Origin of the sequence: Pseudomonas sp. PKS (assembly GCF_051913525.1) — a bacterium.
In the GTDB taxonomy this organism is placed as follows: Bacteria; Pseudomonadota; Gammaproteobacteria; order Pseudomonadales; family Pseudomonadaceae; genus Aquipseudomonas; species Aquipseudomonas guariconensis_D.
On record NZ_JBEGDO010000012.1, the window covers coordinates 57,488 to 115,158 of the forward strand.

Below are 57,671 nucleotides of genomic sequence, written 5' to 3' on the forward strand. Positions count from 1 at the left end.
CGGGCACAGGAAAACCAGTGCTTCCTCGTCTATGCCAATTATTGCGGGGCCGAGGATGAGATCCACTACTGCGGCCAAAGCAGCATCATCGGGCCGGACGGCAGCGTTCTGGCGATGGCCGGCCAGGAGGAGTGCCAGTTGGTGGCGGACCTTGACCACGAACGCGTAGTGCAAGGGCGCAAGGCATTTCCCTATCTGACCGACCTACGCTGCGAGCTTCATCTGCGTAATACCTGATACGCGCCAAGGCCGTGACGCGGCCCTCGCACGAAGCAGGCCCACGCCTGCAGATCAGGGCCGACCAATGCGTTAGGATTACGCCATGCCTGACGCCACCCGCCACCTCACCCTCTCCAATGGCCTGCAGCTCACCCTGCGCCACGCCCCGCGCCTCAAACGCGCTGCCGCGGCCATCCGGGTGCATGCTGGAAGCCATGACGCTCCGACCAAATGGCCCGGGCTTGCGCACTTTCTCGAGCATCTGTTCTTTCTCGGCACCCACCGTTTCCCCCTGACAGACGGCCTGATGCGCTACGTGCAAGGCCTGGGCGGTCAGGTCAATGCCAGCACCCGCGAACGCACCACCGATTTTTTCTTCGAAGTCCCGCCACACGCGCTGGCAGGTGGTCTTGAGCGCCTGTGCCAGATGCTGGCGGAACCTGACCTGAGCATCGAGCGCCAACGCCGTGAGCGGGAAGTGATCCACGCGGAGTTCATCGCCTGGTCGCGCAACCCACAAGCCCAACGGCAATTCGCCCTGCTGCAGAGCGCAGCGCCTGCGCATCCGCTGGGCGGTTTTCACGCTGGCAATCGATACTCCCTGGCCATACAGGCGCCAGCATTCCAGTTGGCGCTGCGCGACTTCCATCGATGCTACTACCACGGTGGGCAAATGGTGCTCAGCCTGTGCGGCCCCCAATCGCTGGACGATCTTCAAGCGTTGGGCACACGCTTTGGCCTGTTGCTGGCCGCTGGCGAACCCGTCGCGCGAGCCCAGTCCCCGAGGCTCTCGCAGCGTGCGCAGCCAGCCGCTGTAAGGGCCGATGATCATCTGGACCTGCTGTTTGCCCACGAGCATCTGCCCGAAGGCGCCGAAGCCGCCTTGGAGTTGCTGCTCGCCTGTCTGGGCGACAACCGGCCTGGCGGCTGGCTGGCCGACCTGCGCCAGCGCGGCTGGCTGCGCAGCTTCAAGGCCGAGCCCCTTTATGCTTATGCCGGGCAGTTGCTCTGGAGCGCACAGCTCAAGGTGAGCGAAGACGCCTCGCAAAGCGAGATCCTGGCCTCGCTCCAGGGCTGGCTGGGCTTTCTGCGCCAGGCCGATCACAACGCGCTGAACCGCACGCATGCCCAACTACAGCAACGTCGTACATACACTGCCAGCGCTCTGGAGCTGGCGCGCCGGGATAGCACAGGCCTGCCCTTTCGCCCCCTTGACGAGCAAGGCCTCGACGCCTTGCGCGCGCTGCTGGACAGCCTGCCGCACCGCGACCATGGCCACTGGCAACTACCGCCCGCCGACCCCCTTTTGCTGGCAACCCTGCCCCGCCCTGGGCGCGCGCCCTTGCCCGCGAATCTCGCGATCAGCAACGCCCTGCCCGCTTCACGCCGCTTTGCCGCGCTCTACCTGCGCTGGCACGTCAGCTCGCCCTTGGGCCAGCACTTCCAGCCCCTGCTTGAGCACTCGCTACAGCCGTTGGTCGAACGCGCCGAGCGGGCGTCGCTGCAGTTGGACTTCACGGCGAGCGGCAATGCCTGGCAGTTGCGCTGCGCAGGCGCACCGGAAGCGGTGATACGCACGCTCGACGAAGCCCTCCCGCTGCTACGCCAACCTGGCGTGGACGATTGGCAATCGCCACCGACGCCCAAGCCTGCGCTGGTTCCGATCCGCGCCTTGCTCCAGGCACTGCCCGATGCGATCCGGCATGACCCACCTCCACAGCCCAATGACTGTGTACTGAACCAAGCCTCACTTGACGCACTCTGGCAAACCGCTCGCTGGCAGGGCTTGGCGGTGGGGTTCGCCACGGCCGAGCAGTCAGCGCTGGCGGCGGCACTTCAGGGTGTGATGGGCACGCCTGAAACGCGCCATGCCCCTCCATCACTCGCGGGTCGCCGTTGGCATGCACTCCAGCCCCCAGGCAGCGAACAGGCGCTGCTGCTGTTCTGCCCACTGCCCGCGCACCAGCAAGCCGCTGGCCGCCTGCTCGCCCACCTGCTGCAAGGCCCGTACTACCAGCGTCTGCGTGTCGAATTGCAGTTGGGCTACGCCGTGTTCAGTACCTTTCGTCAGGTCGAAGGGGTCGGCGGACTGCTCTTCGGCGTGCAGTCGCCCAAGGCCAGCCATGCGCAGATCCTCGACCATATCCTGCATTTGCTCGATCAGAACCTGCCGCTCGACGCGCACGCCCGCGAAGACCTCGCCGCCCAACTTGAGGAAAGTGCCATGAACAATGTCGATGTCGCGCAATGGGCATGGCAGACACACCTGGCCACAGATGCCGACGATCTTGCCGCGCTGAGGCGGTCTATCCTGACGACAGAGCAAACGCATCTAGATCAGCTCAAGCAGCAGTTGCTGACAGCCGAGCATGGCTGGTTGTGCCTGGCCAACGCCCCGGCGCCGGATGCCAGTTGGCACTGAACGCAGCCGGATTGTTACAGAGACTGCAACGGCACTTTTCGAATAATTAACCTTTCGGTACAAATTTTTCTTGTAAGATAGCGCAATCTCAGTCAATGGAACCTCCTTCCCAAGGCGGCGCCAAACCAGTAACTGACCACCCAAACCTCATCCGGAAGGAGAACGCCCATGTGGACCAAACCTGCTTACACTGACCTGCGTATCGGCTTCGAAGTGACCATGTACTTCGCCAACCGCTAAGCATCGCTGCGATCAGACGCCTCGGTCCGCCGGGGCGTTTGCGTTTTTTGGCAACGGTTTTCGGATAGAGAGCAGCCATGTACATCCAGATTCTCGGTTCCGCCGCCGGTGGCGGGTTTCCCCAGTGGAACTGCAATTGCGCCAACTGCAAGGGCTATCGCGACGGCACCTTGCACGCCACGGCGCGTACCCAGTCCTCCATTGCACTGTCGGACGATGGCGAGCACTGGATCTTGTGCAACGCCTCGCCGGACATCCGTGCCCAGCTCCAGGCCTTCGCGCCAATGCAGCCAGCCCGCGCCCTGCGCGACACTGGTATCGACGCGATCGTCCTGCTCGACAGCCAGATCGACCACACCACCGGCCTGCTCAGCCTGCGTGAAGGCTGCCCGCACCAGGTCTGGTGCACCGAGATGGTCCACCAGGACCTGACCACCGGCTTCCCGCTGTTCAACATGCTCAGCCACTGGAATGGCGGCTTGGTGTGGAACCGCATCGAGCTCGAAGGCAGCTTCGTCATCCCAGCCTGCCCGAACCTTCGGTTCACCCCCTTCCCCCTGCGCAGCGCCGCGCCGCCCTATTCACCCCACCGCTTCGATCCACACCCCGGTGACAACCTCGGCCTGCTGGTGGAAGACACCCGCACTGGCGGCAAGCTGTTCTACGCCCCGGGCCTGGGCCAGGTCGACGACAAACTGCTGCAGATGATGCGGGGCGCCGATTGCCTGCTGGTCGATGGCACCCTGTGGGAGGATGATGAAATGCAACGCCGCGGTGTCGGCACCCGTACCGGCCGCGAGATGGGCCACCTGGCGCAGAACGGTCCAGGCGGCATGCTCGAGGTGCTGGACGGCTTCTCGCGTCAGCGCAAGGTGCTCATCCACATCAACAACACCAACCCGATTCTCGATGAGGACTCACCCGAGCGGGCCGAAGTGCAACGCCGCGGCGTGGAAGTGGCCTACGACGGCATGAGCATCGAGCTGTAACGGGGCTGCTCGGCCCTTGTGGGAACGGGTTCACCCGCTCCCACAGGCGGCGAAGTCAGCCGATAGTGCGTTCTATGGGAGTCAATTGATGAACGATGCACGACCCCTGTCCCCTGCTGAATTCGAGCAGGCCCTGCGCGCCAAGGGCGCCTACTACCACATCCACCACCCCTACCACGTGGCGATGTACGAAGGCCGCGCCACCCGTGAGCAGATCCAGGGCTGGGTGGCCAACCGCTTCTATTACCAGGTCAACATCCCGATGAAGGATGCTGCGATCCTGGCCAACTGCCCCGACCGCGAAGTACGCCGCGAGTGGATCCAGCGCCTGCTCGACCACGATGGCGCACCGGGCGAGGACGGCGGCATCGAGGCGTGGCTGCGCCTGGGCCAAGCCGTGGGCCTGGACCCGGACCAATTGCGCTCCCAGGCGTTGGTACTGCCGGGCGTGCGCTTTGCCGTGGACGCCTACGTCAACTTCGCCCGCCGCGCCAGTTGGCAGGAGGCCGCCAGCAGTTCGCTGACCGAGCTGTTCGCCCCGCAGATCCACCAATCGCGCCTGGACAGCTGGCCCACGCACTACCCCTGGATCGACCCGGCCGGGTACGACTATTTCCGCACCCGCCTGGGCCAAGCCCGGCGCGACGTGGAGCACGGCCTGGCGATCACCCTGCAGCACTACAAGACCCGCGAGGGGCAGGAGCGCATGCTGGAAATCCTGCAATTCAAGCTGGATATTCTCTGGAGCATGCTCGATGCCATGAGCATGGCCTATGAACTGAACCGCCCGCCCTACCACACCGTCACGGCTGAGCGGGTCTGGCACAAAGGGATCGCCCTATGAGTTTCGACCGCAAGCAAGTCCCCGCCTGGCGCCCGGGCTATCGTTTCCAGTACGAACCTGCGCAAAAAGGCCATGTCCTGCTATACCCCGAGGGCATGATCAAGCTCAATGAAAGCGCTGGCCTGATCGGCGCGCTGATCGACGGTGAGCGCGATGTGGCGGCGATCATCGCCGAGCTCGAGCGTCAGTTCCCGGATGTCCCGCAAGTCGCCGACGACATCGAGCAGTTCATGGAGGTGGCCCGTGCCGAACACTGGATCGTCCTCGCCTGAAGTGCCAGCCAAGGCCGAAGTCGGCCTGCCGCTGTGGCTGCTCGCCGAGCTTACCTACCGCTGCCCTTTGCAATGCCCGTACTGCTCCAATCCACTGGATTTCGCCCAACAGGGTCAGGAGCTCAGCACCGAACAGTGGTTCCGGGTGATGGCCGAGGCGCGCGAGCTGGGAGCGGCCCAACTGGGCTTCTCCGGCGGCGAGCCGTTGGTGCGCCCGGACCTGGCCGAGCTGATCGGCGAAGCCCGCCGCCTGGGCTACTACACCAACCTGATCACCTCCGGCATCGGCCTGACCGAGCAGAAGATCGCCGCCTTCAAGCAGGCCGGGCTGGACCACATCCAGATCAGCTTCCAGGCCAGCGACGAGCAGGTGAACAACCTGCTGGCAGGCTCCCGGAAGGCCTTCGCCCAGAAGCTGGAGATGGCCCGCGCAGTGAAGGCCCATGGCTACCCCATGGTGCTCAACTTCGTCACCCACCGGCACAACATCGACAAGATCGACCGCATCATCGAGCTGTGCATCGCCCTGGAGGCGGATTTCGTAGAACTCGCCACCTGCCAGTTCTACGGTTGGGCGCACCTCAACCGCCTGGGGCTGTTGCCGACCCGCGCCCAACTGGAACGGGCCGAGCGCATCACCAACGAATACCGCGAGCAACTCAAGGCCGCGGGCAACCCCTGCAAGCTCATCTTCGTCACCCCGGATTACTACGAGGAACGCCCCAAGGCCTGCATGAACGGCTGGGGCAGCCTGTTCTTGACCATCACGCCCGATGGCACCGCCCTGCCCTGCCACGGCGCACGCCAACTGCCAGTGCAGTTCCCCAACGTGCGCGACCACGATCTGCGGCATATCTGGTACGACTCCTTCGGTTTCAACCGCTTCCGTGGCTACAACTGGATGCCCGAGCCCTGCCGCTCGTGCGACGAGAAGGAAAAGGACTTCGGCGGCTGCCGCTGCCAGGCCTTCATGCTCACAGGCGATGCCAGCAACGCCGATCCGGTGTGCGCCAAATCCCCTGATCACGGCATCATTCTCAAGGCCCGTGAAGAAGCGCAAACCGCCCAGTTGACCATCGAAGAGATGACCTTCCGCAATGAGCGCAACTCACGAATCATCACCCGCGGCTGACTTCAGCGCCGCCCAGGCGGTCGCGGCCAGCACCGATTTCGCTGAACTCAAGGTCGGTGCCAACGGCGTATTCTGGAACGAATTCCGCCCCGCCGATGGCGCCTGCCGCCTCTGGCATTGGCGCAACGAGCAGGCCCACTGCCTGACGCCGGACGGTTTCAGCGCACGCAGCCGCGTCTATGAATACGGCGGCGGCAGCTTCTGCCTTGGTGGCGACGGCGTGGTGTTCGTCAATGAAGCCGACCAGCAGCTCTATACCCAGGCCCTCGACGGCTCCTCACCGCGCCCGCTGACCCAGGACGCGCAGTGCCGCTACGGCGATGTGCTGTGGCATGCGGGACGGGTACTGGCAGTCGAGGAGCGCCATGGCGAGTCGGTCGAGCACCGGCTCGTGGCCATCGGGTCCGAGGGGCGCGAGGTGTTGGCCGAGGGGGCTGATTTCTATGCCTCGCCCACCCTCAGCGACGATGGACAGCGCCTGGCCTGGATCGAGTGGGACCGCCCCGCGCAGCCCTGGACTCGCACCCGCCTGATGTGCCGGGCGCGCAACCATGACGGTCATTGGGGCACGGTGTACTGCCTGGCAGGGCATGGGCCGCGGGAGGTTTCACTGCAACAACCGCGCTTCGATGCCCAAGGCCAGCTCTATTGTCTCTCTGACCAAAACGGTTTCTGGCAACCCTGGGGCGAGATGGGAGGCACCTGGCAAGCCTTGCCTGCCGCAGCCGCCGACCATGCCGCCGCACCTTGGCAACTGGGCGCCAGCACCTGGCTACCGATCGGGCCGCAGGCGTACCTGGCCAGCTGGTTCGAGGATGGGTTCGGACTGCTGGGGCTGCACGGCGAAGATCGTCAGGTTCAGCGCCTGGGACGCGAATACACGCGTTTTCGCAGCCTCGCCGTGGATGCCGGGCATGTCTATGCCATCGCCGCCTCGCCCCTGACCCCGCCTGCGGTCGTCGCCTTCGATCGGCACACCGGCCAGAGCAGGGTACTTGCCGGCGGTGGGCTTGCGTTACCCGCCGACCGGGTCAGCCGCCCGCACCCCATCCAATACCCCAGTGGCAATGGCCAGGCCCATGGTTTCTTCTATCCGGCCATCGGCGCCGAAAGCCCGTCGCCGCTGGTGGTGTTCATCCATGGCGGACCGACCTCGGCCTGCTACCCGGTGTTCGATGCACGTATCCAGTACTGGGCCCAGCGCGGTTTCGCCGTGGCCGACCTCAACTACCGGGGCAGCACCGGCTATGGCCGTGCCTATCGCCAGGCCCTACACCTCAACTGGGGCGAGCTCGATGTGCAGGATGCCTGCGCCGCCGTCGACCATCTGGCCAAACTCGGCCTGGTCGACCCGCGTCAGGCCTTCATCCGCGGCGGCAGTGCCGGGGGCTACACCACGCTGTGTGCCTTGGCCTTCCATGATGTGTTCCGCGGGGGGGCGAGCCTCTATGGGGTCAGCGACCCGGTCGCCCTCGACCAAGTCACCCACAAGTTCGAAGGCGACTACCTGAGCTGGCTGATCGGTGATCCGCAACTCGACCACGAACGCTATCGCCAGCGCACGCCGTTGCTACATGCGGGCCAGATCAAGGTGCCGGTGATCTTCTTCCAGGGCGAGCTGGACGCCGTGGTGGTGCCCGAGCAGACCCGCGCGATGCTGGCTGCACTCAAAGCCAATGGCATCGAAGCCGAGGGGCACTTCTATGCCGGCGAGCGGCACGGGCTGCGCAAGGCGCAGAACCTGGCGCACGCGCTGGAGGAAGAATGGAAGTTCTATTGTCGGGTGCTGGGCGATAGACATCGGAGGCCTTTGCGCGGGTAAACCCGCTCCCACAGGACAGGCGGTGAGCCGTGTCGGAGCAGGTTTACTCGCGAAGTGTCAGCGCTTGGCGATGATGTACACCGCGTGCACGATGCCCGGAATGTAACCCAGCAATGTCAGCAGAATGTTCAGCCAGAACGCGCCGCCGAACCCGACCTGGAGGAATACGCCCAGTGGCGGCAGGATGATAGCGATGATGATGCGGATGAAATCCATGTTCGTCTCTCCTTGGAAGGGTTTCAAAAGAGACTAGCCGGGTAACGCCAGGGTTCCCTGACCAAGCGCCAGGCAAAAAAAAACGCCCCGAGCCAAAAACTGCTGGCCAAGGGCGATGCGCAGGAACGCGAGACGGTTCGTTCAAATTCGTAGTGCCCAGGGCCGGTCAGGCCGACACCTCGCGGCGACTGTGTTGCTGGGCATGCAAGCGGGCAAAGGCACGGGCCAAGCGCAGGAGCATCTCGTCGATGTTGCCCTTGCTCACGGTCAGCGCTGGCGAAAAGCGCACCACATCAGCCTGCGGTGCGTTGAGCAGCAGCCCCTCGTGCAGCGCCGCCTCGACCAGCTCGCGGGCCAAGTCCTCTTGCAGCTGCAGCGCCCAGAGCAGCCCTTGGCCACGCACTTCGCCCTGGCCATAGCGACCGGCCAGGCGGCTGAGGCCGTCACGCAGATGGCGACCGCTGTCCTGCACGTGTTCGAAGAAGCCTGGCTCGAGCACGGTCTCCAGCACCGCAAGGCCAGCCGCGCTCATCAGCGCGTTGCCATGATGGCTGCCCTCCAGCTCGCCCGGCTCGGCGCAGCATGCGCTGCCGCGGGCCAGCAAGGCCGCCAGCGGCACACCGCCACCCAGGCCTTTGCCCAAGGTAATGATGTCGGCGCGCACACCATAGGTCTGCTCGGCGAGCAAAGCGCCACAACGGCCAATGCCCGTCTGCACTTCGTCGAGAATCAGCAGGATGCCCAGCTCGCGACACAGACGCTCGACCCCTTGCAGATATTCGCGAGTCGCCGGGATCACTCCGGCCTCGCCCTGGATCGGCTCGAGCATGATCGCCACGGTGCGCGAGTCCACGGCGGCGTGCAGGGCCGCAAGGTCGTTGAAGGGCACCTTGCTGAAACCTGGCAGGCCGGGCTCGCAGCGATTGCAGGGCAACGGGTCGGAGGCCGACAGCGCCCCCAGGCTGCGCCCATGGCAGGCCTGGTTGGCGGTGATGATGTGATAGGCACCGTTGCGATGCAGCTGCCCCCATTTGCGCGCCAGCTTGATGGCGCCCTCGCAGGCCTCGGCACCGCTGTTGAGCAGGTAGGCTTGATCGCTGCCGGTGCTCTGGCAGAGGCGATCGACCAGACTCAGCAAGCCACGGCTATGGAACCCCGCGCCTGGGTTGATCAGCGCCTGGGCCTGGTTGCCCAGGGCCTTGACCAGCACGCTTGGGCTGTGGCCGAGGCTGTTGACGGCGCAGCCCTGGGTGAAGTCCAGGTAGGCATGGCCCTGGTTGTCCCACAGCCAAGAGCCCTGGCCTCGTACGAACACCTGCGGTGCCCGCTCGGCGCTTGGCATCAGCCGTTCGCGGGTCGGCTCCGACACCGCTGGCGCGCTCACCGGAGCAGGCTTGGGCTCGGCAGCGGCAGGGGCCGAACGGCGCAGGTTGAACAGGTTCATCGGGGCTCCAGCCAATCTGGGTCAGGGTCGGCAGCGGTTTATTTTGCCTTGCCTATCAAAAGTGTTTTTCTCTTCAGGTAACAATCGGCTCGTTGAGCGCTGTAACCCTTTGGAATACGGCGTTAGACTAGGCTTCAAGCCGACATTCGGCCATTTCGTTTTTCCAGCTTTTTCGATAAATAAAACTTATGGATTTTCGACAACTGCGCTATTTCGTCGCGGTGTATGAAGAGGGCCATGTGGGCAGGGCCGCCGAGCGCCTGTCGCTGTCCCAGCCGGCGTTGTCGCAGCAGATTCGCCAACTCGAACACAGCCTCGACCTGAGCCTGTTCGAACGCAGCAATAAACGCCTGCTGCCGACCCTCGCCGCCCACACCTTGTACAACCACGCCCTGCCCTTGCTTGACGGTCTGCAGCGTGCCCATGAAGCGATGCGCAATTTCAAGGGCCAGTCTCTACGCACGCTGGCAATCGGCGTACTGCAGACCGTGCGCCCGAGCCTGGTGCCGCAACTGCTGGAGCGCGTGCGCAGGGCTCAACCGCATCTTGTGGTGCAGATCTATGAATTGTCAGGGCTGGAAATCGAGCGGCGCCTGCTCAATGGCAGCCTGGATATCGGCATTAGCTACCTGCCGCCGCGCCAACCGGGCCTGCATGGGCTGTTGTTATACGAAGATGAACTTCAATTGGTCATCCCCAATACCCACCCCTTGAAGGACTTCAAGAAAGTCTCGTTGCGCCAGGCGGCTGAATTGCCGATGTTGATGCTCGGCGAAGAGTTCCAGATCCGGCAGATCTGGCAGGCGCAACTGGCCAGCCTGGGGCGCAGGCCGCAAGTGCAGGCGGAGATGAACAACATGGCGGGAATTCTCGACAGCCTGGCCCATACCGCCTTGGCAACCATCCTGCCCGGCCGGGCAAAGGATGCCACCGAAGATGACCAGGACTTGCTGTGGAAGCCTTTGAGCGAGCCGCGGGTGCCGCTGAAGGTCGGCCTGGTGTTCCGCGATGCCCAGCGCCAGCAGGCCTCGGTGGAACTGCTGCGTACCCTGCTGGAGGAAGAAACCGACGCCCGCCTGCCAGGCGTTTCGCCCTTGGACGTGCTTGGCTGAAAAACAAGCGGACAAAGAAAACCCCGCCGAAGCGGGGTTTTCCAGACTGTTTCCCTTGACGTCCATATCGCCCCACCACCCTGGCAGGAAATCCTACGTTGTCCCTGTTCTGTCCATTGCGCATCCTGCGCTACGTCCATGGGGTAAAGATTAGCCCTGGATCCAATTTCAGAAAAGAGGAAAAAAGCCACCGCGTCGTGTAAGAAATCACTTACACAAAAGTCTCAAAAGACGACATTCCGTGGAATCCCACTCGAAAAAAGCCCGCTCCTACCTGGCCAGTGATGACGGTGTAGGAGCGGGCTTACATGAGCAATATCAGAACTGTGCGGCGTCGAGCAGGTACAACGTCTCGCTTCCAGCCTTCACCGACGCCACCAGCGAATTCACGCGCAGCAGCAGGCGGGCGAAGTAGAAACGCGCGGTGCCAAGCTTGGCACCATAGAACGCCTCGTCTGCCTCACCGGCTCGAGCAGCGCGCGCCATCAAGGCCCACATGTAGCCATAAGCCACGTAGCCGAAGGCCTGTAGGTACTCCACCGAGGCCGCGCCGATCTCGTTAGGGTTGCCCTTGGCCTGCGCCATGACCCACTCGGTCAACCCGTCGAGCTCGTCGAGCGCGGTGGCCAGGGGCTGGGTGAACTCATCCAGCTCGGCGCCAGCGCTGCCAATGAACTGACGGATCTCATCGGAGAACAGACGGTAGAACGCGCCGCCACTGCCGACCACCTTGCGCCCCATCAGGTCCAGAGCCTGGATGCCGTTGGTGCCCTCGTAGATCTGGGTGATGCGCACATCGCGCACCAGTTGCTCCTGCCCCCATTCGCGAATGTAGCCGTGACCGCCAAACACCTGCTGGCCGTGGACGGTGCACTCAAGGCCCAGATCGGTGAGGAAGGCCTTGGCCACGGGTGTCAGCAACGCCACCAGCTCTTCGCTGCGCTTGCGTGTGGCGGCATCTTCGCTGTACTTGGCGCTGTCCAGTTGCAGGGCGACATAGGTGGAGAAGGCACGCCCGCCTTCGATCAGCGCCTTCATGGTCAGCAGCATACGACGCACGTCCGGATGGACGATGATCGGGTCAGCGGCCTTGTCTTTGGCTTGCGGGCCGGTCGGTGCCCGGCTCTGCAACCGCTCGCGAGCATACTCGACGGCGTTCTGGTAGGAGCGCTCGGCCGAAGCCAGGCCCTGGATGCCAACGCCCAGGCGCTCGTAGTTCATCATGGTGAACATGGCCGCCAGGCCTTTGTTCGGCTCACCCACCAGGTAACCGGTGGCGTCATCGAAGTTCATCACGCAGGTGGCCGAGGCCTGAATGCCCATCTTGTGCTCGATCGAGCCGCAGGTGACCGGGTTGCGTGAGCCCAGGCTGCCATCTTCGTTGACCAGGAACTTGGGCACCAGGAACAGCGAGATGCCTTTGGGGCCCGCCGGCGCATCCGGCAGCTTGGCCAGTACCAAGTGGATGATGTTCTCGGTCAGGTCGTGCTCGCCGCCGGTGATGAAGATCTTGGTGCCGCTGACCTTGTAACTGCCGTCAGCCTGGGGCTCGGCCTTGGTACGGATGATCCCCAGGTCGGTACCGGCATGGGGCTCGGTCAGGCACATGGAGCCCGCCCAGACACCGGCATACATGTTGGGCAGGTACTTTTCCTTCAGCGCCTCGCTGGCGTGGGCGTTGATCGACAGGCAGGCACCTGCGGTCAGCATCGGGTACAGGCCAAAGGCCAGGCTCGAGGCGTTGACCATCTCTTCGACCTGCGCCGAAATGGCTTTGGGCATGCCCATGCCGCCGAACAGCGGGTCACCACCCACGCCCACCCAGCCGCCTTCGGCGTAGGTCTTGTAGGCCTCGATGAAGCCCGCCGGGGTGCGCACGGCACCGTTGTCCCAATGGCAGCCTTCTTCATCACCGCTACGGCTTAGCCCAGCGATGGTCTTGCCGGTGACCTTGCCCGCCTCTTCCAGCACAGCCATGGCGGTATCCTGATCGACCGCCTCGGCCAAGGCCGGCAGTTGCGACCAGAGCTTAGCCACCTCGAAGACTTCATTCAGAACGAAACGCATGTCGCGCAGCGGCGCTTTGTACTCAGCCATGACAACCTCTCGCTATCAGGTCGGGGCGGTCCCACAGGACCGCGACACTAGGTTGAAGCCAGTGTAACCGAACAACTTTTACGAGACATAGGGTCATCATGCGACCAATTAGTCACATTCAGTCACGGCGATCATGACGCCATGCGAACCGCCCCGCGCCGGGGATGCTGCCCGAAAACCACGACGCAGTTACGACCGGCCCCCTTGGCGCTGTACAGCGCCTCGTCGGCGGACTTGAGCACTTCATCCGGTGAGCGATGATCCACCTGGCGTTCCGCGACACCAATGCTGATGGTCACCGAAACCGTACTGCCCGCGCCGCCCGCGCGGCGCTGACGTCCGGCCGAGTCGTCCTGTGGGCGGCTGTTCTGGTCACGCAACTGGATCGCATAGTTGGCGATCATTTCCCGCACCGCTTCCAGGTGCGGCGTGCACTCCTCGACCGTCTTGCCGGCAAAGACCAGCGCGAACTCCTCGCCACCGTAGCGATAGGCACGCCCACCGCCGGTGACACGCCCCAAGCGACTGGCGACCAGACGCAACACTTGGTCACCGACATCATGGCCATGGGTGTCGTTGAATTTCTTGAAGTGGTCCACGTCGGTCATCGCGATCACATAGTTGCGCCCCAGACGCTGCATGCGCTCATTCAGAGCGCGGCGCCCCGGCAGGCCGGTCAGCTCATCGCGAAAGGCCATTTGATAGGCCTCATGAGACACCGCCGCCGCGATCATCAGCATGACCTGGCTGCACATGATGTTGAGGGTGAACGGCAGGATGAATGTCTTGGGCAACATCCAGAAGATGCCGATCAGACCGATGATCTGCGCCGCATGCAAGGGTCGCGGCTGGCGCAGGTACTGCACCACCAAAAGAACGAACATCCCCAGGAACAGCGGGTAGGCCAGCTGGATCAGGCTCATCCATTGACCATGCAGCGATGGCCAACGTATCTCCGCCAACCAGCTCAGCAGTGCCTGCGGAAAACTTTGCTCCAACGCCACCGCCACGCTGCCGACGGCGAACAGCACGGCGAAGCGGGCGAGCAGGTCCTGGGCCAGGTGGGTGCGCTCCTGCCACGCCGCGAACAGCCCGAACAGAATGGGCAACAGCAGGCAGACCAGGTGGAACACGACCGCCGCGTCCTCTCGGACCCGGCCATTGTCGCGGTAGAAATCGGTCTGCGTGTCGAGCAGGAAATAGGCGATGTACACCGTGACCATCAAGAACAGCTCGCGCTGACGACGGTACACCGCGCAATAGGCACCGCCGAGCAACAGCACCAATGTCGGTAGCACATTGAACAGGGAGGTGAAGAAGACACTGAGGTCCCTCACATAAGCTGCTGCCAGCCCCGACAGCAACAGGAACAACGAAGGCAGGAAATGGCTCACGCGTACAGCGGATAAACGAAACAAAAGGCAATCTCCGACCCGGCAGATCAATAATAGCATTGTGCCTCTAGTTCATCGGCAGCGCACATGAATAGATGAATACACGGGACGTTTAAAACGATTGCTGGATGTGTGCTTCCAGCGCCAGACATAAAAAAACCGCCTGCCGGTGAAGGCAGGCGGTTCTTTCAGGCTACCGCGTGGCTCAGCAGGACAGACCGAAGTCTTCTTCCTTCATGGCCATCAGGTTGCCCGCGCCGGACAGCATTGCCGCCACGTGCGCACGGGTACGCGGCAGGATACGCTGGAAGTAGAAGCGCGCGGTTTGCAGCTTGGCAGTGTAGAACGCCTCTTCGCTGGTGCCGGCAGCCAGCTTCTCGGCAGCCAGGCGGGCGATGTCGGCCCAGAAGTACGCCAGGCAGGCGTAGCCGGAATACATCAGGTAGTCCACCGAGGCAGCACCGACTTCCTCGCGGTCTTTCATCGCGGCCATGCCCACCTTCATGGTCAGCTCGCCCCACTCCTTGTTCAGCGCGGCCAGCGGCTCGACGAACTCCTTGACGGCTTCGTTGCCTTCCTGGGCCTGGCAGAACTTGTGCACGATCTTGGTGAAGCCCTTGAGCGCCTCGCCCTGGGTCATCAGCACCTTACGACCGAGCAGGTCCAGGGCCTGGATACCGGTGGTGCCCTCGTACAGCATGGAGATACGGCTGTCGCGCACGTTCTGCTCCATGCCCCACTCGGCGATGAAGCCGTGGCCGCCGTAGATCTGCACACCGTGGTTGGCGGCCTCAAAGCCGACTTCGGTCATGAAGGCCTTGGCGATCGGGGTCATGAAGGCCAGCAGGGCGTCGGCTTTCTTGCGCTCTTCCTCGTCCTGGCTGTACTTGACGATGTCCACCTGTTTGGCGGTGAAGTAGACCATGGCGCGGTTGCCTTCGGCAAAGGCCTTCATGGTCAGCAGCATGCGACGCACATCCGGGTGGACGATGATCGGGTCGGCGGCTTTGTCTGGGGCTTTCGGGCCGGTCAGCGAACGCATCTGCAGACGCTCGCGGGCATACTTCAGGCCACCCTGGAAAGCCACCTCGGCATGGGCCAGGCCCTGCAACGCGGTGCCCAGGCGAGCGGTGTTCATAAAGGTGAACATGCAGTTCAGGCCCTTGTTGGCAGGGCCAATCAGGAAGCCAGTAGCGCCGTCGAAGTTCATCACGCAGGTGGCGTTGCCGTGGATACCCATCTTGTGCTCGATGGAGCCACAGCTCACGGCGTTGCGCTCGCCCACACCACCTTCGGCGTTGGGCAGGAACTTCGGCACGATGAACAGCGAGATGCCCTTGGTGCCCGCCGGGGCATCGGGCAGGCGGGCGAGGACGATATGGACGATGTTGTCGGCCATGTCGTGCTCGCCAGCGGAAATGAAAATCTTGGTGCCGGACACCTTGTAGGAACCATCCGCCTGAGGCTCGGCCTTCGTGCGCAGCATGCCCAGGTCAGTACCGCAGTGCGGCTCGGTCAGGCACATGGTGCCGGTCCATTCACCGGTCACCAGTTTGGTCAGGTAGGTGTGCTGCTGCTCAGCGGTGCCGTGGGCAGACAGGGTGTTCATGGCGCCATGGGACAGGCCTGGGTACATGCCCCAGGACCAGTTGGACTCACCGACCATTTCGCTGATGGCAAGGCCCAGGGACTCAGGCAGGCCTTGGCCGCCGTGTTCGACGTCATGTGCAAGGCTCGGCCAGCCACCTTCGACGAACTGCTGGTAGGCCTCCTTGAAACCGGTCGGGGTCTTAACGCCCGACTCGCTCCAGGTGCAGCCTTCCAGGTCACCGACACGGTTCAGCGGCGCCAGCACCTGTTCACAGAACTTCGCGCCTTCCTCGAGGATCGCGTCGACCATGTCGGGCGTGGCGTCCTGGCAACCCGGCAGGCTCTGATAATGCGCCTCGTAGCCGAGCAGCTCGTCACGGACGAAGCGAATATCACGCAAGGGGGCTTTGTAATCAGGCATAGCGATGAACCTCTGTGATGAGTCCAGTGGAGAGACCGCAGGTACCAACCAGCTCTTGGCGGCTTTCGGTCAAACAGTTGTTTGAAACTTACGTTTAGCTCCGCCCAATGTCAAGGATGGACTATGGTGCCATTTACGCCGCGAAACATGACATATACGCCATGACTTCCTAGACAACCTTGGATGCCGCAGCCTGTTCTCGGGCTTACCCGCGAACAGGACGACACAGACAACGAAGCCGTCTGGTTGAGATCAGAAAATCAGCGTGTAGAACCGCCGCTCCACAAGAAGTCTAGGCGGTGCGTGAGGGGTTGGATCAGACGTAGGTATCGATGAACCGGCCAAGCATTTCGTCCGAGGCCTTGGCGACTTTCACGCCCAGTGCGACTTCATGCTTGCCCAGCGCCAACTCGACGGTGCTGGTGGCCAGGTCCATCTGCTGGCTGCGATCGACCGCCCGCAGGCGCTCGGCCTGATAGTCGCTGGACTGGCTGGTGGCGGCACGCTCGACGGTGCTGCTGGCGATTTGACTGGCGGCTTGGTCGACTCGGTTCTGCCCGGCCTGGATGGCGCCAAGGCCAGCGTAATAGGCAGTGCTACCGGTGATTTCCATGTCGGGACTCCAAAGACGCAGGATGCAAGGTCAGGCTTATTAAAGCAGCCGAAAGCGCAAAAGGCCCGTTTAAATACCTAATAGCCTTGTGCCACTTAATAGACAATGCTGAGCACGTCAATCCAGAAGATCCAGGTGCAGGTGCTCCGCCACGGCCTCGGCCGTGGCCTGCTTGAGCCTTGGCACCCGCCCCAGGCAAGGCGCCGGCAATCGCTCGGCGAGGCTGGCGAGGTTCTCTTCCAGACGCGACGTCCGCGGGTCGACGATATTGGCCACCCACCCCGCCAGTTGCAGCCCGTCACGGGCGATCGCTTCGGCGCTCAGCAAAGCGTGGTTGATACAACCCAGACGCACACCCACCACCAGGATCACCGGCAGCTTCAAGGCTATGGCCAGGTCCGACAGATTGGCATGGGCGGACAACGGCACCCGCCAGCCCCCCGCCCCCTCCACCAGCGTGAAGTCGGCCCCCTGGGCCAGTACATGCTGCATCGCCTGCAGCAGCACCGGCACGTCCAGGCTGACCCCAGCCTCACGCGCCGCCACATGCGGAGCGATGGCCGGCTCGAACGCGAACGGATTGACCTGCTCGTAAGGCAGCTTCACCGAGCTTTCGGCGATCAGGGCCAGGGCATCGGCGTTGCGCAGGCCCTTGGCGCCTGGCGTGCAGCCTGATGCCACCGGCTTGGCGCCCAGGGTGCTCAAGCCCTCCAACCGCGCCGCATGAAGCAGCCCGGCCGCGATGGTGGTCTTGCCGACATCGGTGTCGGTGCCCGCGATGAAATAGGCCTGGCTCATCTTATGCCTCGTCCGCCAAGGGTTTGCGCAGTACGCCATAGACCACTTGGTAGGTGGCCGGCAGGCCCTCGGGCTGACGGAAGCCTTCATAGGCCTGCAACAGGCCCTGCATCCGCGCCCGCCCGGTCAGGCCCGAAGGCCGCCCAGGGTTGAGATTGTGCGCCCCCAGGGCCTTGAGCTCGTGGGTCAGGCTGCGCACGTCCGGGTAATGCAGTACATGCGGGCGACGCTCCAGGCCAAGCACCTGCAGGCCACTCTGGCCACACAGCCGCTGATAGTCCTCCAAGCGTCGGAAACGATTGACGTGGACCAAGCCGTCCACTACCTGCCAACTGGCACGCAGTTCATCGAGGGTGCCGACGCACAGGCTGCTGAATGCCAGCACCCCGCCCGGCCGCAGCACACGGCGGGCTTCGCTCAGCACGCTGCCGAACTGGTCGCACCATTGCACCGCCAAGCTGGAGAACACCAGGTCGACACTGTCATCGCGCAACGGCAGCCGCTCGGCATCGCCCGCCACATGATGATGCGCCCCACCCTGTTCACGGGCATGGCGCAGCATGCCTTCGGCGATGTCCACCGCCACCCCAGTGGCAGCGCTGAAGCGCTCGGCCAGGGCGCGACTGAAATGCCCCGTGCCACTGCCCAGGTCAAGCCAGCGCGCAGGCTGCAGATCGGCAGGCAGCTGGCCGAGCAGCGCCAGCCCCACCGCCCGTTGCAGGGCCGCTACGCTGTCGTAGCTGGCTGCGGCGCGGGAGAACGAGGCCGCCACCTGGCGCTTGTCCGGCAGGGTGCCGGGCAGGGTCGGACGGGAAAGGTCAGTCATCGCCACTCTCATGCAAGAAACTCTTGATGCCCGCCGCCAGCTCCTGTGGATATTCCAGCAGGAAGGCGTGGGAACTGTCTTCGACCAGGCCGACTTCCACATCCGGCAACAACTCGCTCAAGGCCTTGGCTGCCTCCGCCGGCACCAGCGCATCGCTGCCGGCGAACAGGTGCAACTGCGGCCCGCCGTACTGCTCCAGGGCATTGCGGGTGTCCAGCTTGGCCAGGACTTCCAACCCTGTGGCCAGGTAAAGCGGATCGGTGTCCGGCACACCGACACCCAACTGGCGCAGTAGCGTGCGCGGCATCTGCGCACCATCGCTGCACAGGCTGCGAAAACGCTTGAGGGTCACCTGGGGATGGCTGCGACAGCCATCGAGGAAAGTGCCGAAGGTGTCCACCGCCATGCCATGGGACCAATCAGCGCGCTGGACGAAGCTCGGATTGCTGCCGAGCGTCACCAGACCACAGCAGTGATCGCCACGCTTGTGCGCCAGGGCACTGGCGAGCATGCCACCGAACGACCAGCCGCCCAGCCAACTGTCGGTGGGCAGCTTGCGGTCCAGGTAATCGACCCAGGCCTGGACATCGGCATCGGCGAGCTCCGGCAGCGGCATCAGCTCGACCTGCAGACGCGAATCCTGGGCCCTGAGACTTGCAGCCAGGGGTTCAAGTGCAGCAGTGCCCAGGCCCCAGCCGGGCAAGAGGATCAGTCGGTTACGCATCGGCGGACTCCAGCAGTGGGTAACACTCGGCCAATGCATTCAACAATAGCTGGACCTGCGCCTCGCTGTGGGCCGCGCTCAGGGTCACGCGCAGGCGTGCGCTACCGGCGGGGACGGTCGGTGGGCGGATCGCGGTCACCAGCAAGCCCCGCTCACGCAGCATCCGGGACAACTGCAGGGCGCGTGGGCTGTCGCCGATCAGGATCGGCTGGATCGCGGTCGGGCTGTCCATCAGCGCCAGCCCGATCTGCTCGGTGCCCTCGCGGAACTGACGGATCAACGCCGCCAGATGCTCGCGGCGCCAGGTCTCGCGGCGCAGCAGCTCAAGACTCTTGAGCGTGGCGCAGGCCAACGCTGGCGGCTGGCTGGTGGTGTAGATGTAGGGACGGGCGAATTGCACCAACGCCTCGATTAGCTCCTCGCTGCCGGCCACGAAAGCGCCGGCGGTGCCGCACGCTTTGCCCAGGGTGCCGATCAGCACCGGAACATCCTCAACGCCCAGGCCGAAATGCTCGACGATGCCGCCACCCTGGGCACCGAGCGTGCCCAGTCCATGGGCGTCATCGACCATCAGCCAGGCGTCATGAGCACGGGCGGCCTTGGCCAGCGCAGGCAGGTCGGCCAGGTCGCCGTCCATGCTGAACACGCCATCGGTGACCACAAGCGTATTGCCGGTCGCCCTCTCCAGGCGGCTGGTCAGGCTGTCGGGGTCGTTGTGCAGGTAGCGGCTGAAACGCGCACCGCTGAGCAGGCCGCCATCGAGCAGCGAGGCATGATTGAGACGGTCCTGCAGCACCGTGTCGCCCTGCCCCACCAAGGCAGTGATGGCGCCCAGGTTGGCCATGTAGCCGGTGGAAAACAGCAGCGCGCGTGGCCGTCCGGTCAGTTCGGCCAGGGCTTCTTCCACCTGGTGATGAGGCGTGCTGTGGCCGACCACCAGATGCGAGGCGCCTCCTCCCACGCCCCAGCGCTCGGCGCCTGCACGCCAGGCGGCGATCACTTCCGGGTGGTTGGCCAGCCCTAGGTAATCGTTGCTGCAGAAGGCCAAGAGCGGCTGGCCATCGACCACCACCTCCGGCCCCTGGGGGCTTTCAAGCAACGGCCGCTGCCGGTACAGATCCGCGGCGCGTCGTTCGGCCAGGCGCGTCGCAAGGTCGAAAGCCATGTCAGGCCTGTGCTGCGTCGTAGAACAGCTCGCTGCTGCGTTGTTCGACCAGTGCCTGCTCGATAGCCGCCTGGTGCACTTCATCGGCGTGCTCTTCACGCGCTTCGGGCTGGATGCCAAGACGGGCGAACAGTTGCATGTCCTTGTCAGCTTGCGGGTTGCCGGTGGTCAGCAGCTTCTCGCCATAGAAGATCGAGTTGGCGCCAGCCATGAAGGCCAGGGCCTGCATCTGTTCATTCATCTGCTCGCGGCCAGCGGAGAGACGCACGTGGGACTTGGGCATAAGGATGCGCGCTACCGCGAGCATGCGGATGAAGTCGAACGGGTCGACGTCTTCTTCCTCGGCCAGCGGCGTACCGGCGACCTTGACCAGCATGTTGATCGGTACCGACTCCGGATGCTCCGGCAGGTTGGCCAGCTGGATCAGCAGGCCGGCGCGGTCATCGAGCGACTCGCCCATGCCGAGGATGCCACCGGAGCAGATCTTCATCCCGGCATCGCGCACATAGGCCAGGGTCTGCAGACGCTCGGCGTAGGTGCGGGTGGTGATGATGCTGCCGTAGAACTCCGGCGAGGTATCCAGGTTGTGGTTGTAGTAGTCCAGGCCGGCCTCAGCCAAGGCCTTGGTCTGCTCCTGATCGAGCTTGCCGAGGGTCATGCAGGTTTCCAGGCCCATGGCCTTGACGCCTTTGACCATCTCCAGGACGTAGGGCATGTCCTTGGCCGACGGGTGCTTCCAGGCCGCGCCCATGCAGAAGCGGGTGGAGCCGATGGCCTTGGCCCGAGCGGCTTCTTCCAGCACCTTCTGCACTTCCATCAGCTTCTGTTTTTCCAGGCCGGTGTTGTAGTGGCCGGACTGCGGACAATATTTGCAATCTTCCGGGCAGGCGCCGGTCTTGATCGACAGCAGCGTGGAAACCTGCACGCGGTTTGGGTCGAAGTGCGCGCGGTGCACGGTCTGCGCCTGGAACAGCAGGTCGTTGAACGGCTGTTGGAACAGGGCCTTGACCTCGACCAGGGACCAGTCGTGACGTGTTGTTGCAGTTGTGCTGGCGCTCATCGGTGTTTCCTTGTTTAGGCTCTTGCTGGCGCCGGGACAGGAAAGCCCGCCAGCGCATCACGGATAGATCGCATACTCATGGAAGGCCCATGCACTGTCAACCACTCGCAAAACACTTGGTTTACAAGTGTATAAATATTAGCCAGCACTGTTTACTCTGTGACGAGCCCGCCGACCAGGCCTATACCCTGTGTACCGAATGCGAACACGCGCTACCCTGGCTGGACGATCACTGCATCCGATGCGCCCTACCCCTGCCGATGGCCGGTTTGACCTGCGGCCAATGCAGCCGCTATATGCCGGCCTTCAACCACGTCGTGGCGCCCTGGTACTTCGGATTTCCCATCGACACGCTGGTGAGCCGGTTCAAGCATCACAGCCAGTGGCCGCTTGGCCGATTGATGGCCCGTTTGCTGGGCCAGGCGCTGTCGCATCGCTTCGCCGAGGGGCTGGCAAAACCTGACCAGTTGTTACCCGTACCCCTGACCGCTCGTCGACTGCGCCGACGAGGGTTCAACCAGGCTGCCTTGCTGGCACGGTGGCTATCCGCGCAAGTGAACATCCCCTGCAACGAGCAGTTGCTGCGCCGGACCCGCGACACCCCTGCCCAACAAACCCTTGGCGCCAAGGCCCGGCGGCGCAACCTGCGCCAGGCGTTCGGGCTTGCACCCGATGCGCGGCTCGATGGCCTTCACCTGGCCATCGTCGATGACGTGTTGACCACCGGCGCCACCGCCCAGGCCATCGCCACGCTGCTGCGCAAAGCCGGTGCCCGCCGGGTCGATGTGTATTGCCTGGCGCGCACGCCCAAACCAGGGCAGGTGTGAGCGGTGCTGGCACCTGCGCAGGGAGGGCACCTTGTCTTGACTTGCCGGCAGGCCACCGGCACCGTCACAGCATCTTCACCAAGACCGACGTCCGTCATGTCACTACCTGCCCTGCTCACCCAGCACATCGCCCGTCGCCCTCAGCGCATCGCCTTGCTGCAACATGTCGCCGAACAAGGTTCGATCACCCGCGCTGCCAAGGCCGCCGGCATCAGCTACAAAGCTGCCTGGGACGCTATCGATGAGCTCAACAACCTGGCCACCCAACCCCTGGTGGAGCGCAGCACGGGCGGACGTGGGGGTGGCGGCGCGCGTCTGTCGGCCGAAGGCGAGCGGGTATTGCGCCTGTATCAACGTTTGCAAACCCTGCAGGCCCAGTTGCTGGACGCCGCCGAAGAAAGCAGCGACCTCGATCTGCTCGGCCGCCTGATGCTGCGTACCAGTGCCCGCAACCAGCTGCAAGGACGCATCAGCGGATTGCGCCGCGAAGGGCGGCACGACCGGGTCAGCCTCGATCTCGGCGGCGGGCTGCAGATCGAGGCACTGATCACCCGAGGCAGCACCGAGCGTCTGGAGCTGACGCTCGATGCCACCGTGGTCGCGCTGCTCAAGGCCGGCTGGGTGCAATTGCTGGTCGAGGGCGATCACGTCGAAGCAGGGAGCAATTGCCTGAAGGCCACCGTCGAACACGTGCTGACCGATGAAGACGGGCCCAGCGAGGTGCGGCTGGTGCTGGGTAACGGGCAGACCCTGTGCGCCTTTGCCGACGAGCACTGGCTCGAACAGCATCAGCTGGGCGCCGGTAGCCAAGTGCGTGTGCAGTTTCATCCGTCTTATGTGTTGCTGGGGGTTCCGGTGTAACAGGGTCAGGGCAGCCCCAGGCCAACCTGCGCTACCATGGCACCTTATCCTGCCGCCGTGCCCGGAGCCTTCATGTCCCACCCCTTCGACACCCTTACCCCCGACCTGGTCCTGGACGCCGTGGAAAGCCTGGGCTTTCTCAGCGATGCCCGGGTGCTGGCCCTCAACAGCTACGAGAACCGGGTCTACCAGGTAGGTATCGAAGGCGCGCAACCGCTGATCGCCAAGTTCTACCGCCCCGGACGCTGGACGGACGATGCGATCCTCGAGGAACACCGCTTCAGCGCCGAACTGGCCGAATGCGACGTTCCAGTGGTAGCTCCCCTGCTGCACGAAGGTCGCAGCCTGTTCGAACACCAGGGCTTTCGTTTCACGCTGTTTCCTCGCCGAGGCGGCCACGCCCCGGAGCCGGGCAATCTCGATCAGCTCTACCGCCTGGGCCAACTGCTCGGGCGCTTGCACGCGGTAGGCGCTGCCCGCCCCTTCGAGCACCGCGAAGCGCTGGCGGTGGATAACTTCGGTCATGCCTCGCTGCACACCTTGCTCGAAGGCGACTTCGTCCCCAACGAACTGCGACCAGCTTTCGAATCCGTTGCCCGCGACCTGCTGCAACGGGTCGAACGCCTCTACGCCCGCACCCCGCATGAAGTGATTCGCCTGCACGGCGACTGCCACCCAGGCAACCTGATGTTCCGCGACGAGGCCTTCCATATCGTCGACCTGGATGACTGCCGCATGGGCCCTGCGGTCCAGGACCTGTGGATGATGCTCGCCGGCAGCCGCGAGGAGCGCATGGGCCAGTTGGCGGAGCTGATCGACGGCTACAACGAATTTCACGACTTCGACCCGCGCCAACTGGCCTTGATCGAACCGCTGCGTGCCCTGCGCCAGCTGCACTACAGCGCTTGGCTGGCCCGGCGCTGGGACGACCCGGCATTCCCGCCGAGCTTCCCCTGGTTCGGCCAGCCGCGCTACTGGGGCGATCAGATCCTCGCCCTGCGCGAACAGATCGCAGCGCTCGATGAAGAACCACTGAAATTGTTTTAGAAGCGACAGGTGGTCTGTCTACAATAGGCGTGCAGTATTTAGTTACCTAAGCAAGGACTCTCCATGCACGCCGCCAACCCGCGCCGCGGGTACATCCTGGGCCTGAGCGCCTACATCATCTGGGGCCTGTTCCCCCTGTACTTCAAAGCCATCCAGAGCGTCCCGGCGGTGGAAATCATCGTCCACCGCGTACTCTGGTCGGCGCTGTTCGGCTCGCTCCTGCTGCTGGTCTGGAAGCACCCGGGCTGGTGGCGCGAACTGCGTGAAAACCCGCGGCGCCTGGGCATCCTGGCCCTGAGCGGGGCGTTGATCGCCGGCAACTGGCTGACCTATGTGTGGTCGGTGAACAACGGACGCATGCTCGAAGCCAGCCTGGGTTACTACATCAACCCCTTGGTGAACGTCCTGCTGGGCATGTTGTTGCTCGGCGAGCGCCTGCGTCGCCTGCAATGGCTGGCAGTGGGCCTGGCGGCGGTGGGTGTGGCCCAGCAGGTGTGGCAAGTCGGCAGCCTGCCTTGGGTGTCGCTGGTGCTGGCGTTGTCGTTCGGCTTCTATGGCCTGATCCGCAAACAGGCACCGGTGGCAGCCCTGCCTGGCCTGGTGGTGGAAACCTGGATGCTGGTGCCCCTGGCTGCCGGTTGGTTGCTCCTCAACCCAGAGGCGACCAGCGCCCACGCCAGCTTCTATACCAGCAGCGAAGCCCTCTGGCTGATGGCAGCCGGGCCGGTCACCCTGGTTCCGCTGGTGTGCTTCAACGCCGCCGCGCGTCACCTGCCCTACACCACCCTGGGCTTCCTGCAGTACCTGGCGCCGACCCTGGTTCTGCTGCAGGCGGTACTGCTGTTCGGTGAACACCTGTCGTCCAGCACACTGCTGGCGTTCGTCTTCATCTGGGCAGGCCTGGCCCTCTACAGCGTGGATGCCTGGCTGAGCCTGCGCAAACGCGCCTGATCAAAAAACGAACAAACCGCTGCAAGCCACGTATGGCGTGGCCTGCAGCGATGTCTCCAAAGGTTATCCACACCCTCGTCCCCGCGCTTTGTGCACAACACACTGAAATCTGGACATTTTTTGCTCAAAGCGCCAGAAGCCCTGACAGGCCTGGGCTACAGCGGTGCGCCCCCAGGTTATCCACAGCGCCGCCCCCACGAATCTGGGATAACCCTTCCACGGGATTACCCGCCAGCATTCACTCTTCGGGCCGCAACTTCAGCTCGACCATCAGATCATCCGCCAGGCTCTCCAGCCGCCGTTGCAGGTCATCCAGCGATAACGTCAGTGGCAGCGCCAACAATGCATCGGCGCAGAACAGCGGCTCGCTGCTCATCGGCGCCGGGCGCACCTCGGTCGTGAAGCGCTCCAGATTCACGCCCTGCTCGGCCAACAACCGGGTGATGTCGCGCACGATCCCGGGGCGGTCGTTGCCCACCAGCTCCATGGCGATCGGTTTCCAGGTGCAGGAAGGCTCGATGCCGCTCTCGGCGATCAGCACGCGAATGTCGTGGCTGGAAAGCTTGTGCAGGGCCTCCACCAAATCGTCATAGGACTCGGCCGGCACCGCCACACGCAGGATCCCGGCAAACTGCCCGGCCATCCGCGACATGCGACTCTCCAGCCAGTTACCGTTATGCTCGGCAATGCATTGAGCGATACGCTCGACCTGCCCGGCTTTATCGGGGGCAATCACTGTCAGTACGAGATGGTCCACGGGGCCGCTCCTGAGCTCTGCTGTTGGGTCTGGGACACCGCTGCGCGCGGCGAAATACGGGGGCATCGCCTCAGTATAGGCAAGGCGCGGCAACCTGCCGCAGGGCGGTTCGCACAACTAATCGTGTACTGTTTCAAGATTTATCTGGAACAATCCACCTGTTTTTTGCGAACATATCCTCTCCCAGCGTGACCATACGCGACCGATTGGTCGCACAACGACGCTTTTAGTCTGATTTTCACCGGCCTACTGCCTCATGTAGTATGCCTCGGTGCGGACTACAAAACGTCGATTGGATGTCTGCCAAGGCGCCTGTGAAAATACGCAACCCGCCCGCCAGCCCGTCTGGCGAGCCGCACCCAGCCGCGCTCATATGATGAGGGCAAGTACTGGTGCCGTGTTTAGAGAAGCGCTACAGGCTTAATACAGAAGAGCGAAATAGCTGAGCAGAGTGAGGCAAGCAATGACTGGATACGTTCAAGTCGGTGGCCTTCAGGTCGCCAAGGTCCTGTACGACTTCGTCAACGACGAAGCCATTCCAGGGACCGGCATCGTCGCCGAGCAGTTCTGGGCGGGTGCGGAAAAGATCATCAATGACCTCGCTCCAAAGAACAAAGCCCTGCTCGCCAAGCGCGACGAACTGCAAGCCAAGATCGATGCCTGGCACCAGGCACGCAAAGGCCAGGCCCATGACGCCGCGGCCTACAAGCGCTTCCTCCAGGAAATCGGCTACCTGCTGCCACAAGCCGAGGATTTCCACGCCACCACCGAGAACGTGGACGAAGAAATCGCCCACATGGCCGGCCCACAGCTGGTCGTACCGGTGATGAATGCCCGCTTCGCCCTGAACGCCGCCAACGCCCGTTGGGGTTCGTTGTACGACGCACTTTATGGCACTGACGCCATCAGCGACGAAGGCGGCGCCGAGAAAGGCCAAGGCTATAACCCGGTCCGTGGCAACAAGGTCATTGCCTTCGGTCGCGCCTTCCTCGACGAAGCCGCGCCCCTGGCTGCCGGCTCCCACGCCGACTCCACCGGCTACCGCATCGACGGTGGCAAGCTGATCGTCGCTCTCAAGGGCGGCAGCAACAGCGGCCTGCGCGATGACGCCCAGCTGATCGGTTTCCGGGGTGACGCCAGCACCCCGACCGCCATCTTGCTCAAGCACAACGGCCTGCACTTCGAACTCCAGTTCGATGCCAGCACCCCGGTCGGCAGCACCGACGCCGCCGGCGTGAAGGACATCCTGATGGAATCGGCCCTGACCACCATCATGGACTGCGAAGACTCCGTCGCCGCGGTCGATGCCGATGACAAGGTCGTGGTCTACCGCAACTGGCTGGGCCTGATGAAAGGCGACCTGTCCGAGAGCGTGACCAAAGGTGGCAAGACCTTCACTCGCACCATGAACCCTGACCGCGAGTACACCGCGCCCGCCGGTGGCACCGTCACCCTGCACGGTCGTTCGCTGCTGTTCGTGCGCAACGTCGGTCACTTGATGACCAACCCGGCGATCCTCGATGCCCAAGGCAACGAGATTCCCGAAGGTATCCAGGACGGCCTGTTCACCAACCTGATCGCCCTGCACAACCTCAAGGGCAACACCAGCCGCAAGAACACCCGCACTGGCAGCGTCTACATCGTCAAGCCGAAAATGCACGGCCCGGAGGAAGTAGCCTTCGCCGCCGAGATCTTCAGCCGCGTCGAAGACCTGCTGGGCATGAAGCGCAACACCGTCAAGGTCGGCATCATGGACGAGGAACGCCGTACCACGGTCAACCTCAAGTCCTGCATCAAGGCTGCTGCCGAGCGCGTGGTATTCATCAACACCGGCTTCCTCGACCGTACCGGTGATGAAATCCACACTTCCATGGAAGCCGGTGCCGTGGTGCGCAAAGGCGCCATGAAGAACGAGAAGTGGATCGGCGCCTACGAGAACAACAACGTCGACATCGGCTTGGCCACGGGTTTGCAGGGCCGCGCCCAGATCGGCAAGGGCATGTGGGCCATGCCGGACCTGATGGCGGCCATGCTCGAGCAGAAGATCGCTCACCCACTGGCCGGCGCCAACACCGCCTGGGTACCATCGCCGACCGCCGCCACCCTGCACGCCCTGCACTACCACAAGGTCAATGTGCAGGAGCGTCAGCGCGAGCTGGCCAAGCGCGCACCGGCTTCGGTGGACGACATCCTGACCATTCCGCTGGCGGCCGACACCAACTGGTCGGAAGAAGAGATCCGCAACGAGCTGGACAACAACGCCCAGGGCATCCTGGGTTACGTGGTCCGCTGGATCGACCAGGGTGTAGGCTGCTCCAAGGTGCCGGACATCAATGATGTCGGTCTGATGGAAGACCGCGCCACCTTGCGTATCTCCGCCCAACTGCTGGCCAACTGGCTGCGCCATGGCATCGTCAGCCAGGCGCAGATTCTGGAAAGCCTCAAGCGCATGGCAGCGGTGGTCGACAAGCAGAACGCCGGTGACGCCCTGTACCGCCCGATGGCACCGAACTTCGATGACAACATCGCGTTCCAGGCCGCTATCGAGCTGGTCATCGAAGGCACCAAGCAGCCGAACGGCTACACCGAGCCAGTGCTGCACCGTCGTCGCCGCGAGTTCAAGGCACGTAACGGGCTGTAAAACCTTTTGGGGCCGCTCTGCGGCCCCAATGCTTTACTCGATCCCCAATTCCTTTCTCACCAGTTCCAGCAACCTGTCCAGGTCCACCGGCTTGAGCAGGAAATCCACCACCCCCAGGTGCATGACGTCCACCGCCTCCTTCACATCAGTGTCGCCCGACACCACGATGATCGAAAGTGCCGCGCATGCCGACTCGCGTACCAGCCGAATCAGTTCCAGCCCGTCCTTGGGCGCCATGCGCAGGTCGGTGATCATCAGGCCGATGTTAGCCCTGCGCTTGAGCAGACCCAGCGCCGCCTGGGCTCCATCAGCAGTGATGCAGTCGATGCCCTTGGATTTGAGGTAAAGGCACAACGCTTCGCGGTTCGCGACATCATCGTCCACCACCAGCACCCGTTGCGACGGCGCCGGCGGAGCGGTCAGCGTGGCCAATGCCTCGCGCTCGTCGTCACTGAGGATGTCGTCATGCTCAGCCATGGTCATCTCGTCAAAAAAATCCCGTTCTAACAGTTCAGACCGCAAAACAATGCTATGCAAGGCACCTTTCGTCGTCTATTTGACACCCAGACGCCTTCCATTCAGGGCATGCCGCACCTTATAGACTTACGTCCAATGGGCACCGCAGGCCCAGCGGCCGACCATGGAGCCTTAGAACAACAGGGCCTGCGCCTAGTGCCCCCTACATGCGGTCAGTTCCATGAGCAAGAAGGACGCCTACAGCCAGGCCGGCAGAACGGCAGTGCTGCAGAACATCCAGGGTACCCTGCAGTTCCTGCAGCGCTTCCCGCCGTTCAACCAGATGGAGCCCAGCCACCTGGCTTACCTGGTGGAACAGTGCCAGCTGCGCTTCTACGCCAGCGGCGAGAGCATCATCAAACCGGCCGACGGCCCGGTCGAACACTTCTACATCGTCAAGCAAGGCCGAGTGGTCGGCGAGCGCCAGCACGTCACCAAGCCGGGCATGGAAACCACCTTCGAGATCGCCAGTGGCGAGTGCTTCCCCCTGGCGGCGCTGCTGGGCGAGCGCGCCACCCGCACCGAGCACCTGGCCGGTGAGGACACCTTTTGCCTGCAACTGAACAAGAGCGCGTTCATCCGCGTGTTCTCGTTGTCCGAGCCGTTTCGCGATTTCGCCTTGCGTGGCGTCAGCAGCCTGCTCGACCAGGTCAACCAGCAAGTGCGCCAACGCGCCGTGGAAACCCTGGGGACCCAGTATTCCCTCAACACGCCGCTAGGCGAGCTGGCCATGCGTCACCCGGTGGTGTGCACGCCGGACACCCCTTTGCGCGAAGCCGTGGGGCTGATGCACGAGCAGCAGGTCGGCAGCATCGTCATCGTCGACCCACAGCGCTTCCCTCTCGGCATCTTCACCCTGCGTGACCTGCGCCAGGTGGTGGCCGACGCCAGCGCCGAACTGACCGCGCCGATCGAGCGCTACATGACCGCCCAGCCGTTCTACCTCAGCCCCCAGGCCAGCGCCTTCGACGCCGCCATGGCCATGACCGAACGGCATATCGCCCACGTCTGCCTGGTGGATAACCAACGCCTGTGCGGCGTGGTGTCCGAGCGGGACCTGTTCTCCTTGCAACGGGTCGACCTGGTGCACCTGGCCCGTACCATTCGCCACGCCCCACGCCTGGAGAACCTGGTATCGCTGCGCGGCGAGATCGGCCAACTGGTCGAACGCATGCTTGCCCATGGCGCCTCTTCGACGCAGATCACCCAGATCATTACCCTGCTCAACGACCATACCGTGTGCCGGGTGATCGAGCTGGCCCTGGCCGAACGCGGCGACCCGGGCGTGCCGTTCAGCTGGCTGTGCTTTGGCAGCGAAGGCCGCCGCGAGCAGACCCTGCACACCGACCAGGACAACGGCATTCTCTTCGAAGCCAATGACGCCGCCGAGGCCGAGGCGATTCGCGCCCGACTGCTGCCGCTTGCCCAGTACATCAACCAGTGCCTGGCCCAGTGCGGCTTCACCCTGTGCAAAGGCAATGTCATGGCCGGCAACCCCGAGTTGTGCCTGTCGCGCAGCGAATGGGCGCGCCGCTTCGCCGGCTTCATCCGTGAGGCCAGCCCCGAGAATCTGCTGGGCTCGAGCATCTACTTCGACCTGCGGGTGGTCTGGGGCGACGAACAGGGCTGCGAACAACTGCGCCGCGGTATTCTCGAGCAGGTCGCCGACAACCGCATCTTCCAGCGCATGATGGCCGACAACGCCCTGCGCCAACGCCCGCCGGTAGGGCGCCTGCGCGAGTTCGTGCTGACCCGTCAGGGCAACGACAAGGCCGCGACCCTCGACCTCAAGGTCCAGGGCCTGACACCCTTCGTCGATGGCGCACGCCTGCTGGCGCTGGCCAATGGCATCAAAGCCTGCAATACCCTGGAACGTCTGCGCCACCTGGTAGCCCGAGGCATCATCGAGCCACTGGATGGCGCCGCCTACGAAGAGGCCTACCACTTCATCCAGCAGACCCGCATGCAACAGCACCAGCGCCAGAGCCGCGACAACCTGCCCTACTCCAACCGGCTCGACCCAGACAGCCTCAACCACCTGGACCGACGCATCCTGCGTGAGTCCCTGCGCCAGGCTCAGCGCCTGCAAAGCAGCCTGGCCCTGCGGTACCAGTTATGAGCCTGTTCGCCTGGCTGCGACCGGCCCCGCCGTCGCTGGACGCCGACCTGTGCCAGCGCATTGCGCGCCTGCCCAAGACCGCGCCGACACTGGGCGTGCTGTCGTTGCGCGAGCAGCGCTGGGTAGTGCTGGACCTGGAAACCAGCGGGCTGAACGTCAACCGCGACCAAGTGCTGTCGATCGGTGCAGTAGCCATCGAGGATGGCGCCATCGATTTTCGCCAACAGTTCGAGCGCACCCTGCACCGCCCGGCGCAGAAGACCAACCCCAGCGTCCTGATTCATGGCCTGGGCCCCAGCGCCCTGGCCGCTGGCTGCGACCCGGCTACCGCCCTGCTCGACTTGCTGGAATTCATGGGCGACAGCCCCGTGCTGGCGTTCCACGCGCCCTTCGACCAGCGCATGCTGGCCCGCGCCCTGAAGGACAGCCTCGGCTATCGTCTGCAGCATCACTTCTTCGATGTGGCCGAAATGGCACCGATGCTCAACCCTGATACCGTGCTGCGCGAAGCCAGCCTGGACGACTGGATCGCCCGCTTCGGCCTGCAGGCAGAAGAACGCCACCACGCCAGCGCCGATGCCCTGGTCACAGCCGAACTGGCCCTCATCCTGCTCAGCCAGGCCCGCCGCCAGCAGCTCGACAGCCCCTTGCAGTTGAACCTGCGTCTGCAGCAGTGGCGTCGGCGCAAGACGCAGCAATACAGCTTGTAGCCTTCGTACCGCCTACTGATCGATGCGCGGCAACACCGCATCCAGCCGCTGGTGCAACGCGCTGCTGCTCGGCCAGTTGCGCAACATCCGCGCCCGGTCACGGGCATAGGCCGGGGCGAAGCTGAGCTGGGTGGCGTGCTGGCACATGGCATCCAGGTCGATCAGCGACCATTTACCGTCCTGCCAGAACAGATTGTGCCCCTTTAAATCGCCATGGCTGATGCGCTCGTGAATCAGTTGCTGCATCAGGTGCACCAATGCCTGCACCTGTTCCTCAGGCGCCTCGCCGCTCTCGACGTAAGGCTGGAAACATTCGATCAGGTCCGGCCCGTCGGCATACTCGGTGACCAAAAAGGCTCGGCTGCGCAGGCCCATGACCCGCTCCTCCAACACTGCCAGCGGCCGCGGCGTGGCGATGTCGAGAAATGCGAGACGGTGCCCTTCGATCCAGGAGTGCCAAGCGCGGCTGGGGCGCCAGAAGCGCTTGAACCAGTGGGCGGTGTTCTTGATGTTGTAGCGCTTGAGCACCAACGTGCGGCCATCGACCTCGATACGCGCCACGCTGGCCGCACCGCCGGTCTTGTACAGATGCCCCGCATCGATCAACGCATCGGCGTTTTGCAGTACCGGCAGCATGGCTGGCACTTCGGCGCGACGAATTGCGCGCAGGCCCGAGAGGCTGCGCTCGACGCTGAACAGTGTGCACTCGCGCCCGGCCTTTTCCAGGTAATCCTTCAAGCGCCAGTTGCGCACCTTGTCGATCTGCTTCTGCAAGGCTTCCAGCGGCAGGGCATGCTCGGCATTGGCCAACAAGTAATGGACCAGCAGTTCTTCGATGAACGGCTCCAGGCGCTTGGGCAACTGGGCGAAGAACACGCCGAGGTTTTCCAGCACCCGCTGGCGCGACAGTTGCTGCCCTGGGGTCTCGGCCTTGATGCCGCCTCCGTCGATCAAGTACAGCTGACCGCCATGACGCAGCAGGTTGTCCAGGTGCAGGTCTTCTTGCCACAGGCCCTTGGCGTGCATGTGTGCCACGGCGGCGAGCGCTTCGCCCAGCACCTGCTGCTGCGCGTCGGCCAGCACCGGCAGGTTCTCCACCGCCGCCCAGGCGTCGCCCAGGCTCTGGGCATCTTCGAGGAACTCGAACAACAACCAGCCGCCTTCGCCTTCCTTCAGGCCATCGGCCAACAATTGGGGTGTCGGCAGGCCTTGGCCGGCGAGCAACCTCACACCTTCGAGTTCGCGCTGGAAGTGTCGGGCGGCATTGCCGCCGACCAACAGCTTGGCCAGCACCGGCGTGCCACGCCAGATACCGGCACCGACATAGCGCTGACCCGGCAGCACGCGCAGCAGACTGAGCAATTGCAGGTCCGCGCTGCCGGCCGCATCGGCCAGGGTCACGCTCAGCGGTAACGACGGGCTGCGCCCGGCGCTTTGGAGTTCAGACAAACGCATCAACGCGTCTCCTTTTCACGGCGACGACGCACCAGGCGTTGCAACCAGGTGTCGACCAGGCTGCTGTCGACAGGCTGCTCGAGGTAGGCCGCCAGCAGGCTGCGCACGTCCGCCTCGCCCCAGGCGCAGGCACGGCGCAGCAAGGGTTCCAGGTCCTTGAGCCGGTCACGCATGCCCATTAACAGCGGGCGGGTCTTCTCTAGGTCGATCAACTGGGCCTGCCAGCCTTCGCGACGCTCACGCAGGAAGATGTGCTTGGGGTAGAAACAGCCGTGCACCTGGCCTGCCGCGTGCAGGGTGCGGGCCAGCTGGCCACAGGCCTTGAGGATACTCTCGCGCTGCCCGGTCGCCAGTTGCGGCCACTGGGCCAGCAGGCTGTCCAGGTCGCGCCAGTCATCCAGTGCTCGGGTCATGAGAATGGCGCGGTGCTGGCCGTTGCCCTTGCGTTCACCATAGAACACCGCCTGCAAGGCGGGAATCTTGAGTTTCTGGTAACGGCTGATGTTGCGGAACTCGCGGGCGAAGGTCGGCTCGCCAAACGGCCGGTGCAGGGTCCGCGTGAGGTAGTTGCTCTGACGCTTGAGGTAAAACCCCTTGCCTTCGAGCTCTAGGCGAAACACGCTGCTCCAGCCGCCACGGCCGGTGTTGGGCTCGTCCACGGCTTCGAGCTGCAGCGCCCACAGCGCCTCGAAGTCATTCAGCCCGTGACGTTGCAGCAGCGCCTCGTCGGCGCTGGACAGGTAATCGGTCATTCCCTTCCCTCGAAGAAGCTCACCACCTCACGGATCCGTCGCTTGTCCCTGGAATCCAAGCGCTGGTGACCGCGATACTGCAGGTAAAAGCGCAGGCGCTGGGTTGCCGACAGGTGGTATTTGGCGACCTTGTCCAGGCACGCCAGGTCCTTGATCAAGCGGTGGCGCAGCATCAGGGCACGGCAACCCCGCCAGAAGTCGCCGGTCGGGCAATCGATGAAGAACAACGTCGCCTTGTCGTCCACCAGCAGGTTGCGCCACTTCAGGTCGTTGTGGGCGAAGTTATGATCGTGCATGACCCGGGTATGCCTGGCCAATTGGCGGCTGACATGGTCGACCCAGGAGCGGTCGGCCAGACGCGGGTCCTTGCGTTCGGCCAGGGCGGACAGATCCTCGGTATTGGGCAGCTCGCGGGTGATCATCGCGCCGCGGCCAAAACCCAGGCCGTTGCGTTCCAGGCCCCAGGCCACCACTTCGGCGGTAGGGATTCCCCATTTGGCAAATTGCTTGAGGTTCTGCCACTCGGCCTTGATGCGCGGTCGCCCCACGTAGCGACGCAGGGCCTTGCCGGCACCGGTGTAGCGTTTGACGTAATAGTTGACCCCATCCCGCTCGATGCGCACCACTTCGCTGAGCGGGTCACGGGTGAGGCGTTCACCTTGAAGGGCGAACACCGCATCGAGACTGCCGAAATCCGCCGCCAGGCCTTCGTAGCCTGGTGCCAGTGTCCAACCCGCCATCAGAGCGCATCCCCATAGCGTTGCTTGCGATCGTAGAGTTTCTGCGCCTTGCGCTCGAGCCAGGCGAGCAGCGCGGCCTCATCGGCCAACACCTGGCGCAACGGGCGCTGGAAGTACCCACGCAAGAAGCGCAGCTTGTCGCGGCGCGTCAGGCCGATGTCCAGGGCTGAGAAATACAGGGCAGCCAGGTCCTTGTCGCGCCAGCGGCGGGTGATCTTGTCACGGGTCTGGGCCCGGTGCAGGTCGATTACCGACAGCTTGAAATCTTCCGGCGTCACTGGTCGATCGGTGTGCAGCAGGAAGTGGCAGATGTAGCAGTCGCGGTGGTTGACCCCGGCACGGTGCATGCCGCCAGTCATCTTCGCCACCTCGGCGATCAAGGCCCATTTCAGGCGCGCCTGGGGCGGCTGCTTGACCCAGTCGATGCTGAAGTCTTCCAGGCTGATGGTCGGTGCCAGCTCTTCGGTGACGATGAACGAATGCTGACTCGCCGGGTTGCTGCCGCGCTCGCCGTAGGCTACGGCGGTCATGGTCGGCACGCCGGCTTGGTGTAAACGCTGGATGGCGCGCCACTCCTGGCCGGCGCCGAGGACCGGCAGCTTGGCGCTGAACAGGTTCTTGAAGATCTCACCCCAACCTATGCCGCGGTGGATCTTGACGAAGTACCCCTCGCCCTCGACCTCGGTGCGCAGCGTGCGGCGGCCTTCCAGTTCACGGAACACCTCGCCCTGCAGGGCCTCCACGGCCTCGAAGGGGTCGCGCCCGGCCCACAGGCGCTTGAACGGCTCGGCCAGTATCAGCTTCATGCCTGCTCCTGCCCGAGGATCACGTCGGCGGCGTGCTGCGGCATGCTGTAAAGGTCCGCGGTATCGGCGAAGGCCAGCCCGTTGCGCGCCCAGGCGGCACGCGCCTGGCCGTCTTCGAGCATGCGTTGCAGGTAACGGTTGAGCTGCTCCTGCTCGAACGGCTCGTCCAGCACCAGGCCGCTGTCGGCCTCGGCAATGTAATGGGCATAGCCGCACACTTGGGAAACCAGCACCGGCAGGCCGGCCACCAGGGCCTCCAGCAGCACGGTGCCGGTGTTTTCGTTGTAGGCAGGGTGAATCAGCAAATCGGCCCCGAGCAGGAAGCGCGGGATATCGCTGCGTCCCTTGAGGAACTGCACCTGCTCGCCCAGGCCCAGCGTGGCGCTCTGCAACTGGAACACCTTCGGATCGTCCTGGCCGATGACCATCAGCCGGGTACGCTTGCGCAGCGCCGAGGGCAACGCCGCCAGCGCCTTGAGGCTGCGGTCCACGCCCTTGGTCTTGAAGCCCGAGCCGATCTGCACCAACAGCAGATCGTCCTCGCCCAGCCCGAACTCCTTGCGGAACTCCGCGCGGATCGCCTCGGCGTCGGCCGGGCGTCGGCGGTCCTGGGAAATCCCCGGCGGCAACAGGTGGAAGCGCTCAAGCGGGGTGCCGTAGTGCTTGATGAACAGCGGCTGCTGTACCTCCGAGATCATCAGCACCTCGGTGCGGGCGTCCTTGGCGAACACGGCGCGCTCGTACTCGGCAAAATGCCGGTAGCGGCCCCAGCGGCGGTACAACCCGCCGCGCAAGGTCTGGGCCTTGTCCTCGAAGCAGCCGTCGGCGGCGTAGTAGACATCCAGCCCCGGCATCTTGTTGAAACCGATCAGGCGATCGACCGGGCGCTTGGCCAGGTCCGCAGCCATCCAGGCACTGAGCTTCTCGTTGCGGCGATGGTTGAACAGTGCCTTGACCGGCGCCACCAGCACCTCGAAGCCCGGCGGAATGTCGCCTTCCCAGATCAACGTGTAGACACGGATCTGGTGGCCCCGCTTCTGGCACTCCAAGGCAATGCGCATGAAATCGCGCTGCAGCCCGCCGAAGGGGAAATATTTGTAAAGCACGAAAGCCAGTTGCATCAACGAACATCCTCAGCCAGCAGCAGCGCGCTCAAGCGGCTCGCCACATGCTCGGGATTCAGGCGAGTGAAGCACAGCGGCCACTCGCGTTTGAGATCGAACCGGCGCAAGTCCTCCGCGCTCGGTTTGTAGGTGCACTTCTTCTGCAGGCAGGGCGCGCAGGGGAAGTCGCTGGCCTGGTGGACCTGCACACGCCCGTAGGCGCCGGTCAGGCCAGGGTTGGTCGGGCCGAACAGGGAGATGGTCGGCACATCCAGTGCCGCCGCCAGATGGCCCAGGCCGGTATCCACCGCCACGCAGGCCTTGGCCGCCGCCAGTACGCGGGCAACACCCGCCAGGTTCAACTTGGGCAGGACTTCGCAGTTCTTCAAGCCCTGGGCGATGCGCTCGGCGCGGGCTTTCTCGACCGGGTTGCCCCAGGGCAGGCGAACCTGCAGGTTGCGCCGGCCCAGGCGCTCGGCCAGCTCACGCCAGTAGGCCTCAGGCCAGTGCTTGGTGGCCCAGGTGGTGCCATGCAGGAACACCACGTACGGCGCGGCAGGCGGCAGTTGCAGGCGATCCAGGTCCAGGCCGTAGCGGCCGAGGCCTTCGGGCAGGTCATAGGCCAGGGCCAGGGCGAACAGTTGACGCACCCGCTCCACGGCATGCTGACCGACGGCGACCGACAACCGTCGGTCATAGAAGCGGCTGGCCCAGCCTTCGCGCGCGGAGTAACGGTCGAGCCCCGCCACCGGCGCCTTTACGTAGCGCGTCAGCCAGGCCGATTTGACCAGGCCTTGGGCGTCGATCACCAAGTCGTACTTGCGCGCGCGCAGGCGTTGTTTGAACGCCTTCCATTCGCCGCTTTTGATCGTCTGCCAGAGATTCTTGCGCCAGCGCCGGATCGCCACCGGGATGACCTGGTCAACCGCCGGGTGCCAGCTAGGGATCTCGGCGAAACCTTCCTCCACCACCCAGTCGAAACGGATACCAGGGAGAGCGTGGGCGGCGTCGGTGATCGCGGGCAGCGTGTGAATCACGTCGCCCAGCGAAGATGTCTTGATGATCAGGACCCGCACTTAGTCGACCTCGGCCAGGACATCGATCAGGTTCGGCCCACCCAGGTGCGTGAGCGCGGCGATCACTTTGCCGGGCTCGAGCAGACGCAGGCAGTTGTAGTGACCGAAGCGGCAGGTGCGATCGAAGCAAGGACTGCATTCGATGCCCAGGCGCACGATCTCCACCTGTTCGGCCAAAGGCGGGGTGAAGCCCGGCGAGGTGGAGCCGTAGACGGCCACCAGCGGGCGATTCAAGGCGGCGGCCACGTGCATCAGCCCGGAATCGTTGGACACCACGGCATCGGCGCAGGACAACAGGTCGATGGCTTCGGCCAAGGAAGTTTCCCCTGCGAGGTTGTAGGACTCCTCGCGCAACCCTGGAATCAGCCGATCCCGGATCGACTCACCCACCGGATGGTCGTTCTTCGAGCCGAACAGCCACACCTGCCAGCCCTGACGGATCATCGCGTCAGCGACCTCGGCGTAGTGCTCGGCCGGCCAGCGCTTGGCCTCGCCGAACTCGGCGCCTGGACACAGCGCCAGCACCGGTCGGTCAAGCGCCAGGCCGAACTTGGCCAGCGCCGCGTCACGGCTCTGCGCTTCGATCCGCAGGCTTGGGCGTGGATAAGGCTGTGGCAGCTCGGCCCCTGGCGCATAGGCCAGGGCCATGAAGCGCTCGATCATCAGCGGGTAGCGGGTTTTGTCCAGCTTGCGCACATCGTTGAGCAGGCCGAAGCGCATTTCGCCGCGCCAGCCGGTGCGCTTGGGGATGCCGGCGAAAAACGGCACCAGTGCCGATTTCAGCGAATTGGGCAGGAGGATCGCCTGGTCATACTGGCCCGCCAGGGATTTGCCGATGCGCCGGCGCGTGGCCAGCTCCAGCGCGCCATGGCCGAGCGGGAAGCTCAGGGCCTGGCGCACCTCGGGCATGCGCTCGAGGATCGGCCGGCTCCACTCAGGGGCCAACACATCGATCACGCATTCGGGGTGCTGCTGCTTCAGGCACTGGAACAAGGTCTGCGCCATCACCATGTCGCCGACCCAGCTGGGCCCAATGATCAGTATTCTCATGCTTAGTCCAGAAACGCTCGGGGAGGCTCAGCGTTGGCCTGGCCTCCCCTCTTTATATTCAGGCTATGTGGCGGACAGTGTAACACCCAGGCATTTCTGCCGCTGATCGCCCCGGGGGGAGCGGGCTCACCAGCGAACACGGGCGATGCTCGTGCCAGCCACCACGGGGCTGGCGGAGGGCTTCAGGTCAGCCCAAGCTCGCTCCAGATCCGCCGCACCTCGCGGCGCTGATCGGCAAACTGCCCGGCATCGACGACCCCGGCCTGCTTCTGCAGGGCCTGGCGGTGCGAGGCCGAGCGGAACGCCTTGTACACCTCGCGCAGCAGCACTGCATCGTTGGCCGGCATCAGGCCAGCCTGCTCCAGCTCCTCGAGGATGCGGATGTTGTCGGTCCAGCGCAGCAGGGCCGGGTGGTCGTGGGACCAGGCCAAAGCGGCGTATTGCACCATAAATTCGATATCCACGATACCGCCGGCATCCTGCTTGATATCGAAGGGCATGCCGGCCTCGAAGGCATTGGCGGCAGTCCCTGCGGCGGTGCTCTTGGTGCCAAGGTTGTCGCGCATCTTGGCGCGCATCTCGCTCACTTCCTGGCGCAGCTTGTCCAGCTCGCGCGGCTTGCCCAGCACCCGGGCGCGCACGTCCTCGAACGCCGCCGCGACCTGCTTGCAGCCCACCAGCACCCGCGCCCGCACCAGAGCTTGGTGCTCCCAGGTCCAGGCCTCGCCCTGCTGGTAGCGCTCGAAGGCCCCCACGGAACTGACCAGCAACCCCGAGGCGCCGGACGGACGCAGGCGCATGTCCACGTCATAGAGCTGACCGGAGTTGGTCTGGGTAGTCAGCATATGAATGATGCGTTGCCCCAACCGAGTGAAGAACTGCGCGCCGTCGATGGGTTTGGCGCCGTCGGTTTCGCCCTGGGGATCGCCATCGTGGATGAACACCAGGTCCAGGTCCGAGCCATGCCCCAGCTCGATGCCGCCGACCTTGCCGTAGCCGACGATGATGAATCCCGGATCGCACAGACTGCCGTCGCTGCGCGTGGGCTGGCCGTGACGGGCCACCGTCTGGCGCCAGGCCAGGGCCAGCACCTGGTCGAGGATCGCCTCGGCCAGCCAGGTCAGGTAGTCGCTGACTTTCATCAGGGGCAGGTTGCCGGTGATCTCCGAGGCGGCCACCCGCAGGCTGTGGGCCAGCTTGAAGTGACGCAAGGCCTCCATTTGCTGCTCCAGATCGTCCTCGGGAATGCGCGTCAGGCGCTCGCGCAGCTCGCAGGCCAGCTCCGGGGCCAGGGGTGGACTGAACAGCCGGCCTTCGTTGAGCAGTTCATCGAGCAACAACGGATAACGAGCAATCTGTTCGGCGATCCACGGGCTGGCCGCGCACAGGGTCAGCAACCGGCGCAGGGCGCCCGGGTTCTCGGTCAGCAGCACCAGGTAGGCCGAACGTCGCGCCACCGCCTCGACCAGCGGCAACACGCGCTCCAGGACCAAGTCCGGGTCAGCGTGCTCCACCGCCTGGGCGAGCAGGCGCGGAATGAAGGCATCCAGGCGCTCGCGTCCGATCCGCTGCATGGAGCGCAGCGAAGGGCTGGAGCGCAGCAACGCCAGGCGGCGCAGAGCCTCGGCGGGGTGCTTGAAGCCGGCTTCCTCCAACTGTCGGCAGGCGGCCTCTTCATCCTGGGCCTGCTCCCACAGCGGCGACCATTCGCCACCGACGACCAGTTCGCCCTCGCCTTCCTCGTCGTCGGGGTCGGCGATCACCTGGCGGAAATGCCAGTCGATCCGGCCACGCCAGTGCATGAGCTGGTCATGGAAGCTCTGCCAGTCGGCATAGCCCAGGATAAACGCCACGCGCTCACGGTCCCTTTCGTCCTCCGGTAGCATCTGGGTCTGGCGGTCGGCGATGGCCTGGATCGCATGCTCGGTATAACGCAGGAACTCATAGCCCTCACGCAGCTCGGCCACCACCGCCGGCGGCAGGTAGCCCTGGCCTTCGAGGGTCGCCAGCACCTTGAGCAGTGGCCGCTGTTGCAGGCTCAGGTCGCGCCCGCCGTGGATCAACTGGAACGCCTGGGCGATGAACTCCACTTCGCGGATGCCGCCCGCGCCGAGCTTGATGTTCTCCGACATGCCCTTGCGCCGCACTTCCTGCTGGATCAGCTGCTTCATGGTACGCAGCGCCTCGATGGCCGAGAAATCCAGGTAACGGCGGTAGACGAACGGGCGCAGCATATTCTGCAACTGGGCGCCGGCGACTTGGTCGCCGGCCACGACCCGCGCCTTGATCATGGCGTAGCGTTCCCAGTCGCGGCCTTGGTCCTGGTAATACTGCTCCAAGGCATTGAACGACAACGTCAGGGCACCGGCCGAGCCATAGGGGCGCAGGCGCATGTCGACGCGGAACACGAAACCATCGACGGTCACCGGGTCCAGCGCCTTGATCAGCCGCTGGCCCAGGCGGGTGAAGAACTCCTGGTTGTCCAGCGAGCGTTTGACCCCTTCGGTCTCGCCGCCCTCGGGAAAGGCGAAGATCAGATCGATGTCCGAAGACAGGTTCAGCTCCACCGCGCCCAGCTTGCCCATGCCCAGCACCACCATGTGCTGCGCCTGGCCGCTGCGGTTGCCGATGGGCGTGCCGAACTGCTGGCAATGGCGCGGATACAACCATTGATACGCCTGGTCGATGGAGGCGTCGGCCAGGTCGGAAAGGTCGCGGCAGGTTTCTCCCAGCGCGGCCTGGCGGGTGATGTCGCGCCAGATGATGCGCACCTGCTGGCGGTTGCGCTCGCGGCGCAGGTTGCGCGCAAGCTCCTCCTCGCTCTGCGCCGCCTCGGCGGCGGCGGCGATGCGCGCGCGCATCTCGCCCGGGGCGAAAGGCCGCTCCAGCTCACCGCTGGCCTGCAGCGCGAAGAGCATGGCCGGCTCGCGCAGGGCTACTTCCAGGACGAAGTCGCTGGCTGCGGCCACTTGGTCGAACGCATGGCGCTGGGCGGGGCTCCAGGCATCGAAGTCCAGCCCCTCGAGACCTGCGATGGCCTCACGCAGGGATTGTTGGTTACGGACGACCAGCGGTTGCAGGACGGCGGGCAGATCGAGCGGCAAAGGCAGGCGCATGGTCTATCCTTGATCGGCGTGAGTGGGAGGGGTAGAGGCGGCCGAGGGGATGCCGAATGACGGTTGGACTGTCATACAAAAGTTGGAAATAGCTGAAATAAACGAATCATTGGTTAAAAACATCAAGATTCACCCAACCAAAGCCCAGTCCAAACCTACGGGAACGTTTTTCCTCACAACCCGGCATGCGACAAAATGCCGCTTTTCTGTAGTTTTACTACTACCCCGGCTGTTCAAAAGCATGAAATGCCAAACCATTTGTAGTAAAACTACACGGCGCCGGATGACTGTCCGGCTAATCCAAGAATTCACGACGTCTGCCCAAAAGGCCAGTCGCAAACTCAGGCCCCCGATTCTGGTGGCCTTTCCGCCCTGGAGCAAGCCATGCAAGACCTCGATCCCGTCGAAACCCAGGAATGGCTGGATGCCTTGGAGTCGGTCCTCGACAAAGAAGGCGAAGACCGCGCTCACTACCTGATGACCCGTATGGGCGAGCTGGCCACCCGTAGTGGCTCTCAGCTGCCGTACGCAATCACCACGCCATACCGCAACACCATCCCTGTTACCCACGAAGCACGCATGCCTGGCGACCTGTTCATGGAACGCCGCATCCGCTCGATGGTACGTTGGAACGCCCTGGCCATGGTCATGCGTACCAACCTGCGGGATTCGGACCTGGGCGGCCACATTTCGAGCTTCGCCTCCAGCGCCACCCTGTACGACATCGGCTTCAACTACTTCTTCCAGGCCCCTACCGAGGAGCACGGTGGCGACCTGATCTTCTTCCAGGGCCACGCCTCCCCAGGCATCTATGCCCGCGCCTTCCTCGAAGGTCGCATCAACGAAGACCAGATGAACAACTTCCGTCAGGAAGTGGACGGCAAGGGCCTGTCCTCCTACCCGCACCCATGGCTGATGCCTGACTTCTGGCAGTTCCCGACCGTTTCCATGGGTCTGGGTCCGATCCAGGCGATCTACCAGGCACGCTTCATGAAGTACCTGGAAGCCCGTGGCTTCATCCCGGCCGGCAAGCAGAAGGTCTGGTGCTTCATGGGCGACGGCGAGTGCGACGAGCCGGAATCCCTGGGCGCGATCGCCCTGGCTGGCCGCGAGAAGCTGGACAACCTGATCTTCGTCATCAACTGCAACCTGCAGCGCCTCGACGGCCCGGTTCGCGGCAACGGCAAGATCATCCAGGAACTCGAAGGCGTGTTCCGTGGCGGTGGCTGGAACGTCAACAAGGTCGTCTGGGGCCGCTTCTGGGATCCGCTGTTCGCCAAGGACACCAACGGTGCCCTGCAGCGCCGTATGGACGAAGTCATCGACGGCGAGTACCAGAACTACAAGGCCAAGGACGGTGCGTACGTCCGTGAGCACTTCTTCAACACCCCAGAACTCAAGGCCATGGTCGAAGACCTGTCCGACGACGAGATCTGGAAGCTCAACCGTGGCGGCCACGACCCGTACAAGGTCTATGCGGCCTACCACCAGGCGGTAAACCATCAAGGTCAGCCAACCGTCATCCTGGCCAAGACCATCAAGGGTTACGGTACCGGTGCCGGCGAAGCCAAGAACACCGCGCACAACACCAAGAAGGTCGACGTCGACAGCCTGCGTCACTTCCGTGACCGCTTCGACATCCCGGTCAAGGATGCCGACCTGGAAAACCTGCCATTCTTCCGTCCGGAAGAAGGCAGCGCCGAAGCCAAGTACCTGGCCGAGCGCCGCGCAGCCCTGGGTGGCTTCGTACCGCAGCGCCGTGCACAGAGCTTCAGCATCCCGACTCCGCCGCTGGAAACCCTGAAGGCGATCCTGGACGGTTCGGGCGACCGCGAAATCTCCACCACCATGGCCTTCGTGCGCATCCTGGCGCAGCTGGTCAAGGACAAGGAAATCGGCCAGCGCATCGTTCCGATCATCCCGGACGAAGCCCGTACCTTCGGTATGGAAGGCATGTTCCGCCAGCTGGGCATCTACTCGTCCGTGGGTCAGCTCTACGAGCCGGTCGACAAGGACCAGGTGATGTTCTACCGCGAGGACAAGAAGGGCCAGATCCTCGAGGAAGGCATCAACGAAGCCGGCGCCATGTCGTCGTTCATCGCCGCTGGTACCTCGTACAGCAACCACAACCAGCCGATGCTGCCGTTCTACATCTTCTATTCGATGTTCGGCTTCCAGCGTATCGGTGACCTGGCATGGGCCGCTGGCGACAGCCGCACCCGTGGCTTCCTGATCGGCGGTACCGCCGGCCGTACCACCCTCAACGGTGAAGGCCTGCAGCACGAAGACGGTCACAGCCACCTGATGGCTGCCACCATCCCGAACTGCCGTACCTATGATCCGACCTACGGCTACGAGCTGGCGGTGATCATCCAGGACGGCATGAAGAAGATGACCGAAGAGCAACAGGACGTCTTCTACTACATCACCGTGATGAACGAAGCCTACACCCAGCCAGCCATCCCGGCCGGCGCCGAGGAAGGCATCATCAAGGGCATGTACCTGCTCGAGGAAGACACCCGCGAGGCCGCGCACCACGTGCAGCTGCTGGGTTCGGGCACTATCCTGCGCGAAGTCCGCGAAGCGGCCAAGATCCTGCGCGAGGAATACAACGTCGGTGCCGACGTCTGGAGCGTCACCAGCTTCAACGAACTGCGCCGTGACGGCCTGGCCGTGGAACGCGCCAACCGCCTCAAGCCTGGCCAGAAGCCACAGCAGACCTACGTCGAGCAGTGCCTGGCCGGCCGCAAGGGCCCGGTTGTAGCGTCCACCGACTACATGAAGCTCTTCGCCGAACAGATCCGTCAGTGGGTCCCGAGCAAGGAGTACAAGGTCCTGGGTACCGATGGCTTCGGTCGCAGCGACAGCCGCAAGAAGCTGCGTCACTTCTTCGAAGTCGACCGTCACTTCGTCGTGCTGGCTGCCCTGGAAGCCCTGGCTGACCGTGGCGAGATCGAACCGAAGGTGGTGGCCGACGCCATCGTCAAGTTCGGCATCGATCCGGACAAGCGCAACCCACTGGACTGCTGAGGAGTATTTTTAAGTGAGCGAACTCATTCGCGTACCTGACATCGGCAGCGGTGAAGGTGAAATCATCGAGCTGTTCGTCAAGGTCGGTGACCGTATCGAGGCTGACCAGAGCCTGCTGACCCTGGAGTCCGACAAGGCCTCCATGGAGATCCCCGCCCCCAAGGCCGGCGTGATCAAGGAACTGAAAGTCAAGCTGGGTGATCGCCTGAAAGAAGGCGACGAGCTGATGGTCCTGGAAGTCGAGGGCGCCGCCGCGGCGCCCGAGGCTCCGGCCGCTGCTGCACCGGCTGCCGCAGAGCAACCGGCTGCCGCACCTGCGCCAGCCGCTGCCCCTGCCCCGGCTGCTGCACCTGCCGCCGCCAGCGTGCAGGACATCCATGTGCCGGATATCGGTTCGTCGGGCAAGGCCAAGATCATCGAAGTACTGGTCAAGGCCGGCGACACCGTCGAAGCCGACCAGTCGCTGATCACCCTGGAGTCCGACAAGGCCTCCATGGAGATCCCATCCCCCGCCGCTGGCGTGGTGAAGGAAGTGATCGCCAAGCTGGACGACGAAGTCGGCACCGGTGACCTGATCCTGAAGCTGGAAGTCGCGGGCGCCGCCCCGGCTGCCGCTCCAGCAGCTGCCGCACCGGCCCCTGCCAAGGCCGAGTCGGCGCCAGCCGCCGCGCCTGCCGCAGCACCAGCTCCGGCGGCTGCCCCGGCTCCGGTCGCCACCGCACCGGCTGCTGGCAGCAACGCCAAGGTCCATGCTGGCCCTGCCGTGCGTCTGCTGGCCCGTGAATTCGGTGTCGACCTGGGCGCGGTCGCCGCGACCGGTCCGCACGGCCGTATCCTGAAAGAAGACGTGCAGGTCTACGTCAAGGCCATGATGCAGAAAGCCAAGGAAGCTCCAGCCGCTGGCGCGACCGGTGGTGCAGGCATCCCGCCGATCCCGGCCGTGGACTTCAGCAAGTTCGGTGAAGTGGAAGAAGTCGCCCTGACCCGCCTGATGCAGGTCGGTGCCGCCAACCTGCATCGCAGCTGGCTGAACGTGCCGCACGTCACCCAGTTCGACTCCGCCGACATCACCGAGCTGGAAGCTTTCCGCGTTGCGCAGAAGGCCGTGGCCGAGAAGGCTGGCGTCAAGCTGACCGTCTTGCCGCTGCTGCTCAAGGCCTGCGCCTTCCTGCTCAAGGAACTGCCGGACTTCAACAGCTCGCTGGCACCCAGTGGCAAGGCGATCATCCGCAAGAAGTACGTGCACATCGGCTTCGCCGTGGACACTCCGGACGGCCTGCTGGTCCCTGTGATCAAGAACGTGGACCAGAAGAGCCTGCTGCAACTGGCTGCCGAAGCCGCGGCGCTCGCCGAAAAAGCCCGCACCAAGAAGCTGTCGTCCGACGAGATGCAGGGCGCCTGCTTCACCATCTCCAGCCTCGGCCACATTGGCGGCACCGGCTTCACGCCGATCGTCAACGCGCCTGAGGTGGCGATCCTGGGTGTCTCCAAGGCCACCATGCAGCCGGTCTGGGATGGCAAGGCCTTCCAGCCCAAGCTGATGCTGCCGCTGTCGCTGTCCTACGATCACCGTGTGATCAACGGCGCCGCCGCCGCGCGCTTCACCAAGCGCCTGGGCGATGTGCTGGCGGACATCCGCACCATGCTGCTGTAATGCAGCCCCTTGCCTCACCCTCCAAGGGGTGAGGCAAGCCTGTTTCGAGCTGCCACGCTCGTACCTCAACCCCGCCACTCTGGCGGGGCTTTTTTTGCCTGATGAAAAGGACGCGAATACATCGTCAAATTCGCAGCCCTTCGCAGGCGAACCCGCTGCCACAGCCCCCTCTGGCCTTTAGATTTCCGTCCAACCGCCGACAAGCTGTTCATCGCTTCCCATATGGCCGCTTGCCAGCCCCCGGGACATGATGCAACCTTGCCCTAGGCACCGCCGCATAGCTCGTGGCCCGCCGCGCCAACTGCCTTCTTCAAGCGAGTCTTCGATGAAAAGCCAACCCGATGCCGCCAGCCGAGTGGCGGCCGAGGTCGTCACGCAGCTCCCCGTGCCTTCACGGCTCGGCATGCTGCGTTTCGAACGGCTCAACGAAGCCAGCTGGGCGATGCTCTATCTCGATCCGGCCTGCGAGCGCCAGTTCGGCCTGCCTGCCGCCGACCTCTGCGCCCTGATCGGCTCACCCTATGCCAGCCTCATGGAGCCAGAGGCGCGCTACAGGCTGCATGACGAGATCCAACTGCAATTGGCCCGGCGCAACCACTACCGGGTCCGCTACACCCTGCACACCAGCGGCGCAGCCCTGCGCCTGCTGGAGATCGGCGAAGCCTACCGCCAGCACAACCGCCAACTGTTGCGCGGCTATCTCACGGTGCTCGATGATCAGCAGCACGAGGAGCCAGGGCTCGGCGAGGACGACCTGGAATCTCGCAACAGCCGTCTGCAACTGGCCTTGCAGCTCAACCAGCGTGCCCAGCAGGAGCAGCTACAGCACCTCGAGCGTGTGCGCGCCCAGCAAGACCTCATCCTGCGCCTGGCCCGCCAGCGCTACAGCGCCGAGAACTCCTTGCAGGAGGCGGCCGAGCTGATCACCCGCAGTGCCTGCGAAATCTACAAGGTCGATTGCGCCAGCCTCTGGCATCTGCAGGACCAGCATCTGGAGCCGATCAGTGCCTGGCACAGCCGGGATCAGCGTCACTACCTGCCCCAGCCCATCGACGCCAGCTGCTTCCCGGACTACCTCGATGCCCTGCACGCCAGCCGCGCCATCGATGCCCATAACGCCGGCCAAGACCCTCGCACCCGCGACATGGCCGAGAGCCTGTACGCAGCGACCAACAATGCCATGCTCGACGCCAGCATTCGCGTCGATGGCCAGGTCGTTGGCGTGCTGTGCCTGGAGCAGATCGGCAAGGCCCGTGCCTGGCAGGCCGACGAAATCGCCTTTGCCGGGGAGCTGGCCGACCAGGTCGCCCAAGTCATCACCAACCACAACCGACGCACGGCGGCCAGTGCCCTGCACCTGTTCCAGCGGGCCGTGGAACAGAGCGCCAGCGCCTTCCTGCTGGTCAACCGCGACGGCGTGGTGGAATACGTCAACCCAAGCTTCACCGCCATCACCCAGTACAGCACCGATGAAGTGCAGGGTCGCCACCTGGCAGAACTGCCCGCGCTGGAGAATCTGAGTGAACTGCTGTTCCATTCGCCCTCGAGCCTGGCCATGGGCAACAGCTGGCAAGGCGAGTTCAAGAGCCGACGCAAGAGCCTGGAGCCCTACTGGGGCCAGTTGTCGATATCCAAGGTCTTCGGCGACAACCGCGAGCTGACCCACTACATCGGCATCTACGAAGACATCACCCAAAGCAAGCTGGCCCAGCAGCGCATCGAACGCCTGGCCTACACAGACAACCTGACCAACCTGGGCAACCGCCCTTCGTTCATCCGCAACCTCGATGAACGCTTCGAGCACATCGGCGACAGGCCCCTGTGCCTGCTGCTGGTGGACATCGATAACTTCAAGCGGATCAACGACAGCCTCGGCCACCAGACCGGCGACAAGCTTCTGGTCAGCTTGGCCCGGCGCCTGCGCAACAGCCTGGGCAGCAGCGATATCCTGGCGCGTTTTGCCAGCAACGAGTTCGCCGTGCTGCTCGACGATGCGAGCCTGGAGACCGGCCAGCAAGTGGCCCAGCAACTGCTGCACACCCTCGACAAACCCATGTTCGTCGACAACCAGCTGATCAACGTCACCGCCTCGGTGGGCCTGGCTTGTGCCCCCCTGCACGGCAGCGACCCGCAAAGCCTGATGAAAAACGCAGGCCTTGCCCTGCACAAGGCCAAGGCCAACGGTAAGCACCAGGTCCAGGTCTTCACCGAGGTGCTCAATGCCGAGGCCAGCTACAAGCTGTTCGTGGAGAACAACCTGCGCCGCGCCCTGACCCAGAACGAGCTGGAGGTGTTCTACCAGCCCAAGCTGTGCCTGCGCAGTGGCCGCCTGCTGGGCCTGGAGGCCCTGCTGCGCTGGAACCACCCCGAAAAAGGCATGATCCGCCCCGATCAGTTCATCAGCGTGGCCGAGGAAACCGGGCTGATCATCCCGATCGGGAAATGGGTCGTGCGCCAGGCCTGCCGCATGAGCCAGCACCTGAGCCAGGTCGGCGTGGGCAACCTGCACGTGGCCATCAACCTGTCGCCCAAGCAGTTCTCCGACCCAGAGCTGGTGGCCTCGATCGGCACCATCCTCAAGGAAGAAGCCCTGCCGCCGCACCTGCTGGAACTGGAGCTGACAGAAGGCCTGCTGCTGGAAGCGACCGTCGACACCCATCGCCAGCTCGACGAGCTCAAGGCCCTGGGCCTGATCCTGGCCATGGACGACTTCGGCACCGGCTATTCCTCGCTGAGCTACCTGAAGAAGTTTCCGATCGACATCATCAAGATCGACCGCAGCTTCATCAACGAGATTCCCGACAACCAGGACGACATGGAAATCACCTCGGCGGTGGTGGCCATGGCTCACAACCTCAAGCTCAAGGTGGTTGCCGAGGGTATCGAGACCGCCGAGCAGTTGGCTTTCCTGCGGCGGCATCGCTGCGATGTCGGCCAGGGCTACCTGTTCGACAAGCCGATTCCGGGGCGCGAACTGGCCGAGCGGCTCAAGCGTTATCCACGCGGCCCGGTGGCCTGACAGCGACGCCAAGCTCGGGCACTATAAGCCCCATTCGAGCCATTTCGCCGGTGCGCCCACTCCCACAGGCACGACGCTGCTGATGTGAGAGCGGGATTACCCGCGAAGCGGCCAACACTCATCTACCTGACATACAGAGGAACGGCCATGGTCCTGCGTTCGGAAATCCTGGTGAACAAAAACGTCATGCCTACTGCGGAACAGGCCCTGCCTGGCCGCGACACCCCGATGCCCCTGCCCGAGTTCCACTACGTGTTCAAGGACACGCCGCTGCTGGGCCCCTTCTTCGAGGGCAGCATCGATTTCGCCATCTTCGGCCTGGGCTGCTTCTGGGGCGCCGAACGTCGTTTCTGGCAGCGCGAAGGCGTGGTCAGCACCGTGGTCGGCTATGCCGGCGGCTTCACCCCCAACCCGACCTACGAAGAAGTCTGCTCGGGCCTGACCGGCCACACCGAAGTGGTGCTGGTGGTGTTCGACAAGGACAAAGTGAGCTATCGCGAGCTGCTGGCGATGTTCTGGGAACTGCACAACCCGACCCAAGGCATGCGCCAAGGCAACGACATCGGCACCCAGTATCGCTCGGCAATCTACTGCACCAGCCCCGAGCAACTGGAACAGGCCAAGGCCAGCCGTGGCGCCTTCCAGGCCGAGCTGAGCAAGGCCGGTTTCGGCGAGATCACCACCGAGATCGACCAGGCGCCGACCGTGTACTTCGCCGAGGCCTACCACCAGCAGTACCTGGCCAAGAACCCCGACGGCTACTGCGGCATCGCTGGCACCGGCGTCTGCCTGCCCCCAAGCCTGCAAGGCAACTGAGGCCTGGCCATGACGACGATGACCCTGTTCCACTCGCCGCTCTCGCCGTTCGTGCGCAAGGTGATGGTCGTGCTGCACGAGACCGGTCAGCTCGACCGCGTGACCTTGCAAGCCGTCAACGTCAGCCCTGTGAATGGCGATGACCAGCTCAACCAAGACAACCCGATCGGCAAGATCCCGGCGCTGCGCCTGGAAGACGGCGCGGTATTGCACGACAGCCGGGTGATCTGCGAGTACCTCGACCTGCAGCACGTCGGCAACCCGCTGATCCCCCGCGAAGGCTCTGCCCGCTGGCGGCGCCTGACCTTGGCCTCCCAGGCCGATGCGATCATGGATGCGGCGGTCTCGACCCGATACGAGACCTTCCTGCGTCCGGAAGACAAACGCTGGGACGGCTGGGTCCAGGCCCAAGGCGAGAAGATCCGCCGCAGCCTGGCCAACCTGGAGCAGGCGCACTTGGCGGAGCTCGCCTCGACCTTCGACATCGCCGCCATCGGCGTGGCCTGTGCACTGGGCTACCTGGACCTGCGCCAGCCGCAGTTCGGCTGGCGCGAGCAGCAGCCAGGGCTTGCCGCTTGGTATGCCGAGGTGCTCAAGCGGCCGTCGATGGCTGCAACGGCTCCTGTGATCTGACGGGCCTGTCCACGGATAAACCCACTCCCACACGGATTGCCGCCAGCCCTGTGGGAGCGGGTTCACTCGCGAAAACCTCATCCCGATGCCACAGAACAAGCATCCCGATTCGATAGGCCAACCAACGCCCCGTTTCTCGATCCTCCCTCATGCCGCTCTCCCCACCTGCGCCCAGTCCAGGCGGCGGGTCAGCACCATGAACACACCAAGCAGGCCAAAGCACAGCAGCGAGCCCATCAGCAGCGCATAGTCCTCGGCGCTGAGCAGGCCGAAGAGCAGCCCATACAATCCCCCCAGCCCCGCCGCAAAGCCGATCCCCCGCCTCACGCTGCCCAGCACATGGCTTAGGTAGAAGCCGATCAGCAGCACGCACGCCGAGGCCGACAGTCCATAGGCCAGGCCAAAGCCCAGGTGTTCGGACAAAGACAGCAGCAACAAGTAGAACAAGGCCAACGCCACCCCCACCAGCATGTACTGCACCGGATGCACGCTGAGGTTCTTCAGCACCTCGAACAGGAAGAAGCCCGCGAAGGTCAGGGCGATGAACAACAGCGCATACTTGATTGCCCGCTCACTCTTGAGGTAGTGGTCCACCGGATCGACGAAACTGACGCCAAAGGCGCGCGCATTGAAATCGGTGCACTGACCCTGGCCGGCACATTGGCGCAGCGCATCCTCAAGGTTGGTGGCGAAGAACGAGGTCTGCCAATGGGCCTCGAAACCCTGACCGTGTATTTCCCGACGGCTGGGCAGGTAATTGCCGACAAAGCTTGGGTGCGGCCAGTTGGCGCGCATGTCCACACTGCTGCTGCGCCCCACCGGCACGACATGCAACTGGCCAGTCCCCTGCAAAGCCAGGTCGAAGCCATAGGTGAACTCACGGGCCTGGCCACCCTCGAGCATCGGCAAGGCGACATGCACGCCCCCGCCCAGCCAATCCAGGCCAGTGCCGGGCTCGAACGGCAGGCGCTGATCATCCAGCGTCAGCGTCAGGGCGTGCTCGATGCCGCGAATATCACTGATGCCCACCACCAGGTAGGGCCTGTCGAAGCGGTAGTCCTCCCAATCCTTCTCGATACCCCAGCGCGTCGGGAGCTTGAAACGACCGCTCACCCTGCTCTTGGCGTGGAACAACCGGGCCTGGTAGATGCCCCGGGCGCGCAGTTCGGTGTCGATATCGCTGTCTACGTCGAAGGTTTCAGGCAGGAAGTACAGTTGGCCATTGAGCGTGATGGTCTCCTGGACGCTCTGGCCGTTCTTCTCGGTCCAGCGCCGCTCGTACTTGCGGTAGGGCACCACCAGCAGCGGGCCGCTGATCTGCTGGCCGAAGCTTGAGCTTTCGGCTATATCCTGCAGCACGCTGTCGCGCAAGGCCTGTCGTTCTCCGATCAGGCCACCGATCATCAGCAGTGGGATCAACAACAGCAACATCAGCAGGGCAATCATGCCGAGCTTGAAACTCAAGGTTTTGGTCATGGGCTAGGGCTCCGTTTGCGATGGGCGCAGTGTGGAACCGCTGCGTGGAGCCTTTGTGGAGTACGCGTGGAGATTGGGTGGTGTTTTCAACAACACCGCGGCACCGGTGGAAGCGGGTTTACCCGCGAAGGGGCTGCGCAGAAGACTGTCGGCTCAATTCACACGTCGCGCCGGCAACCACAACCGCACGCGCACCCCGCCCTCGACGTTCTCCACGGCTAACGCGCCGCCATGCAACTGCATCACCTCCGCCACGAAGTTAAGCCCCAGCCCCGTACTCTTGCGCCCGCTGCCTGGCCGTGGCAGCGAATAGAAGCGCTCGCTGACTCGCCCGATGGCGTAATCAGGGATCGGCTCGCCCTGGTTGAACACACTCAGCGCCACCCGTTCGCCGTCGCGTTCCAACTCGAACAACAACGCTGCGCCTGCCGGCGAGAAATCCAGCGCATTGTCCAGCAGGTTGGCCAGGGCCTGGCGCATCAGGAAAGGATCACACAGCAACCCCAGCTCCACCGGCACCCGCTGGCGAACCTGCAAGCGGGCGCCTTCGATGCGCGCCGCATGGCTCAACAGCAACTCATCGATCAGCGCCGCCAAGGCGACATACTGTTCGTCTTCCAATGCCTGCATTTGCTCGACCCTTGCCAGGTTGAGCAAGCGCTCGATCATCTGTTGCAAGCGCCCGCTCTCGCGCTCGATGTTGCTGGCAAAACGCACCCGCACGTCTTGGGGCATGTCGCCCTGAAGCAGCTCGGATGCCCCGCGGATCGCCGCCAGCGGGCTCTTGAGCTCATGGGTCAGGGTGTGCACGTAGCGCTCGACATAGGCCTTGCCTTCGAGCTGGGTCCGCATCCGCTCTACCGCTGTGGCCAACTGCCCCAACTCGCCCCCCTTGTAGTGGGGCAAGGCTGCGCGCTGGCCCTCGCTGACAGCCTGGGCATAGCGCGTCAGCCGCCGCAGCGAGCGCGCCAGCCACCACGACAGCGCCGCCCCCACCAACAGGCCAAGGCCGATCAGGCCCAGGCCCAGGTTCAGCAGCCGCTGCTCGGCGCGGTCGATGTAGGGTTGCAGCGAGCTGTTGGGCTTGGCCACCGTCACCACGCCGATGATGCGGCCCTGGTCGAGGATCGGCGCAGCCACGTGCATCACCGAGGTGGTTTCGTCGGCCGGATCGCTGCGTGTGGAGCGCGCGCCATACTGGCCGCGCAGGGTGAGGTAGACATCGTTCCAGCGCGAGTAGTCCTTGCCCACGTCCTGGCCGCTGGAGTCCAGCAGCACGGTCCCCTTGGCGTCGGTGACATAGATGCGGTGGCTGACCTGGTTCTTCGCCAGCCCCCAGATCCGCGCGCCTGGGCGGCGCTCGCCGTAAGACGCCAACACCTGAGGCAACCGCCCTTGATTCAGGGTGCCGGCCTTGACGTCGTCATGGAGGATCTCCGCCAGTAGGTTGGCAGTGTCCACGAGGGTTTCCTCGGAGGACTGGCGCACCACCGGGCGGATCTGTTCGCGCACGGTGCTGAGCAGAAAGTAACCAGACAACCCGACGAACAGGAAATACACCAGGAAGATGCGAATACCCAGGCGCATCAGGCGTGATCCGGGCTGTAGCTGTAACCCAGGCCACGATGTGTCTGGATGGGCTCGGCATCGGCAGCGACCTGGCGCAGCTTGGCACGCAGGCTCTTGATATGACTGTCGATGGTGCGTTCATAGCCAGCATCGGAAGCCACACCCACCGCATCGAGCAGTTGCTCGCGGCTGAACACCCGCCGGGGTTGCTCCAGCAAGCATTGCAACAGACGAAATTCATGACGGGTCAGGGCCAGCGGCTGGGCGTGGTAGCGGATCTGCATGCTCAAGGTATCGAGCTGGAACACCGAGGCCTGGGCCGACGTCTGGGCCTGGGGCGCCATGCGCTTGAGGATCGCCCTCACGCGGGCGGCCACCTCCCGTGGGCTGAACGGCTTGACCACGTAATCGTCGGCACCGATCTCGAGCCCAACCACTCGGTCGATTTCGGCATCACGGGCGCTGAGGAACATCACCGGCACGTCGCTGAAACGGCGCAACTGCCGACAGGTTTCGAAGCCGCTGATGTCCGGTAGGCCGATGTCGAGAATCACCAGGTCCGCCGGATGCAGACGCTGCTGCTCGAGGGCTGCGCTACCGAGCGTCACCCAGTCGGTGCTGTGGCCATCGGCCTGCAAGGCATAGACCAGCGTGTCGGCAATGGCGGATTCGTCTTCGACGATGAGGATGTGGGGCATGGCGTCCGGCCTTACTTGGGCAAATGCTGGACTTGTAGGTGATCAGCAGGCATCACGCAACCCCTGTGGGGCTGGCATTGGGCCAAGTGCGGAGCTCTTCACGGGTACCCCGCGCCCACAAGGATCACCGCCAGCCCTGTGGGAGCGGGTTCAACCGCGAACACCGGCAACGCCGGTGGCATACGGCTCAACTAGCAGTCCGGCTTGCCGGCAGTGAACTTCTTGGCCGGGTTCACCGCCGCCTTGAACTCTTTCAGGGCCTTGGAGCCGATCAGCAGCGGGTAGTTGAAGTGGCTGCGGTCGGCCAGGTTGACCTCCACCGTGCGTTTGACGTCACCCAGGCACAGTTCCAGGTCGATCACCGGGCGCTTGGAGACTTCCGGGAGGTCCCCCTCTTCTTCCTCGTCCACACGGTTCTTGATCTTGCTGATGCGCGACAGCTCATGCTCGTAGACCTTGCCGTCGGCGTTCTTGGTCGCCAGACGGAAGCGCACCCACTCATTGCCATCGCGGGTGAACAGCTCGATGTCCTTGGCCGACAGCGAGGCGGTGTAGGCACCGGTGTCCATCTTGGCCTTGAGGGTTTCGCCAAGCTCCGGCAGGGCAATGTTCTCGTAACGGCCATACAGGGTGGGCTCGGCGGCCATCACCGGAAAGGCGAGGATCGACAGCAGGGCAAGCAGTGATTTCACAGGTTAGGCTTCCTTGAGGTGGGACAGCACTTAGACTGCCCGGGCACGATAGGTTCGTTGTCACAGCTTATCCAACACAATGTGAAACATTTGTCCCAATAATTGGCCAATGCGCATTTGGCGAAGGCCAATGCCCCACTTATCATTGCCAACCGTTTTTATCCCACAACAAGAGTCTCTTTATGCGTCGCCTGCTCACCGGCATCCTCACCACTGTCCTGCTGCTGCTCAACACCCTGGTGTTGATCTGCCCGCTGATGGTGTTCGCCCTGCTCAAACTGGTGCTGCCGGGGCGTGGCCGCGACTATGCCTCCTGGGCGGTGATGTGGATCGCCGAGACCTGGTCGGAAATCGACAAAGCGATCTTCGCCCTGTGCATCCCGACCCGTTGGGACATCCGCGGCATCGAGAAGCTGCGCCAGGACACCTCCTACCTGTGCGTGAGCAACCACCAGAGCTGGGTGGACATCCCGGCCCTGATCGAGAGCCTCAACCGCCGGGTGCCGTTCTTCAAGTTCTTCCTCAAGAAGGAACTGATCTGGGTTCCGCTGCTGGGCCTGGCCTGGTGGGCGCTGGACTACCCCTTCATGAAGCGCTACAGCAAGGCCTTCCTGGACAAGCACCCGGAGCTCAAGGGCAAGGACCTGGAGATCACCAAGGCGGCCTGCGAGCTGTTCAAGCGCCAACCGGTGACCGTGGTCAACTACCTCGAAGGCACGCGCTTCAGCGAGGCCAAGCGCCAGGCCCAGCAATCGCCCTACCAGCACCTGCTCAAGCCCAAGGCAGGTGGCGTGGCGTTCGTGCTGGCCGCGCTGGGCGAGCAGCTCGACGCCCTGCTGGACGTCACCATCGTCTACCCCGGCAACAAGGCGCCGGGGTTCTGGGATCTGCTCAGCGGCAACATCAGCCGGGTGATCATCGACATCCGCGTGCGTGAACTGGACCCGGCGCTGTGCGCTGGCGATTACGAGAACGATCCGGCATTCCGCCAGACCGTGCAGGCTTGGGTGAACCAGCTGTGGGTCGAAAAGGACCAGCGCATCGAGCAGTTGCGTGCCGAAATGCGCTAAGAGCTGCGTCGCCTGGGCGGGCCCTGCCGCAGCGCAAGCCCGCGCCGACAGTGGGCTGCACCCAATAGGATGCCGATTAAAATCCAGATTTATAATCGACATTAGCAACTCTTTGTTTGTCTTCACCTATCCAGGTGGATAAAAATCGATCAACGCACAACTACAAAAATGCTTGGATCGATCGATGGCCAAACAACCTCGCACCGCTGCCGAGGCAGCTCCCGCCCAACTTCGCCGCGTCCTCGGGCTGCCCGCCCTGGTGTTCTTCGGCCTGGTGTACATGGTCCCGCTGACCATCTTCACCACCTACGGAATCGTCACCGAAATCACCGGGGGCCGCACCGCTGGCGCCTACCTGGTGACCCTGCTGGCGATGCTGTTCACCGCCACGTCCTACAGTTTCATGGTCAAGCGCTTCCCGGTGGCAGGCTCGGCCTACTCCTACACCAACCTGGCGTTCGGTCCCAACGTGGGTTTCCTGGCCGGCTGGTCGCTGCTGCTCGACTACCTGTTCATCCCGATGATCAATTACCTGCTCATCGGTCTTTTCCTGAACATCGCCTTCCCGGCCATTCCGGCCTGGACCATCGTCTTGGCCTCGATTGCCCTGGTGACCGTGCTCAACGTGGTCGGTATCCATTCGGTGGCCAAGGCCAGCAACCTGATCGTCGGCGCGCAGATCGTCTTCATCGGGGTGTTCGTGGCCTTGTCCTACCAGTCGCTGGCAGGCCAGCCGGTGGACTTGCTCTCGCCGCTGCTGGGCGATGGCAGCCAGCCAGGCTTCGGTCACCTGATGGCCGGTGCGGCGGTGCTGTGCCTGTCGTTCCTGGGCTTCGACGCGGTCTCGACGCTGGCCGAGGAAACCCGTGATGCCCGCCGCGACGTGCCCCGCGCGATCATCCTCACCACCCTTGGCGCAGGCCTGCTGTTCACCCTGCTGGCCTACATCAGCCAACTGGTGCTGCCAGGCAGCACGTTCGCCAATGCCGATGCCGCGGCCAACGAAGTGATGTTCAAGGCCGGCGGCCAGTTCCTGGCCAACTTCTTCACCGCCGCCTTCGTCGCCGGCAGCCTGGGCTCGGCCCTG

The 57,671-nt window shown here is 64.0% G+C and carries 48 protein-coding genes (2 of these 48 running past the window's edge); 23 read left to right on the plus strand and 25 right to left on the minus strand.

Annotated features, from left to right (window positions below; genetic code table 11):
- From ABOA88_RS14135 to ABOA88_RS14170, 8 genes are all read left to right on the plus strand, one after another.
- Positions 1-237, plus strand: partial view of a carbon-nitrogen hydrolase family protein gene (locus tag ABOA88_RS14135; RefSeq protein ID WP_196167843.1) — the 3' portion only. It extends 558 nt beyond the left edge of the window; 237 of the gene's 795 nt are visible here — the last part of the coding sequence; its start codon lies beyond the left edge, outside the window; it ends in the stop codon at positions 235-237.
- Positions 238-322: 85 nt separating this feature from the next.
- Positions 323-2,641 carry a pyrroloquinoline quinone biosynthesis protein PqqF gene (gene pqqF, locus ABOA88_RS14140; RefSeq protein WP_367850660.1) on the plus strand — a complete coding sequence of 773 codons (2,319 nt, stop codon included), beginning with the start codon at positions 323-325 and terminating at the stop codon, positions 2,639-2,641.
- Between the two features lie 168 nt (positions 2,642-2,809).
- Positions 2,810-2,881 (plus strand): pyrroloquinoline quinone precursor peptide PqqA, encoded by a 72-nt coding sequence (pqqA, locus tag ABOA88_RS14145; RefSeq protein ID WP_003243383.1) that lies wholly within the window; start codon positions 2,810-2,812, stop codon positions 2,879-2,881.
- 77 nt (positions 2,882-2,958) lie between these two features.
- Positions 2,959-3,870, plus strand: a complete 912-nt coding sequence (gene pqqB, locus ABOA88_RS14150) for a pyrroloquinoline quinone biosynthesis protein PqqB (protein WP_196167845.1) — start codon at positions 2,959-2,961, stop codon at positions 3,868-3,870.
- 88 nt (positions 3,871-3,958) lie between these two features.
- Positions 3,959-4,714, plus strand: a complete 756-nt coding sequence (gene pqqC, locus ABOA88_RS14155) for a pyrroloquinoline-quinone synthase PqqC (RefSeq protein ID WP_367850659.1) — start codon at positions 3,959-3,961, stop codon at positions 4,712-4,714.
- Positions 4,711-4,986 (plus strand): pyrroloquinoline quinone biosynthesis peptide chaperone PqqD, encoded by a 276-nt coding sequence (pqqD, locus tag ABOA88_RS14160; protein WP_070571951.1) that lies wholly within the window; start codon positions 4,711-4,713, stop codon positions 4,984-4,986. The genes pqqC and pqqD overlap by 4 nt, the downstream gene beginning before the upstream one ends.
- Positions 4,958-6,118, plus strand: a complete 1,161-nt coding sequence (pqqE, locus tag ABOA88_RS14165; protein WP_437437071.1) for a pyrroloquinoline quinone biosynthesis protein PqqE — start codon at positions 4,958-4,960, stop codon at positions 6,116-6,118. The genes pqqD and pqqE overlap by 29 nt, the downstream gene beginning before the upstream one ends.
- The gene (locus ABOA88_RS14170) at positions 6,084-7,940 is read left to right on the plus strand and encodes a S9 family peptidase (RefSeq protein WP_367850658.1); all 1,857 of its coding nucleotides are present in this window, start codon (positions 6,084-6,086) and stop codon (positions 7,938-7,940) included. The genes pqqE and ABOA88_RS14170 overlap by 35 nt, the downstream gene beginning before the upstream one ends.
- 57 nt (positions 7,941-7,997) lie before the next feature.
- On the opposite strand, the gene ABOA88_RS14175 is transcribed toward ABOA88_RS14170, so the two are convergent.
- Together ABOA88_RS14175 and ABOA88_RS14180 are read right to left on the minus strand one after the other, a co-directional pair.
- Positions 7,998-8,156 carry a YqaE/Pmp3 family membrane protein gene (locus ABOA88_RS14175; RefSeq protein WP_009681539.1) on the minus strand — a complete coding sequence of 53 codons (159 nt, stop codon included), beginning with the start codon at positions 8,154-8,156 and terminating at the stop codon, positions 7,998-8,000.
- Between the two features lie 166 nt (positions 8,157-8,322).
- Complete coding sequence (locus ABOA88_RS14180; protein ID WP_367850657.1) at positions 8,323-9,600, minus strand: aspartate aminotransferase family protein; 1,278 nt, start codon at positions 9,598-9,600, stop codon at positions 8,323-8,325.
- A gap of 188 nt (positions 9,601-9,788) precedes the next feature.
- Here ABOA88_RS14180 and ABOA88_RS14185 point away from each other — a divergent pair, with 188 nt between their 5' ends.
- Positions 9,789-10,712, plus strand: a complete 924-nt coding sequence (locus ABOA88_RS14185) for a LysR family transcriptional regulator (RefSeq protein WP_043210345.1) — start codon at positions 9,789-9,791, stop codon at positions 10,710-10,712.
- Between the two features lie 318 nt (positions 10,713-11,030).
- On the opposite strand, the gene ABOA88_RS14190 is transcribed toward ABOA88_RS14185, so the two are convergent.
- The 9 genes from ABOA88_RS14190 to bioB form a co-directional block, all read right to left on the minus strand.
- On the minus strand, positions 11,031-12,809 hold the full coding sequence (locus ABOA88_RS14190; protein ID WP_367850656.1) for an acyl-CoA dehydrogenase C-terminal domain-containing protein: 1,779 nt from the start codon (positions 12,807-12,809) through the stop codon (positions 11,031-11,033).
- 131 nt (positions 12,810-12,940) lie between these two features.
- Positions 12,941-14,227 carry a GGDEF domain-containing protein gene (locus ABOA88_RS14195; RefSeq protein WP_196167851.1) on the minus strand — a complete coding sequence of 429 codons (1,287 nt, stop codon included), beginning with the start codon at positions 14,225-14,227 and terminating at the stop codon, positions 12,941-12,943.
- A gap of 181 nt (positions 14,228-14,408) precedes the next feature.
- Positions 14,409-16,214 (minus strand): phenylacyl-CoA dehydrogenase, encoded by a 1,806-nt coding sequence (locus ABOA88_RS14200; RefSeq protein ID WP_196167852.1) that lies wholly within the window; start codon positions 16,212-16,214, stop codon positions 14,409-14,411.
- A 316-nt stretch (positions 16,215-16,530) separates the two neighbouring features.
- Positions 16,531-16,827, minus strand: a complete 297-nt coding sequence (locus tag ABOA88_RS14205) for a hypothetical protein (RefSeq protein WP_043215853.1) — start codon at positions 16,825-16,827, stop codon at positions 16,531-16,533.
- A gap of 117 nt (positions 16,828-16,944) precedes the next feature.
- Complete coding sequence (gene bioD, locus ABOA88_RS14210; RefSeq protein ID WP_196167853.1) at positions 16,945-17,625, minus strand: dethiobiotin synthase; 681 nt, start codon at positions 17,623-17,625, stop codon at positions 16,945-16,947.
- Position 17,626: 1 nt separating this feature from the next.
- Positions 17,627-18,451 (minus strand): malonyl-ACP O-methyltransferase BioC, encoded by an 825-nt coding sequence (gene bioC, locus ABOA88_RS14215; RefSeq protein WP_196167854.1) that lies wholly within the window; start codon positions 18,449-18,451, stop codon positions 17,627-17,629.
- Positions 18,444-19,175 carry an alpha/beta fold hydrolase gene (locus ABOA88_RS14220; protein ID WP_367850655.1) on the minus strand — a complete coding sequence of 244 codons (732 nt, stop codon included), beginning with the start codon at positions 19,173-19,175 and terminating at the stop codon, positions 18,444-18,446. Before ABOA88_RS14220 ends, bioC begins: the two co-directional genes overlap by 8 nt.
- Positions 19,168-20,340 carry an 8-amino-7-oxononanoate synthase gene (bioF, locus tag ABOA88_RS14225; protein ID WP_367850654.1) on the minus strand — a complete coding sequence of 391 codons (1,173 nt, stop codon included), beginning with the start codon at positions 20,338-20,340 and terminating at the stop codon, positions 19,168-19,170. Before bioF ends, ABOA88_RS14220 begins: the two co-directional genes overlap by 8 nt.
- A 1-nt stretch (position 20,341) precedes the next feature.
- Positions 20,342-21,400: a biotin synthase BioB gene (bioB, locus tag ABOA88_RS14230; RefSeq protein WP_367850653.1), complete on the minus strand. Its 1,059-nt coding sequence runs from the start codon at positions 21,398-21,400 to the stop codon at positions 20,342-20,344.
- Positions 21,401-21,489: 89 nt separating this feature from the next.
- On the opposite strand from bioB, the gene ABOA88_RS14235 reads away from it, so the two are divergent.
- From ABOA88_RS14235 to rarD, 4 genes are all read left to right on the plus strand, one after another.
- The gene (locus ABOA88_RS14235) at positions 21,490-22,227 is read left to right on the plus strand and encodes a double zinc ribbon domain-containing protein (protein WP_367850652.1); all 738 of its coding nucleotides are present in this window, start codon (positions 21,490-21,492) and stop codon (positions 22,225-22,227) included.
- 96 nt (positions 22,228-22,323) lie between these two features.
- A complete protein-coding gene (locus tag ABOA88_RS14240) occupies positions 22,324-23,088 on the plus strand; it encodes a TOBE domain-containing protein (protein WP_367850651.1) in 765 nt (254 codons plus the stop codon).
- A 72-nt stretch (positions 23,089-23,160) separates the two neighbouring features.
- Positions 23,161-24,135, plus strand: coding sequence for a serine/threonine protein kinase (locus ABOA88_RS14245; protein WP_070571965.1), 975 nt, complete (start codon positions 23,161-23,163; stop codon positions 24,133-24,135).
- 63 nt (positions 24,136-24,198) lie between these two features.
- The gene (rarD, locus tag ABOA88_RS14250) at positions 24,199-25,086 is read left to right on the plus strand and encodes an EamA family transporter RarD (RefSeq protein ID WP_090346268.1); all 888 of its coding nucleotides are present in this window, start codon (positions 24,199-24,201) and stop codon (positions 25,084-25,086) included.
- A gap of 238 nt (positions 25,087-25,324) precedes the next feature.
- On the opposite strand, the gene ABOA88_RS14255 is transcribed toward rarD, so the two are convergent.
- The gene (locus tag ABOA88_RS14255) at positions 25,325-25,843 is read right to left on the minus strand and encodes a glycine cleavage system protein R (RefSeq protein ID WP_196167861.1); all 519 of its coding nucleotides are present in this window, start codon (positions 25,841-25,843) and stop codon (positions 25,325-25,327) included.
- Positions 25,844-26,306: 463 nt separating this feature from the next.
- Between ABOA88_RS14255 and ABOA88_RS14260 the strand changes: the two genes are divergently transcribed.
- The gene (locus ABOA88_RS14260) at positions 26,307-28,484 is read left to right on the plus strand and encodes a malate synthase G (RefSeq protein ID WP_367850650.1); all 2,178 of its coding nucleotides are present in this window, start codon (positions 26,307-26,309) and stop codon (positions 28,482-28,484) included.
- Between the two features lie 33 nt (positions 28,485-28,517).
- Here the strand turns inward: ABOA88_RS14260 and ABOA88_RS14265 are convergent, their stop codons facing one another.
- Positions 28,518-28,967 (minus strand): response regulator, encoded by a 450-nt coding sequence (locus tag ABOA88_RS14265; protein ID WP_230387537.1) that lies wholly within the window; start codon positions 28,965-28,967, stop codon positions 28,518-28,520.
- Positions 28,968-29,181: 214 nt separating this feature from the next.
- Between ABOA88_RS14265 and ABOA88_RS14270 the strand changes: the two genes are divergently transcribed.
- Both ABOA88_RS14270 and ABOA88_RS14275 read left to right on the plus strand, forming a co-directional pair.
- Positions 29,182-31,119 carry a DUF294 nucleotidyltransferase-like domain-containing protein gene (locus ABOA88_RS14270; protein WP_070571968.1) on the plus strand — a complete coding sequence of 646 codons (1,938 nt, stop codon included), beginning with the start codon at positions 29,182-29,184 and terminating at the stop codon, positions 31,117-31,119.
- Entirely contained in the window at positions 31,116-31,829 is a 714-nt protein-coding gene (locus ABOA88_RS14275; protein ID WP_367850649.1) for a 3'-5' exonuclease, read from the plus strand. Before ABOA88_RS14270 ends, ABOA88_RS14275 begins: the two co-directional genes overlap by 4 nt.
- Positions 31,830-31,841: 12 nt before the next feature.
- Here ABOA88_RS14275 and ABOA88_RS14280 read toward each other — a convergent pair whose 3' ends face one another.
- The 8 genes from ABOA88_RS14280 to glnE form a co-directional block, all read right to left on the minus strand.
- On the minus strand, positions 31,842-33,284 hold the full coding sequence (locus tag ABOA88_RS14280; RefSeq protein WP_196167865.1) for a lipopolysaccharide kinase InaA family protein: 1,443 nt from the start codon (positions 33,282-33,284) through the stop codon (positions 31,842-31,844).
- Complete coding sequence (locus ABOA88_RS14285; RefSeq protein WP_367850648.1) at positions 33,284-34,036, minus strand: lipopolysaccharide kinase InaA family protein; 753 nt, start codon at positions 34,034-34,036, stop codon at positions 33,284-33,286. The genes ABOA88_RS14280 and ABOA88_RS14285 overlap by 1 nt, the downstream gene beginning before the upstream one ends.
- Positions 34,033-34,776: a lipopolysaccharide kinase InaA family protein gene (locus ABOA88_RS14290; RefSeq protein ID WP_196167867.1), complete on the minus strand. Its 744-nt coding sequence runs from the start codon at positions 34,774-34,776 to the stop codon at positions 34,033-34,035. The genes ABOA88_RS14285 and ABOA88_RS14290 overlap by 4 nt, the downstream gene beginning before the upstream one ends.
- Positions 34,776-35,582, minus strand: a complete 807-nt coding sequence (rfaP, locus tag ABOA88_RS14295) for a lipopolysaccharide core heptose(I) kinase RfaP (RefSeq protein WP_043212621.1) — start codon at positions 35,580-35,582, stop codon at positions 34,776-34,778. Before rfaP ends, ABOA88_RS14290 begins: the two co-directional genes overlap by 1 nt.
- Positions 35,579-36,703, minus strand: coding sequence for a glycosyltransferase family 4 protein (locus ABOA88_RS14300; RefSeq protein WP_196167868.1), 1,125 nt, complete (start codon positions 36,701-36,703; stop codon positions 35,579-35,581). The genes rfaP and ABOA88_RS14300 overlap by 4 nt, the downstream gene beginning before the upstream one ends.
- A complete protein-coding gene (gene waaC, locus ABOA88_RS14305) occupies positions 36,703-37,761 on the minus strand; it encodes a lipopolysaccharide heptosyltransferase I (RefSeq protein ID WP_196167869.1) in 1,059 nt (352 codons plus the stop codon). Before waaC ends, ABOA88_RS14300 begins: the two co-directional genes overlap by 1 nt.
- On the minus strand, positions 37,762-38,811 hold the full coding sequence (waaF, locus tag ABOA88_RS14310; RefSeq protein WP_196167870.1) for a lipopolysaccharide heptosyltransferase II: 1,050 nt from the start codon (positions 38,809-38,811) through the stop codon (positions 37,762-37,764).
- A 182-nt stretch (positions 38,812-38,993) separates the two neighbouring features.
- Complete coding sequence (gene glnE / locus ABOA88_RS14315; RefSeq protein ID WP_367850647.1) at positions 38,994-41,927, minus strand: bifunctional [glutamate--ammonia ligase]-adenylyl-L-tyrosine phosphorylase/[glutamate--ammonia-ligase] adenylyltransferase; 2,934 nt, start codon at positions 41,925-41,927, stop codon at positions 38,994-38,996.
- A 384-nt stretch (positions 41,928-42,311) separates the two neighbouring features.
- Between glnE and aceE the strand changes: the two genes are divergently transcribed.
- The 5 genes from aceE to ABOA88_RS14340 all read left to right on the plus strand — a co-directional run bounded on the left by aceE (position 42,312) and on the right by ABOA88_RS14340 (position 51,079).
- Positions 42,312-44,957, plus strand: a complete 2,646-nt coding sequence (gene aceE / locus ABOA88_RS14320; protein WP_196167872.1) for a pyruvate dehydrogenase (acetyl-transferring), homodimeric type — start codon at positions 42,312-42,314, stop codon at positions 44,955-44,957.
- A gap of 13 nt (positions 44,958-44,970) precedes the next feature.
- Complete coding sequence (gene aceF / locus ABOA88_RS14325; RefSeq protein WP_196167873.1) at positions 44,971-46,611, plus strand: dihydrolipoyllysine-residue acetyltransferase; 1,641 nt, start codon at positions 44,971-44,973, stop codon at positions 46,609-46,611.
- Positions 46,612-46,936: 325 nt separating this feature from the next.
- Complete coding sequence (locus ABOA88_RS14330; RefSeq protein WP_196167874.1) at positions 46,937-49,630, plus strand: putative bifunctional diguanylate cyclase/phosphodiesterase; 2,694 nt, start codon at positions 46,937-46,939, stop codon at positions 49,628-49,630.
- Positions 49,631-49,777: 147 nt separating this feature from the next.
- Positions 49,778-50,446 carry a peptide-methionine (S)-S-oxide reductase MsrA gene (msrA, locus tag ABOA88_RS14335; RefSeq protein WP_367850646.1) on the plus strand — a complete coding sequence of 223 codons (669 nt, stop codon included), beginning with the start codon at positions 49,778-49,780 and terminating at the stop codon, positions 50,444-50,446.
- Positions 50,447-50,455: 9 nt separating this feature from the next.
- The gene (locus tag ABOA88_RS14340; RefSeq protein ID WP_274092844.1) at positions 50,456-51,079 is read left to right on the plus strand and encodes a glutathione S-transferase; all 624 of its coding nucleotides are present in this window, start codon (positions 50,456-50,458) and stop codon (positions 51,077-51,079) included.
- A 147-nt stretch (positions 51,080-51,226) separates the two neighbouring features.
- Here the strand turns inward: ABOA88_RS14340 and creD are convergent, their stop codons facing one another.
- The 4 genes from creD to rloA2 form a co-directional block, all read right to left on the minus strand.
- Positions 51,227-52,555 (minus strand): cell envelope integrity protein CreD, encoded by a 1,329-nt coding sequence (creD, locus tag ABOA88_RS14345; RefSeq protein WP_367850645.1) that lies wholly within the window; start codon positions 52,553-52,555, stop codon positions 51,227-51,229.
- Positions 52,556-52,708: 153 nt separating this feature from the next.
- Positions 52,709-54,142, minus strand: coding sequence for a two-component system sensor histidine kinase CreC (gene creC, locus ABOA88_RS14350; RefSeq protein ID WP_196167877.1), 1,434 nt, complete (start codon positions 54,140-54,142; stop codon positions 52,709-52,711).
- Positions 54,142-54,822, minus strand: coding sequence for a two-component system response regulator CreB (gene creB, locus ABOA88_RS14355; protein ID WP_367850644.1), 681 nt, complete (start codon positions 54,820-54,822; stop codon positions 54,142-54,144). The genes creC and creB overlap by 1 nt, the downstream gene beginning before the upstream one ends.
- 191 nt (positions 54,823-55,013) lie before the next feature.
- Positions 55,014-55,514 carry a retropepsin-like aspartic peptidase RloA2 gene (gene rloA2 / locus ABOA88_RS14360; RefSeq protein WP_367850643.1) on the minus strand — a complete coding sequence of 167 codons (501 nt, stop codon included), beginning with the start codon at positions 55,512-55,514 and terminating at the stop codon, positions 55,014-55,016.
- 182 nt (positions 55,515-55,696) lie between these two features.
- Between rloA2 and ABOA88_RS14365 the strand changes: the two genes are divergently transcribed.
- Together ABOA88_RS14365 and ABOA88_RS14370 are read left to right on the plus strand one after the other, a co-directional pair.
- Positions 55,697-56,584, plus strand: coding sequence for an acyltransferase (locus ABOA88_RS14365; protein WP_196167880.1), 888 nt, complete (start codon positions 55,697-55,699; stop codon positions 56,582-56,584).
- A 184-nt stretch (positions 56,585-56,768) separates the two neighbouring features.
- A protein-coding gene (locus tag ABOA88_RS14370; protein ID WP_196167881.1) for an APC family permease crosses the window boundary here: on the plus strand, positions 56,769-57,671 show its 5' portion. The gene runs 459 nt beyond the window's last position; only the first 903 of its 1,362 coding nucleotides appear in the window; the start codon lies at positions 56,769-56,771; the stop codon falls past the right edge of the window.

Bases quoted from the DNA above. Each gene is read 5' to 3' on its own strand.
- ABOA88_RS14330 (WP_196167874.1), top strand. From the start codon at position 46,937: ATGAAAAGCCAACCCGATGCCGCCAGCCGAGTGGCGGCCGAGGTCGTC.
- ABOA88_RS14285 (WP_367850648.1), bottom strand. From the start codon at position 34,036: ATGACCGATTACCTGTCCAGCGCCGACGAGGCGCTGCTGCAACGTCAC.
- ABOA88_RS14240 (WP_367850651.1), top strand. From the start codon at position 22,324: ATGTCACTACCTGCCCTGCTCACCCAGCACATCGCCCGTCGCCCTCAG.
- glnE (WP_367850647.1), bottom strand. From the start codon at position 41,927: ATGCGCCTGCCTTTGCCGCTCGATCTGCCCGCCGTCCTGCAACCGCTG.
- ABOA88_RS14245 (WP_070571965.1), top strand. From the start codon at position 23,161: ATGTCCCACCCCTTCGACACCCTTACCCCCGACCTGGTCCTGGACGCC.
- ABOA88_RS14300 (WP_196167868.1), bottom strand. From the start codon at position 36,703: ATGCAACTGGCTTTCGTGCTTTACAAATATTTCCCCTTCGGCGGGCTG.
- ABOA88_RS14175 (WP_009681539.1), bottom strand. From the start codon at position 8,156: ATGGATTTCATCCGCATCATCATCGCTATCATCCTGCCGCCACTGGGC.
- pqqC (WP_367850659.1), top strand. From the start codon at position 3,959: ATGAACGATGCACGACCCCTGTCCCCTGCTGAATTCGAGCAGGCCCTG.
- bioB (WP_367850653.1), bottom strand. From the start codon at position 21,400: ATGAGCGCCAGCACAACTGCAACAACACGTCACGACTGGTCCCTGGTC.
- ABOA88_RS14260 (WP_367850650.1), top strand. From the start codon at position 26,307: ATGACTGGATACGTTCAAGTCGGTGGCCTTCAGGTCGCCAAGGTCCTG.
- ABOA88_RS14185 (WP_043210345.1), top strand. From the start codon at position 9,789: ATGGATTTTCGACAACTGCGCTATTTCGTCGCGGTGTATGAAGAGGGC.
- ABOA88_RS14180 (WP_367850657.1), bottom strand. From the start codon at position 9,600: ATGAACCTGTTCAACCTGCGCCGTTCGGCCCCTGCCGCTGCCGAGCCC.
- ABOA88_RS14290 (WP_196167867.1), bottom strand. From the start codon at position 34,776: ATGGCGGGTTGGACACTGGCACCAGGCTACGAAGGCCTGGCGGCGGAT.
- ABOA88_RS14265 (WP_230387537.1), bottom strand. From the start codon at position 28,967: ATGACCATGGCTGAGCATGACGACATCCTCAGTGACGACGAGCGCGAG.
- bioF (WP_367850654.1), bottom strand. From the start codon at position 20,340: ATGGCTTTCGACCTTGCGACGCGCCTGGCCGAACGACGCGCCGCGGAT.
- rarD (WP_090346268.1), top strand. From the start codon at position 24,199: ATGCACGCCGCCAACCCGCGCCGCGGGTACATCCTGGGCCTGAGCGCC.
- ABOA88_RS14170 (WP_367850658.1), top strand. From the start codon at position 6,084: ATGAGCGCAACTCACGAATCATCACCCGCGGCTGACTTCAGCGCCGCC.
- ABOA88_RS14220 (WP_367850655.1), bottom strand. From the start codon at position 19,175: ATGCGTAACCGACTGATCCTCTTGCCCGGCTGGGGCCTGGGCACTGCT.
- creB (WP_367850644.1), bottom strand. From the start codon at position 54,822: ATGCCCCACATCCTCATCGTCGAAGACGAATCCGCCATTGCCGACACG.
- creC (WP_196167877.1), bottom strand. From the start codon at position 54,142: ATGCGCCTGGGTATTCGCATCTTCCTGGTGTATTTCCTGTTCGTCGGG.
- ABOA88_RS14190 (WP_367850656.1), bottom strand. From the start codon at position 12,809: ATGGCTGAGTACAAAGCGCCGCTGCGCGACATGCGTTTCGTTCTGAAT.
- pqqD (WP_070571951.1), top strand. From the start codon at position 4,711: ATGAGTTTCGACCGCAAGCAAGTCCCCGCCTGGCGCCCGGGCTATCGT.
- bioC (WP_196167854.1), bottom strand. From the start codon at position 18,451: ATGACTGACCTTTCCCGTCCGACCCTGCCCGGCACCCTGCCGGACAAG.
- pqqB (WP_196167845.1), top strand. From the start codon at position 2,959: ATGTACATCCAGATTCTCGGTTCCGCCGCCGGTGGCGGGTTTCCCCAG.
- ABOA88_RS14365 (WP_196167880.1), top strand. From the start codon at position 55,697: ATGCGTCGCCTGCTCACCGGCATCCTCACCACTGTCCTGCTGCTGCTC.
- pqqF (WP_367850660.1), top strand. From the start codon at position 323: ATGCCTGACGCCACCCGCCACCTCACCCTCTCCAATGGCCTGCAGCTC.
- waaF (WP_196167870.1), bottom strand. From the start codon at position 38,811: ATGAGAATACTGATCATTGGGCCCAGCTGGGTCGGCGACATGGTGATG.
- ABOA88_RS14280 (WP_196167865.1), bottom strand. From the start codon at position 33,284: ATGCGTTTGTCTGAACTCCAAAGCGCCGGGCGCAGCCCGTCGTTACCG.
- rfaP (WP_043212621.1), bottom strand. From the start codon at position 35,582: ATGAAGCTGATACTGGCCGAGCCGTTCAAGCGCCTGTGGGCCGGGCGC.
- ABOA88_RS14205 (WP_043215853.1), bottom strand. From the start codon at position 16,827: ATGGAAATCACCGGTAGCACTGCCTATTACGCTGGCCTTGGCGCCATC.
- aceE (WP_196167872.1), top strand. From the start codon at position 42,312: ATGCAAGACCTCGATCCCGTCGAAACCCAGGAATGGCTGGATGCCTTG.
- ABOA88_RS14235 (WP_367850652.1), top strand. From the start codon at position 21,490: ATGCACTGTCAACCACTCGCAAAACACTTGGTTTACAAGTGTATAAAT.
- bioD (WP_196167853.1), bottom strand. From the start codon at position 17,625: ATGAGCCAGGCCTATTTCATCGCGGGCACCGACACCGATGTCGGCAAG.
- ABOA88_RS14340 (WP_274092844.1), top strand. From the start codon at position 50,456: ATGACGACGATGACCCTGTTCCACTCGCCGCTCTCGCCGTTCGTGCGC.
- creD (WP_367850645.1), bottom strand. From the start codon at position 52,555: ATGACCAAAACCTTGAGTTTCAAGCTCGGCATGATTGCCCTGCTGATG.
- ABOA88_RS14270 (WP_070571968.1), top strand. From the start codon at position 29,182: ATGAGCAAGAAGGACGCCTACAGCCAGGCCGGCAGAACGGCAGTGCTG.
- ABOA88_RS14200 (WP_196167852.1), bottom strand. From the start codon at position 16,214: ATGCCTGATTACAAAGCCCCCTTGCGTGATATTCGCTTCGTCCGTGAC.
- msrA (WP_367850646.1), top strand. From the start codon at position 49,778: ATGGTCCTGCGTTCGGAAATCCTGGTGAACAAAAACGTCATGCCTACT.
- ABOA88_RS14275 (WP_367850649.1), top strand. From the start codon at position 31,116: ATGAGCCTGTTCGCCTGGCTGCGACCGGCCCCGCCGTCGCTGGACGCC.